Source organism: Mucilaginibacter straminoryzae (assembly GCF_022953055.1).
GTDB classification, from domain to species: Bacteria; Bacteroidota; Bacteroidia; order Sphingobacteriales; family Sphingobacteriaceae; genus Mucilaginibacter; species Mucilaginibacter straminoryzae.
Map to the genome: position 1 here is coordinate 57,672 of NZ_JALJEJ010000008.1, position 57,671 is coordinate 115,342.

The 57,671-nt window shown below is 44.3% G+C and carries 54 protein-coding genes (2 of these 54 cut by a window edge); 23 read left to right on the forward strand and 31 right to left on the reverse strand.

Annotation, left to right across the window (positions count from 1 at the left end):
• From mgtE to ribD, 5 genes are all read right to left on the reverse strand, one after another.
• On the reverse strand, positions 1-200 hold the 5' end (the start) of the coding sequence (gene mgtE / locus MUY27_RS15565) for a magnesium transporter (RefSeq protein ID WP_245131464.1). 1,117 nt of this gene lie to the left of the window's left edge; the window shows 200 of its 1,317 coding nt (coding positions 1-200); its start codon is at positions 198-200; its stop codon lies beyond the left edge, outside the window.
• A 121-nt stretch (positions 201-321) separates the two neighbouring features.
• Positions 322-600 carry a hypothetical protein gene (locus MUY27_RS15570; RefSeq protein ID WP_245131467.1) on the reverse strand — a complete coding sequence of 93 codons (279 nt, stop codon included), beginning with the start codon at positions 598-600 and terminating at the stop codon, positions 322-324.
• Positions 601-687: 87 nt separating this feature from the next.
• On the reverse strand, positions 688-1,302 hold the full coding sequence (locus MUY27_RS15575; protein ID WP_245131470.1) for an IMPACT family protein: 615 nt from the start codon (positions 1,300-1,302) through the stop codon (positions 688-690).
• Positions 1,303-1,309: 7 nt separating this feature from the next.
• Entirely contained in the window at positions 1,310-2,167 is an 858-nt protein-coding gene (locus MUY27_RS15580) for an EamA/RhaT family transporter (protein WP_245131472.1), read from the reverse strand.
• On the reverse strand, positions 2,164-3,225 hold the full coding sequence (ribD, locus tag MUY27_RS15585) for a bifunctional diaminohydroxyphosphoribosylaminopyrimidine deaminase/5-amino-6-(5-phosphoribosylamino)uracil reductase RibD (protein WP_245131474.1): 1,062 nt from the start codon (positions 3,223-3,225) through the stop codon (positions 2,164-2,166). The genes MUY27_RS15580 and ribD overlap by 4 nt, the downstream gene beginning before the upstream one ends.
• Positions 3,226-3,259: 34 nt before the next feature.
• Between ribD and prmC the strand changes: the two genes are divergently transcribed.
• A complete protein-coding gene (prmC, locus tag MUY27_RS15590; RefSeq protein WP_245131477.1) occupies positions 3,260-4,120 on the forward strand; it encodes a peptide chain release factor N(5)-glutamine methyltransferase in 861 nt (286 codons plus the stop codon).
• Between the two features lie 80 nt (positions 4,121-4,200).
• Here prmC and xerD read toward each other — a convergent pair whose 3' ends face one another.
• Positions 4,201-5,094: a site-specific tyrosine recombinase XerD gene (xerD, locus tag MUY27_RS15595; protein WP_245131478.1), complete on the reverse strand. Its 894-nt coding sequence runs from the start codon at positions 5,092-5,094 to the stop codon at positions 4,201-4,203.
• Between the two features lie 37 nt (positions 5,095-5,131).
• Here xerD and aroQ point away from each other — a divergent pair, with 37 nt between their 5' ends.
• Both aroQ and MUY27_RS15605 read left to right on the forward strand, forming a co-directional pair.
• Entirely contained in the window at positions 5,132-5,557 is a 426-nt protein-coding gene (gene aroQ, locus MUY27_RS15600; RefSeq protein ID WP_245131479.1) for a type II 3-dehydroquinate dehydratase, read from the forward strand.
• Positions 5,558-5,595: 38 nt separating this feature from the next.
• Positions 5,596-8,061 (forward strand): mechanosensitive ion channel family protein, encoded by a 2,466-nt coding sequence (locus MUY27_RS15605; protein WP_245131482.1) that lies wholly within the window; start codon positions 5,596-5,598, stop codon positions 8,059-8,061.
• Here MUY27_RS15605 and MUY27_RS15610 read toward each other — a convergent pair.
• Positions 8,030-9,061 (reverse strand): glycosyltransferase family 2 protein, encoded by a 1,032-nt coding sequence (locus tag MUY27_RS15610; protein ID WP_245131484.1) that lies wholly within the window; start codon positions 9,059-9,061, stop codon positions 8,030-8,032. The two genes, MUY27_RS15605 and MUY27_RS15610, sit on opposite strands and share 32 nt — an antisense overlap.
• 9 nt (positions 9,062-9,070) lie before the next feature.
• Entirely contained in the window at positions 9,071-9,943 is an 873-nt protein-coding gene (locus MUY27_RS15615; RefSeq protein WP_245131485.1) for a lysophospholipid acyltransferase family protein, read from the reverse strand.
• Between the two features lie 39 nt (positions 9,944-9,982).
• On the opposite strand from MUY27_RS15615, the gene MUY27_RS15620 reads away from it, so the two are divergent.
• Together MUY27_RS15620 and corA are read left to right on the forward strand one after the other, a co-directional pair.
• Positions 9,983-10,597, forward strand: a complete 615-nt coding sequence (locus tag MUY27_RS15620; protein ID WP_245131487.1) for a WbqC family protein — start codon at positions 9,983-9,985, stop codon at positions 10,595-10,597.
• 7 nt (positions 10,598-10,604) lie between these two features.
• Complete coding sequence (gene corA / locus MUY27_RS15625; protein WP_245131489.1) at positions 10,605-11,720, forward strand: magnesium/cobalt transporter CorA; 1,116 nt, start codon at positions 10,605-10,607, stop codon at positions 11,718-11,720.
• Between the two features lie 22 nt (positions 11,721-11,742).
• Here corA and msrA read toward each other — a convergent pair whose 3' ends face one another.
• From msrA to MUY27_RS15640, 3 genes are all read right to left on the reverse strand, one after another.
• Positions 11,743-12,399 carry a peptide-methionine (S)-S-oxide reductase MsrA gene (msrA, locus tag MUY27_RS15630; protein ID WP_245131490.1) on the reverse strand — a complete coding sequence of 219 codons (657 nt, stop codon included), beginning with the start codon at positions 12,397-12,399 and terminating at the stop codon, positions 11,743-11,745.
• A gap of 83 nt (positions 12,400-12,482) precedes the next feature.
• A complete protein-coding gene (locus MUY27_RS15635; protein WP_245131492.1) occupies positions 12,483-12,728 on the reverse strand; it encodes a DUF3820 family protein in 246 nt (81 codons plus the stop codon).
• Positions 12,729-12,743: 15 nt separating this feature from the next.
• Positions 12,744-13,688, reverse strand: coding sequence for an MBL fold metallo-hydrolase (locus MUY27_RS15640; RefSeq protein WP_245131494.1), 945 nt, complete (start codon positions 13,686-13,688; stop codon positions 12,744-12,746).
• A 105-nt stretch (positions 13,689-13,793) separates the two neighbouring features.
• Here MUY27_RS15640 and MUY27_RS15645 point away from each other — a divergent pair, with 105 nt between their 5' ends.
• Entirely contained in the window at positions 13,794-14,033 is a 240-nt protein-coding gene (locus tag MUY27_RS15645; RefSeq protein WP_245131497.1) for a hypothetical protein, read from the forward strand.
• Positions 14,033-14,986, forward strand: a complete 954-nt coding sequence (locus MUY27_RS15650; RefSeq protein WP_262918341.1) for an aldo/keto reductase — start codon at positions 14,033-14,035, stop codon at positions 14,984-14,986. The genes MUY27_RS15645 and MUY27_RS15650 overlap by 1 nt, the downstream gene beginning before the upstream one ends.
• 68 nt (positions 14,987-15,054) lie before the next feature.
• On the opposite strand, the gene MUY27_RS15655 is transcribed toward MUY27_RS15650, so the two are convergent.
• On the reverse strand, positions 15,055-15,915 hold the full coding sequence (locus tag MUY27_RS15655) for a hypothetical protein (RefSeq protein WP_245131501.1): 861 nt from the start codon (positions 15,913-15,915) through the stop codon (positions 15,055-15,057).
• Between the two features lie 328 nt (positions 15,916-16,243).
• Between MUY27_RS15655 and MUY27_RS15660 the strand changes: the two genes are divergently transcribed.
• Positions 16,244-17,554 (forward strand): PQQ-dependent sugar dehydrogenase, encoded by a 1,311-nt coding sequence (locus MUY27_RS15660; RefSeq protein WP_245131503.1) that lies wholly within the window; start codon positions 16,244-16,246, stop codon positions 17,552-17,554.
• A complete protein-coding gene (locus tag MUY27_RS15665) occupies positions 17,554-18,012 on the forward strand; it encodes a c-type cytochrome (protein ID WP_245131506.1) in 459 nt (152 codons plus the stop codon). Before MUY27_RS15660 ends, MUY27_RS15665 begins: the two co-directional genes overlap by 1 nt.
• Before the next feature lie 53 nt (positions 18,013-18,065).
• Here the strand turns inward: MUY27_RS15665 and MUY27_RS15670 are convergent, their stop codons facing one another.
• The 5 genes from MUY27_RS15670 to MUY27_RS15690 form a co-directional block, all read right to left on the reverse strand.
• The gene (locus MUY27_RS15670; protein WP_245131508.1) at positions 18,066-18,587 is read right to left on the reverse strand and encodes a tetratricopeptide repeat protein; all 522 of its coding nucleotides are present in this window, start codon (positions 18,585-18,587) and stop codon (positions 18,066-18,068) included.
• 283 nt (positions 18,588-18,870) lie between these two features.
• Positions 18,871-19,143, reverse strand: a complete 273-nt coding sequence (locus MUY27_RS15675) for a hypothetical protein (RefSeq protein WP_245131510.1) — start codon at positions 19,141-19,143, stop codon at positions 18,871-18,873.
• Between the two features lie 42 nt (positions 19,144-19,185).
• Complete coding sequence (locus MUY27_RS15680; protein WP_245131512.1) at positions 19,186-19,935, reverse strand: ABC transporter ATP-binding protein; 750 nt, start codon at positions 19,933-19,935, stop codon at positions 19,186-19,188.
• Complete coding sequence (locus MUY27_RS15685) at positions 19,928-20,800, reverse strand: ABC transporter permease (RefSeq protein WP_245131513.1); 873 nt, start codon at positions 20,798-20,800, stop codon at positions 19,928-19,930. Before MUY27_RS15685 ends, MUY27_RS15680 begins: the two co-directional genes overlap by 8 nt.
• Complete coding sequence (locus MUY27_RS15690) at positions 20,800-21,768, reverse strand: ABC transporter substrate-binding protein (RefSeq protein WP_245131514.1); 969 nt, start codon at positions 21,766-21,768, stop codon at positions 20,800-20,802. Before MUY27_RS15690 ends, MUY27_RS15685 begins: the two co-directional genes overlap by 1 nt.
• An 84-nt stretch (positions 21,769-21,852) precedes the next feature.
• Here MUY27_RS15690 and MUY27_RS15695 point away from each other — a divergent pair, with 84 nt between their 5' ends.
• From MUY27_RS15695 to MUY27_RS15720, 6 genes are all read left to right on the forward strand, one after another.
• The gene (locus MUY27_RS15695; protein WP_245131515.1) at positions 21,853-23,001 is read left to right on the forward strand and encodes a methionine aminotransferase; all 1,149 of its coding nucleotides are present in this window, start codon (positions 21,853-21,855) and stop codon (positions 22,999-23,001) included.
• A 64-nt stretch (positions 23,002-23,065) separates the two neighbouring features.
• Positions 23,066-23,842 (forward strand): amidohydrolase, encoded by a 777-nt coding sequence (locus tag MUY27_RS15700; RefSeq protein ID WP_245131516.1) that lies wholly within the window; start codon positions 23,066-23,068, stop codon positions 23,840-23,842.
• 250 nt (positions 23,843-24,092) lie between these two features.
• A complete protein-coding gene (locus MUY27_RS15705; RefSeq protein ID WP_245131517.1) occupies positions 24,093-25,367 on the forward strand; it encodes a TolC family protein in 1,275 nt (424 codons plus the stop codon).
• 26 nt (positions 25,368-25,393) lie between these two features.
• Positions 25,394-26,494 carry an efflux RND transporter periplasmic adaptor subunit gene (locus MUY27_RS15710; RefSeq protein ID WP_245131518.1) on the forward strand — a complete coding sequence of 367 codons (1,101 nt, stop codon included), beginning with the start codon at positions 25,394-25,396 and terminating at the stop codon, positions 26,492-26,494.
• Between the two features lie 44 nt (positions 26,495-26,538).
• Positions 26,539-29,667 (forward strand): efflux RND transporter permease subunit, encoded by a 3,129-nt coding sequence (locus MUY27_RS15715; RefSeq protein WP_245131520.1) that lies wholly within the window; start codon positions 26,539-26,541, stop codon positions 29,665-29,667.
• A 98-nt stretch (positions 29,668-29,765) separates the two neighbouring features.
• Complete coding sequence (locus tag MUY27_RS15720) at positions 29,766-32,348, forward strand: GH92 family glycosyl hydrolase (protein ID WP_245131522.1); 2,583 nt, start codon at positions 29,766-29,768, stop codon at positions 32,346-32,348.
• Positions 32,349-32,720: 372 nt separating this feature from the next.
• Here MUY27_RS15720 and MUY27_RS15725 read toward each other — a convergent pair whose 3' ends face one another.
• The gene (locus MUY27_RS15725; RefSeq protein ID WP_245131524.1) at positions 32,721-33,599 is read right to left on the reverse strand and encodes a polyphosphate kinase 2 family protein; all 879 of its coding nucleotides are present in this window, start codon (positions 33,597-33,599) and stop codon (positions 32,721-32,723) included.
• 107 nt (positions 33,600-33,706) lie between these two features.
• On the opposite strand from MUY27_RS15725, the gene MUY27_RS15730 reads away from it, so the two are divergent.
• The 4 genes from MUY27_RS15730 (at position 33,707) to msrB (ending at position 40,550) form a co-directional block, all read left to right on the forward strand.
• Entirely contained in the window at positions 33,707-36,037 is a 2,331-nt protein-coding gene (locus MUY27_RS15730) for a penicillin-binding protein 1A (protein ID WP_245131528.1), read from the forward strand.
• A gap of 75 nt (positions 36,038-36,112) precedes the next feature.
• A complete protein-coding gene (locus MUY27_RS15735; protein ID WP_245131530.1) occupies positions 36,113-39,295 on the forward strand; it encodes a DPP IV N-terminal domain-containing protein in 3,183 nt (1,060 codons plus the stop codon).
• 111 nt (positions 39,296-39,406) lie between these two features.
• Entirely contained in the window at positions 39,407-40,024 is a 618-nt protein-coding gene (locus MUY27_RS15740; RefSeq protein WP_245131532.1) for a fasciclin domain-containing protein, read from the forward strand.
• Between the two features lie 46 nt (positions 40,025-40,070).
• A complete protein-coding gene (gene msrB, locus MUY27_RS15745) occupies positions 40,071-40,550 on the forward strand; it encodes a peptide-methionine (R)-S-oxide reductase MsrB (protein ID WP_245131534.1) in 480 nt (159 codons plus the stop codon).
• Here msrB and MUY27_RS15750 read toward each other — a convergent pair.
• On the reverse strand, positions 40,540-40,893 hold the full coding sequence (locus MUY27_RS15750) for a GIY-YIG nuclease family protein (RefSeq protein ID WP_245131537.1): 354 nt from the start codon (positions 40,891-40,893) through the stop codon (positions 40,540-40,542). The genes msrB and MUY27_RS15750 overlap by 11 nt on opposite strands.
• An 86-nt stretch (positions 40,894-40,979) precedes the next feature.
• Here MUY27_RS15750 and MUY27_RS15755 point away from each other — a divergent pair, with 86 nt between their 5' ends.
• Both MUY27_RS15755 and MUY27_RS15760 read left to right on the forward strand, forming a co-directional pair.
• Positions 40,980-41,753 carry an XRE family transcriptional regulator gene (locus MUY27_RS15755; RefSeq protein WP_245131539.1) on the forward strand — a complete coding sequence of 258 codons (774 nt, stop codon included), beginning with the start codon at positions 40,980-40,982 and terminating at the stop codon, positions 41,751-41,753.
• 62 nt (positions 41,754-41,815) lie between these two features.
• Positions 41,816-42,190: a hypothetical protein gene (locus tag MUY27_RS15760; RefSeq protein WP_245131541.1), complete on the forward strand. Its 375-nt coding sequence runs from the start codon at positions 41,816-41,818 to the stop codon at positions 42,188-42,190.
• Between the two features lie 63 nt (positions 42,191-42,253).
• Here MUY27_RS15760 and MUY27_RS15765 read toward each other — a convergent pair whose 3' ends face one another.
• From MUY27_RS15765 to MUY27_RS15780, 4 genes are read right to left on the reverse strand one after another with little or no spacing between them, the layout of a single operon-like run.
• The gene (locus MUY27_RS15765) at positions 42,254-42,841 is read right to left on the reverse strand and encodes a DUF4199 domain-containing protein (protein ID WP_245131543.1); all 588 of its coding nucleotides are present in this window, start codon (positions 42,839-42,841) and stop codon (positions 42,254-42,256) included.
• Between the two features lie 7 nt (positions 42,842-42,848).
• A complete protein-coding gene (locus MUY27_RS15770) occupies positions 42,849-43,514 on the reverse strand; it encodes a hypothetical protein (RefSeq protein ID WP_245131546.1) in 666 nt (221 codons plus the stop codon).
• Positions 43,501-44,772 carry a dihydroorotase gene (locus MUY27_RS15775; RefSeq protein WP_245131549.1) on the reverse strand — a complete coding sequence of 424 codons (1,272 nt, stop codon included), beginning with the start codon at positions 44,770-44,772 and terminating at the stop codon, positions 43,501-43,503. Before MUY27_RS15775 ends, MUY27_RS15770 begins: the two co-directional genes overlap by 14 nt.
• Complete coding sequence (locus tag MUY27_RS15780; protein WP_245131551.1) at positions 44,769-46,859, reverse strand: BatA domain-containing protein; 2,091 nt, start codon at positions 46,857-46,859, stop codon at positions 44,769-44,771. Before MUY27_RS15780 ends, MUY27_RS15775 begins: the two co-directional genes overlap by 4 nt.
• A 130-nt stretch (positions 46,860-46,989) precedes the next feature.
• On the opposite strand from MUY27_RS15780, the gene MUY27_RS15785 reads away from it, so the two are divergent.
• Together MUY27_RS15785 and MUY27_RS15790 are read left to right on the forward strand one after the other, a co-directional pair.
• Positions 46,990-47,715 carry a DUF72 domain-containing protein gene (locus MUY27_RS15785; protein WP_245131553.1) on the forward strand — a complete coding sequence of 242 codons (726 nt, stop codon included), beginning with the start codon at positions 46,990-46,992 and terminating at the stop codon, positions 47,713-47,715.
• Positions 47,716-47,799: 84 nt separating this feature from the next.
• Positions 47,800-48,795 (forward strand): aldo/keto reductase, encoded by a 996-nt coding sequence (locus MUY27_RS15790; protein WP_245131556.1) that lies wholly within the window; start codon positions 47,800-47,802, stop codon positions 48,793-48,795.
• A gap of 75 nt (positions 48,796-48,870) precedes the next feature.
• Here the strand turns inward: MUY27_RS15790 and MUY27_RS15795 are convergent, their stop codons facing one another.
• The 8 genes from MUY27_RS15795 to pnp form a co-directional block, all read right to left on the reverse strand.
• Positions 48,871-50,061, reverse strand: coding sequence for a sensor histidine kinase (locus MUY27_RS15795; protein ID WP_245131558.1), 1,191 nt, complete (start codon positions 50,059-50,061; stop codon positions 48,871-48,873).
• A 3-nt stretch (positions 50,062-50,064) separates the two neighbouring features.
• Positions 50,065-51,081 carry an ATP-binding SpoIIE family protein phosphatase gene (locus MUY27_RS15800; RefSeq protein ID WP_245131561.1) on the reverse strand — a complete coding sequence of 339 codons (1,017 nt, stop codon included), beginning with the start codon at positions 51,079-51,081 and terminating at the stop codon, positions 50,065-50,067.
• Positions 51,074-51,487, reverse strand: a complete 414-nt coding sequence (locus MUY27_RS15805; protein ID WP_338042681.1) for an anti-sigma regulatory factor — start codon at positions 51,485-51,487, stop codon at positions 51,074-51,076. Before MUY27_RS15805 ends, MUY27_RS15800 begins: the two co-directional genes overlap by 8 nt.
• On the reverse strand, positions 51,447-51,869 hold the full coding sequence (locus MUY27_RS15810; protein WP_245131566.1) for an STAS domain-containing protein: 423 nt from the start codon (positions 51,867-51,869) through the stop codon (positions 51,447-51,449). The genes MUY27_RS15805 and MUY27_RS15810 overlap by 41 nt, the downstream gene beginning before the upstream one ends.
• Positions 51,870-51,885: 16 nt before the next feature.
• The gene (locus tag MUY27_RS15815; RefSeq protein WP_245131567.1) at positions 51,886-52,740 is read right to left on the reverse strand and encodes an STAS domain-containing protein; all 855 of its coding nucleotides are present in this window, start codon (positions 52,738-52,740) and stop codon (positions 51,886-51,888) included.
• Positions 52,741-52,882: 142 nt separating this feature from the next.
• Entirely contained in the window at positions 52,883-53,695 is an 813-nt protein-coding gene (locus MUY27_RS15820) for a hypothetical protein (RefSeq protein WP_245131569.1), read from the reverse strand.
• A gap of 25 nt (positions 53,696-53,720) precedes the next feature.
• Positions 53,721-56,042, reverse strand: coding sequence for a family 20 glycosylhydrolase (locus tag MUY27_RS15825; RefSeq protein WP_245131572.1), 2,322 nt, complete (start codon positions 56,040-56,042; stop codon positions 53,721-53,723).
• Between the two features lie 158 nt (positions 56,043-56,200).
• Positions 56,201-57,671, reverse strand: partial view of a polyribonucleotide nucleotidyltransferase gene (gene pnp / locus MUY27_RS15830; RefSeq protein WP_245131574.1) — the 3' portion only. The gene runs 704 nt beyond the window's last position; the window shows 1,471 of its 2,175 coding nt (coding positions 705-2,175); its start codon lies beyond the right edge, outside the window; it ends in the stop codon at positions 56,201-56,203.

The following is a 57,671-nucleotide window of genomic DNA, read 5'->3' on the forward strand; positions in this document are numbered from 1 at the left end:
AGGATCTGTTCGGGGTGATGTTCCTCGTCCATTTCCGACAATACCTCCGAGGCAATATCTGTCGGTAAAATATTGATGATCTGCTTACGCTCTTCCGGAGTAAGTTTTTCGAAAAGAATAGCAATCTCAGAAGCATGGTACTCCTGCAGAAACTCCTGTAAATCAGCGTCGTTTCCTTCCAACGCCGCCCTGAGTTTCAACAGGTCCGATTTATTTATTTCAAAAGATTGCATCTGCGCGCAAAATACGCATAAACGGGGGTAAATTCAATAAAAAAGGGCGATAAATCGCCCGGCAATACTGTAGATATCCTGGTATAATTTACGCCACTTTCTGCAGCTTGTAAGACATATTATCATGGCTGATCACCAGTTCGTTCTGGTCCATAGACTCGATCATAATCTTACGTTCGCCAAGGCGGTCAAAATTGTGGATCAGCAAATAAAGGCTGTCATCGTTTTTTACCATGCGGAAAGGCGAGACAATAGTACCGGCAATACGTGATTCTTTGAGAAAGGAGATCTTTAACAGATGTCTCACAAAATCAAACTCGAATCTCTTCTCGTTCTCGAGATAGATTCCGATAGGTAAAGTATTCATATGATTTCAGAGGTTATGATGTTTTTCAACTCTAAGTTACAATATTGCTTTACTATTTCCTATAGCAAAAAATAATAATTTTTTATTTTATAAGCTATACAAATAAGTTAATACAACATTGCTTATTCTGGTAAGATCTTGCACTGCACGGTCAACCTGCATCTTCCTGATGCCTATCTTTAACACACAAGTGAGATCAAAGTTTTGCTCCAGAACCAGAAAATTGTAATCTTTTACAATTTTCATAACGTTGTTCATCTGCAGGTACTCAAATTTCACCTCATAAACATCATCCATCGTCTTTTCAACTACCTCTGCCCTGCTCAATGCATCTTCTGCAGCGCTCTTGTAGGCGTTAATCAATCCTGGTACACCTAACAATGTTCCTCCAAAATACCTGACCACTACCACCAGCACGTTATTCAGATTTTTAGAAAGGATGGTGTTTAAGATCGGCCGCCCGGCGGTACCCGCTGGTTCGCCATCATCATTAAAACGGTGCGCGCCCTGGTCTGTCGTAAAGCGGGCTGCCCAGCAGTAATGCCTTGCAGAGGGATGCACCGCTCTTAGTTTAGCCACATGATCTTTTATTTGGGCCTCTTGCGTAACCGCATACGCGAAGGCCAGGAAGCGGCTCCCCCTGTCTCTGAAATCGCCCTCGGAAGCATCCTTGATGGTTCGGTAGGTATCGTCAAAAAGCATAAACTGGTTACGCGTAAGTAATAATAATAACGGCTATGATGGCCAGTATGATACCAATACGGTTAAGCCAGGTTGTTTTTTCTTTGAAAACAATTGTTCCGACCAACGTACCGAGCGTGATCACGCCAATATTCATGGTGGTGAACACCAACGAAGGGTTATGCGCCAATGCACGGTGGGCCAGCAGGTAAAATAAAATATTACCAAAGTTGGCTACACCGAGCATCCAGCCGAATAAAATATGCATCCACAAAAATTTGGCTTTTTTGATCAGAACCAGGTAAATCAATACCGCCAATGATAACACAAACGCAAGTACGTACACCAGGAAAAGCGATGTGCCAAACGTAATGGAAGTGGTTTGCGAGAGCTTTTTGAAAAGGATATCGATGACACCAAAACCGGCAAACACCAGTAAAGGGTATAGCCAGGGAAAGGTAACTTTGGTTTCTGCTACGGGGGCATGCGAACGGAATAACAAAAGCCCCATGGCAACGAAGCCGACTGCTATCCCTGCGAATTTAACCGGAGTAAAAGCTTCTCCAAAGAAAAGGAAAGCAGCAATAAGCGGAATAACCAGCGAAATGCGTTGCGCCGTATCTGTACGTACAATACCCATAAACCTTACCGAAGCACCGATGATTACAAATAATGCTGGTAACAATACGCCCAGGAGCGAGTAAGTATATACAGGTGCATCTGTCAGGTTTGACAGCTGTGGTTTAAGGAATATGGCTGTCAGGATGATCGCGACAGAATAATTCCAGGTGATGGCCTGAAAAATATCTATACTGTAGCGTTTGGCCAGCTTCAGCATCACTGAAACAATAACGCTGCAACAAATGCTGAGTAAAATATATATCATAGAAGTGATAACGTTTGATTGTAAAATATCGCCAGTTGGTCTTCGCCCACTTCGTCAACCGTACTAACCTGTTGATTTAATACCGGGGCTTTAATTCCTCCGGGCAAAAAAGCCTTACCGGTAAATACCCTGGCTTCATCCCAAAGACCCGCCTCGATAAAACTGTTAAGCGTTGCAGCCCCGCCTTCAATTATTATTGATTGTATATCCTGCAGGTATAATTGGTAAAGAATATAATGCGGAACGTACCGGCCAAAATCTTCAAGGGCAATGTACTTAATATTCCCGTCAACATCTGTTTTTATTTCGCTAAAGACAAAGGTCTCTACGGATTGATCGAACAAATGCAACGATGATTCGAGTTCGAGGTTTCTATCGATCACTACCCTTTTAGGTGATTTGCCATGCCATAGCCTTGCGTTCAACTGCGGATTATCTATGGCTGCCGTATTTTTGCCCACCAATAACGCATCTTCTTCAGTCCGCCATTTGTGTACCAGTTGTTTAGACTGTTCGCCGGTAATCCAAAACTGCACGCCATTTTCAGGAGCAAACAAACCGTTTGAAGTTTGCGCCCATTTAAGAATAACATAAGGGCGATGTTGCTTAACGCGGGTGAAAAAGCGGCGATTAAGCATCCGGCACTCTTGCTCCCATACACCCTGTACAACGTTTACGCCCGCCGCTTGCAGTTTTTCTATCCCCTTACCGTCCACCTGGTCGAATGGGTCGCGGCACCCGACTACTACTTCAGGAATTTGGTGTTTGATGATCAGATCGGCACAAGGCGGCGTTTTGCCATAATGTGCGCAAGGCTCCAGTGATACGTAGATGGTAGATTGTTTGAGCAACGCTGCTGCATCAGTATAGCTCTCCAAAACCTGGTTAACGGCATTTACCTCGGCATGCGGGCCGCCGTATTTCTGGTGATAGCCTTCGCCGATGATCTTACCCTGATACACAATTACTGCCCCCACCATTGGATTGGGGCTAACATGTCCTATCCCAAGCGCTGCCAGCTCCAGGCACCGCTGCATATATTTTTCGTGATTGTGCATCGCAACAAAATTAGCTTTTATGTTAATTTGTTGCATGAAAACTGTAAAGGAAGCCGCAGAAGTATTTAAACAAGAACTAACACCGCTATATGATGCTTTTGAGACCGAAGCTTTACAAATGCTGGCAGTGAGCGAGATAACCGGTTTAAGCCGGGCGAAAATAAAAGCATTCCCTGAAATAGAAATCAACACGACTGCACAGCAAAAGCTTAATGAGGTGTTACAGCAGCTTAAAACCGGCAAGCCTTTGCAGTACATCCTGGGCTACGAAGAGTTTTACGGGTTACGCTTTGAGGTAAATCCATCAGTGCTGATCCCCCGGCCTGAAACCGAAGAACTGGTGAGCTGGATATTAGAAAGCGTAAACAGTATCCCGTCACCTGCTATTCTTGACATTGGCACCGGAAGCGGTTGCATCCCTGTAACCTTGAAACACCTGCTGTCTGCCGCAAGTGTGTCTTCCATAGATGTTTCACCAGAAGCACTTCAAACGGCTCAGAGAAATGCGGCGGCCAATCAAGTAGCTGTAAACTTCATTCAACAGGATATTCTGGCTGCTGATTTAAGCGCCCTTCCCACTAACCTGGATGTGATTGTCAGCAACCCGCCTTATGTAACGGTTACAGATAAAGCGCAGATGCACCAGAACGTGACCGACTTTGAGCCGCATCTGGCGTTATTCGTCCCTGAAAATGATCCGTTAATTTTCTACAAGGCAATAGCAGATTATGCTTTAACAGCGCTGAAAACAGGCGGTCTACTATTCTTTGAAATTAATGAAAGCTATGGTGAACAAACAGCTGAGATATTGAGTGATAAAGAATTTAAAAACATTGAGTTAAGGAAGGACATTCGGGGAAAAGACAGGATGATGAAAGCGATCAAAGGTGATTGAGTTACCGGTTATTAAGTTATTGCACGTCTGATTCGACTTACTTCTATTAACTGAATAATTTTTAACTTAACAACCCAAAGCTAGCTCCTAGGGTGAAATTGAATAATAGTGCTTTTCAGGTAATTCCTGTCCAGATGAGTATAAATTTCAGTTGTGGTGATGCTCTCGTGACCCAGCATTTCCTGCACGGCACGCAGGTCTGCCCCACCTTCAATTAAATGAGTTGCAAAGGAATGCCGGAAGGTATGCGGACTGATCTTCTTCTTCAAACCGATCTGTTCTGCCAGTTGCTTGATGACCATAAAAACAAAGATGCGGCTCAGATGCGCTCCGCGACGGTTCAGAAACACGTAATCCTCTTCACCTTTTTTGATCGGGATGTGAACCCTTACCTCGTTTAACCAGATCTGCAAGGCTTTGATGGCGTGGCTTCCGATGGGTACCAAACGTTCTTTACTGCCTTTCCCTAATACTTTAATGAAATCTATCTCCAGGTAAAGGTTAGATATCTTCAATTCAGTGAGTTCAGAAACACGCAGGCCGCAACTATACAGCACCTCGAGCATAGCCTTGTTACGCTGTCCATCGGGGCGGGACAAGTCGATAGCGGCAATCAGTTTATCAATTTCTTCTTTGCTTAACGTATCCGGCAGTTTACGCCTGATCTTAGGTGATTCCAATAACTCCGAAGGGTCTGCCTTGATCTCATCCTCTGCCAGCAGATATTTATAGAAGGCCTTTATGCCGGAAAGTATCCTTGCCTGCGAACTGGGAATCATGCCTAATTCGGCAACCCAAGTTAAAAACTGTCGCAATTGCTGAAGCGTGATTTTCTCCGGGTCAAGCATCTGTTGCATAGCAAATTGCTTCAGCTTATCTATATCTCTGCTATAAGCTTCTATAGAATTTTTTGAAAGCGATTTTTCCAGCTTCAGATAGCTTTTAAATCCTTTAATTGCCTGCTGCCACTCCACTTATTTTTATCCCGATTTTATTTTTAAGTTTGAGCTGATGAAGATACAAATTATAAACGGACCGAATTTAAACCTGCTTGGAGTTAGGGAAAAAACTATTTACGGCGATCAAAGCTTTGAATCTTACCTTGAAAAGCTGCGTGCCGCTTATCCGCAAGCAACCATCGCTTACTTTCAAAGTAACAAAGAAGGTGAACTGATTGATAAACTTCATAAAGTGGGTTTTTCTGCCGATGGTATTATCATTAACGCGGGCGCTTATACCCATACCTCTATTGCTATTGCCGATGCCATTGCCGGAATTAATACGCGGGTTATAGAAGTGCATATTTCTAACGTTCATAAACGCGAAACATTTCGCCATCATTCTATGTTAGCTGCAAATTGTGTGGGTGTAATTGCCGGCTTCGGCATGAATTCTTACCGGTTGGCGTTAGAGCATTTTCTGACAGATAAGCTCTAGCGTAATTTTGCATTTATAAATGCCATTTGTTATTGCTGATGCTACAAATATTTCGAAATCGCTTATTGTTTACCCTGTTACTGCTTACCGTTACAGTAGCATCTTCTTTAGCGCAGAAACATCACAAAACAAGAAGCGATTCTTTACGGCAAAGCATCCTTCGCCGCGATTCTTTAATCCGTAGCCTGCAGAAATCAGATACCTCGCTTAACAACCTGCTTAAGAAGGTAGAGTATTATAGCAACTCTTTTAACCAGATCAGCGTTGGGCTTACCCGTGGTTTTGATACTGTCGACATCAGCAGCCAGTTGCCCATTTACCAAAAAAGAGTGGGTACTATCAAGCGTCTGATAGAGAACGACAAATCAAACACACTACGCTACCTTTACGCCATCCGTGATTTTTTAACGCATACAGAAGATCAACTAGATGAATGGCAGGACGATCTGGCTAAAATAAACAACAACCTGGTACAGATGCGTAACGATCTGAACGAGATACAGAAAGATACATCTTTCCGTACCTTACCTTCAGATAGCTCTCTTCAAAAAACGGCTATACTTCCCATTAAAGCCGTATTAAATAAGCACCAGAAGCTGGATTCGCTGAACAAGATAGGCTTATTGAAGATTGGTTTACTGCAGAACCGCCTGGCAGACGTTTATCTGAATGTTTTAGACGAAAAAGACCAGATTAACGCAAAGATCAGAAATTTTAGCCACCGCGCACTGGATGGCGAGTATGATTTTATCTGGGACATCCATAGCAGCAACAGCTCGAACTTTAGAGAAGCGCTAAGCAGCACGATCAATATGAACAGCAAATTACTGCGTTTCCTGATTGTTCGCGACACGCTTATCCACATCATCGGTTTCGGCATCCTATCGCTTTTTTTGATCTGGATCTTAAGCAACCGCCTGAAAATATTTAAGACCAAAAAAGATCCGCGCGAGATACTACGCCAGGCCAATTACGTGGCTGCTTTCCCGGTTTGTTCAGCCATTGTAATGGCTACGGTATTGCAACCATACTTCTATGACCATCCACCTGCGGTATTCTTAGAGTGTATTTTCCTGGTAAATATCATCGCCGTACTGCACCTGGTCTACAAAACCTGTACCAGGGCTTATTTTAATTATCTGGCTTCTTTGCTATTGCTGACGCTCATTGCTGCGGCCAGTAACCTGTTTGTAGAGGTGTCAGACACGGATCGATACGTTACCTTGCTGATGTCCGGTGCGGCTGCCTTTATCAGCTTCAAATTTTTGAACATACTAAGAGCCGACGATACGCGCTTACCCTACAGTATTACCATTATTAAATTTTACGCCATACTGCAAGCTCTTGCTTTCCTATGCAATGTTTTAGGGTATTTTACGCTGTCGAAGATTATCGCGGTTACGGCAACCTTTAACCTTTGGCAGGCAATCAGCCTGTACTTGTTTGTGCAGATATTGATGCAAAGCCTTTTCCTGCAACTGGAAGCCAATAAGGGTGAAAGTATCATCAGCTCTTACCTTGATTTTAAGCTACTGCAAAACAAGTTCCGGAGCCTGCTAAATATCATCGCCCTTATATTATGGTTTATCACTTTGGCGCAGAATTTAAGTGTAGAAGACTGGGCTTTTGATACCATGGGCGAATTTCTTAACACGTCACGTAAAGTTGGCGGCACATCGTTCACCTTCACCAGCCTGTTGATTTTCGTCGCCGTTATCTGGCTTTCTACCATCGCCTCAAAAATCATCAGTTATTTTTACGACTATGCCGGCCAACAGGCAGCGTACGCTGGTAAAAAGAAAAGCCGTACCTCTGTGCTGATTGTAAAACTTACGGTTTATGCCATCGGCTTCCTGATTGCCGTGGCAGCATCCGGCGTGCCGCTGGATAAGATTACCATCATCATCAGCGCCTTTGGTGTGGGTATTGGTTTTGGTTTACAGAACATTGTAAACAACCTGGTTTCAGGGCTTATCCTTGCTTTCGAGAAACCCGTGCAGATCGGCGATATTGTAGAAGTATCCGGGCGTTCGGGTACAATCACCGAAATCGGAATCCGCTCCAGTAAGATTGCGACCGGCGAAGGCGCGGAGGTAATTGTTCCAAATGGCGACTTGATCTCACAACACGTAATAAACTGGACACTAAGCAATAACAATCGTCGGGTTGAATTAATTATCCAGGTAAATTACGGCAGCGATTTGGAAAAAGTGAAGCAATTACTGACCAATCTATTGGCTAGTCGGGAGGATATTATGACTACGCCAAGCCCTTCGGTATTTGTACACAATTTCAGCGCAGACGGTGTAGACTTCCGGCTATTCTTCTGGGCTGCGGATATCAGTATGTGGTTAAGCCTTAAAAGCCAGGTACTTGCCGAAATCTATCAGCTTTTTGCAAAGGAAGGTATCGAAATACCGTTCCCGCAACGGGACATTCATTTAACGCTGGATAAGGACGCTACAATTACCCTTAAAAAAACAGATCAGGATCAAGATCAGTAAAGCGGGTTTTCTTGTGAATGAAGAAGTCGGCTACCAAACTGCCTTTGTACATTCCTTTTAAATTAGCGGCTTTTGTGCGTTTTGCCGTTTTGAATTTATCAGCCCTGAACAAACTGGCGATAAATGCCTGGTGTGCCCGGCTGACTGCCCAGGCATCTTTACGTTTGCCTTCGCCCAAGAAGCGTAGTAATGCTAACAGGTCCATCCAGAATCTCAAGGTGATAACCACAGCAGCCCTGCCGGCAGGCATGTTCTTCTTCAGCAGCAACAAATTATTACGGAAATTTAGATAGGTCTTAAACGGGTTTTCCTTATTCAGGCTGCCACCACCAACGTGGTATACTTCTGATTGCGGGCAGTACATCACTTTATAACCCATGTTTTTTAAACGCCAGCAAAGATCAATCTCTTCCATGTGCGCAAAGAATTGCTCGTCGAAACCGCCAGCTTCAACCCAGCAATTTTTCCTGATGAACAGCGCAGCACCGGACGCCCAGAAGATTTCCCCAGGTTCGTTATACTGTCCGTGGTCTTCCTCTACTTCGTAAAAGATGCGCCCCCTGCAAAACGGATACCCAAACTTATCAATGAAGCCACCCGCAGCACCGGCATGCTCAAAGCAATTTTTCTCTGCGTAGGATTTGATCTTTGGAGCAGCAGCGGCAATGGTTTGGTCAGCCTCCATCATTTCGATCACCGGGCTGATCCAGTTTGGCTTTACCTCGATGTCCGAATTCAGCAGCACAAAGTAATCGGCATCAACCTGCTCCAGTACCCGGTTGTAGCCGCCTGTAAAGCCGTAATTCTTATCATTGATGATGACTTTAACAGCAGGATATTCTGTTTTTAAAAATTCAACCGAGGAATCTGTTGACGCATTATCCCCAACAATAACTTCGAAGTTACTATAGTCGGACTGTAGCACACCCGGTAAGAACTGTTTCAGATAGTTCAGGTTGTTCCAGTTCAGTATCACTACGGCTACGCGGGGCTGATTCATTTGTTTAGGTTACTCCGGCTTAAATTTCCACCTCTTGTGCGACCATAGCCAATAGGCTGGCTCCTGCCTGATCACATTTTCAAGGTATTTTACATGTAATTCTGTTATTTCGTATTCAGCTGTCTCTTTTGGTTTTTCTACCAGGGGCACAAAGGTACATTGATATTTCCCTCTTTTTACACGGCGGATATCACAAAAAATAACAACCGAGTCAAAAAGCTTCGCAATTTTTTCAATCCCCAGAAAAACAGCCGTCGGCTGATTGAGAAATGGGGTGAAGTAATGCGCCTCGTGCCGTACAGGTGTCTGGTCAGAAACAAATACACTGAATGATAATTCCCGCCGAAACTCCGTCATTTTACGCAGGGTATGTCGCATGGCCACCAAAGTAGCACCGAAACGGCTCCGCATTTTTAGAAATAAACGTTCGGAAACGTCGTCGTGCAGGGGCTTGTAGATGATGATCCGTCTTTTATCGGTAACCAACCCCAGGCTTAACGCGCCGAGTTCCCAGTTACCGTAATGCCCAACCGCGCCAATAATGCTCCGTCCCTGTTTGAAGTAATCCTTCAGCAACTCCGGATTTTTAATTTCCATCCGGCGCTCTATTTCCCTGGCGCTGATGGTAAATAATTTAACGGTTTCAACAATCAGTTCGCTCAGGTAATGGTAATATTCTTTTTCAATCCTGCTCCTTTCGGCAGCAGATTTATCAGGAAATGAGTTTGCGAGGTTCTCCTGCACCACCTTCCTGCGGTAGCCGATCAGGTAATATAAAACCAAATAGATAAAGTCTGCAATGAGGTAAAGCAGCCAAAAGGGTAACAACGAGAGCAGGTACAAAAAGAAGATACCTAAACTTGAAAGCCCTTTTTTTATCATTAATTTCGAAAAATTTTTAAAGCTACAAACATAAAGGATATGATCGAGAAAGGTGCGTTGTTGCCCATGTTTTATCTGCCCCCGGTAGAGTATTTTGTCCAGGTGAACCGTTACAAGCCCGATCTGTGGATTGAACAATGCGAGCATTTCCCAAAGCAAACCTACCGCAACCGGGCCAATGTTTATTCGCCGGATGGTGTGCTGGCTTTAGTAGTACCGGTGGTGAAGGGTTCTAAAGTGCATACACCTGTGAAGGATGTGAAGATCAGTTACGACTTTAACTGGCAGCGTTTACACTGGATGAGCCTGCAAGCTTGCTACCGCCGCTCTGCTTATTTTGAATATTACGAGGCTGACTTTGCGCCGTTCTATGAGAAAAAAGAACCTTATCTTTTTGATTATAACAATCAACTTTTGGATCTGATAACTAATAAGTTAAAGATTAAAACCAAATTTAATTTGGCGGAAGATTTCGAAGCAAAATACCCCGAAACGATAGCAGACTTCAGGCAGAGCATCCATCCAAAAAAGGATTCTTTATTTGAACAAAAGAAATACTTTCAGGTTTTTGAAGAGCGCAAGGGTTTTATCAGAAACTTAAGCATTGTAGATCTTTTGTTTAACCAGGGCCCCCATGCCGTTAATTATTTATAATTGAAGAATGTCCAGAAAGCGTTATCGTTTTAAGCCGAAAGCCATCGGGCTGGTAGGCGACAGCCCCGGCATGGTGCGGATACCCGAGGATGCTCATAAACCGCATATCCAGGTTTTCTCCTATAATACCAAAGAGGTAGTAGCTTCTAAAGGCGAGGCGTTTTCGGTGATTATGAAACACCTGGAAACCTGTACAGAACATACGCACTGGATTAAGGTAAATGGCCTTGGCGATGCAGAACTATTTCAGCAAATAGCAGATATTCTAAAAATTAACCCATTGGTACTCGAAGACATCACGAATACCCGTCAGCGGCCGAAATTTGATGAGTACGATGGTTATGTGTTTGCCACCAGCCGTGTTATTAAGTTTAACGAGGAGCACGAACTAACCAATCAACAATTTTCTGCCATTGTTAAAGATAACCTGTTGATCTCTTTCGAGGAAGATTACTCCACCTGTTTTGAACCGGTAATAGAACGGTTGAAATCCGGAAAGGGTTCTATCAGAACCGGTGGTTCGGGGTATATGTGCTACGCGCTGATGGACACCATCATCGATGAATACTTCGTGGTTCTGGCAGACATTGGCGAAACACTTGACACTATTGAAGACCGCGTGTATGAGAGCCCGGACAAAAGGATTATGTACGAGACGCAACATATAAAACGCGAGTTGATTATGATGCGACGCGTGAGCTGGCCTGAGCGGGATAAGATCAATGACATGATCCGTTCGGACAGCCCTCTTGTTACGCCGGAGGTAAAGACATTCCTGCGTGATGCTTATGACCATTGTATCCAGATTATGGATATGACCGACAGTTATAAAGAGATCACCGGTAACGTGATGGACCTGTACTTATCGATGGTGAGCAACCGCATGAACGAGATTATGAAGGTACTAACCATTATCTCCGTTATCTTCATACCTCTTACCTTTATTGCAGGTGTATATGGTATGAATTTCTCGCGACAGGATGAAAAAGGACGGCCAATACCAGATAACATGCCCGAGCTTTACGCCCATCATGGTTATGTTTACACCATTGGCATCATGCTACTGATTGGCATTATCCAGGTGATCATCTTCTGGCGAAAAGGATGGTTCAACAGGCTATAGGTTGAACCTTCCTTTCATTGAATTATTTTTGAAATTCCGGCTTTAGGTAAGCCCCCATTGCCTTACGCATCTTCATTACCTTGGGTACTGATACAGATTGAATATATCCCCTGTCCGGATGTAAACGGTAATAGTTCTGGTGGTAATTCTCTGCCGGGTAGAAAACTTTAAACGGCGTAACTTCTGTCACAATCTTCCCGCTGTAATGCTTTGACGCATTTACTTTAGCAATCACCTGCGCTAAAGTATTCTTCTCTTCTGGTGTGCGGTAAAAAGCGATGGAACGGTAGTCGGTTCCTTCATCAGGCCCCTGGCGGTTCAACGTAGTAGGATCATGCGCATAAAAGAAAGCTTCAGCCAGCGTAGCGTAACTGATCACTTTAGGGTCATAGTAAACCTGTACCACTTCTGCATGACCGGTTGTACGTGTACACACATCTTCGTAAGTCGGGTTCTTTACGTTACCGCCTGCATAACCTGCCACTACCCTGTTCACGCCCTTCAATTCAGACATGGCTTCATACATGGCCCAGAAACAACCGCCGCCAAAATCGGCCACCTGCTCTCCCGCCTTGGGTTTAGGTACTGGCGCAAACTCTAAATCCTTGGCAGACTCTTGTGCATTGGCGCACCCGCATAGCAACAGCAGTACAGCCACATATCCGATTAGTTTTTTCATTTGTTGATTTGATTATAACTAAGTTACGAAAAGCGGCACGCCGCGGTTGGCTGGTTTTGTAAGGCCAATGTAATTTGCGGTTGTTATTGATTTTTCGCCGCAAGCACTTTTTTCAACTCGAATAATAATGCGCTCATCCCGTTCAGTTTTATCTCGTAAGCCGTGTTTAACAGCATGCCCAGTTTACCCGGGGGCATTCCCTTGCGGTAAAGCCACTCCAGGTAGTGGATGGGCAAGTCTGCTACAAATGTCCCTTTGTATTTCCCAAAAGGCATGCGGGTTTGCACCACATCAATCAAAACATTATAATCGGGCTTAACCGTTTCCATGCGGTAAAGATAACATCAGGATACAGCTTTTTGAATTTGCCGGGCGACTAATAGTCCTGCCGCTGTCCCGATAAGCACACTTGCCAGTATCATTTTCTTTGATGCTTTAAACGGCGGTACGTAAACAATACCATTTTGTGTAGCAAGCGCCGGTCTGCGCACGTATCTCCCTTCTGATGGTACCGCCTGGCGTTCAAAGTTTTCCGCCAGCTTTGTCAGAGCCGTCTGCAACTCACGCCCGCGCATTACAGGACCATGCCCTGTTGCCGCGATCCGCGGCTGAAGGGCGGCTAACTTTTTCACCGATTTCTTAGCGTCCGTCCAGTCGATGGTCATGTATTTTGGCGGCCCTGATAATTTTTTAATGTTTTTCAAAGCATAAATGGCCGACTCGGGTTTGGTAGTTAAAAAGGCATCTCCCGCAATCAGTGTGGTATTAAATGGCAGAAAAAGCGATACATGGCCCGGCGAATGCCCTGGAGTATGGATCACCTTCCATTCGGGCAGTTCCGGTATACCGCGGTCTACATCTATTGCCTTTATCCGTCTGCCTAAATTTAAGGGCTCTCTTCTGAATAACGGAGAAAGAAGGGTCATCAGTCCTCCCCCTACAGCGGGATCAGCCGGCGGGTATGCAGAACGGCCTGTAAGAAAAGGGATTTCAAGCGGGTGGGCATAAACCGGTACGTTCCAATGCTTTAACAGTTCTGGCAAGGAACCGGTATGATCTGAATGGCCGTGTGTTAGCACAATAGCCGAAGGATGAGCACCTTTACCAAAGATGGACTCCGCCATGGCAATAATTTTATCTGCACAACCTTTAGGGCCTGCATCTATCAGCACCCAACGTTTAGGAAAACCCTTTCGGTTGGCTACCATATAAATATTTACGAATACTAATTTCATCCCCCAGACACCTTGCGCAACCTGGAAATACTTTACACTATCTCTGCTGATCATTATAATTGGTTTATGCCATTTTCAACAAAAGTTAATAAGCTTGGTTTGGTTTAAAAGCAAACACAACATTTCAATACCTGTTACATTTTTAATAATTGAAGAACTATGGAACAAGAATTTGATGTAATACTAACCGGAACCGACGGACCAATTGAGGGCATTGCCCGTAAAGTAACCTTATCAGATGGAACCCCTGCTTACAATTTCGAATCGATAGATGAAACGGTACATTTAGTAGTGGCAAAGCACGATGGCGAGTGGATACGCGTTGGCGGAACAGACCCATATTTGATAGGCTGGGCGGACGAACTGGTGGAAAAAGTAAGCCAACAAAATTTACTTTAATGATACAAAAACGCGAATTAGGACAATCCGGCATTGCGGTTGTACCGTTCTGCTTCGGCGGAAATGTATTCGGATGGACGATTGATGAACAAACATCCTTCCAAATTCTTGATGCCTTTACCGATCAGGGGTTAGACTTTATCGATACCGCCGATGTATATTCTGCCTGGGCACACCAGGGTACGGGCGGGCAATCTGAAACCATCATCGGAAACTGGTTAGAGAAAAGCGGGAAGCGCGACCAGGTAATTATCGCAACTAAGGTTGGTAAACCTATGGGCGAAGACAAAAAAGGCCTTTCTAAACAGTACATCATGCAAGCTGTCGAAGACTCGCTGAAGCGCTTGCAAACAGATTATATCGATCTGTACCAATCGCATGATGACGACCAACAAACGCCGTTCGAAGAAACTTTAGAGGCTTATGCCAGGCTGATCAACGATGGCAAGGTAAGGGCAATTGGCGCCTCCAATTATACTGCTTCCAGGCTACAAGAAGCTTTAAAGACAAGTACAAATTACGGTCTCCCACGGTACGAAACTTTGCAGCCAGAGTATAATTTGTATGATCGCGAAGGTTATGAAAAAGATCTTGAACCTGTATGTCGCGAAAATAATTTGGGTGTGATCACGTATTTCTCGCTTGCGAGCGGATTCCTTACCGGGAAATATCGTTCAGAAGATGATCTGAATAAAAGTAAACGCGGTGGTGGTATTAAAAAATACATGAACGAACGCGGATTCGGTATTTTAAAAGCGCTTGACAAGGTGGCTAAGGAATATCACGCTAGTCCTGCGGCGGTAGCCCTGGCTTGGGTTATGGCTCGGCCGGGAATTACAGCGCCTATCGCCAGTGCAACCAGTGTAGCTCAACTGCAGGAAATTACAAAAGCAATTGAGTTAAAATTAAGCAGCGAAGCCATTGATCTGTTAACAACTTCCAGCAACTACTAAAAATGAAAGGCTGCCATGATAAACAAAGGCAGCCTTTTCGGTTATATATGTAGGGTAATTATGGCGTTTTAGAACCTTGATGGGCGCATTTGATTCATGCGGTTGTTCTCGGTAAAGCGTTGGTCTGCATTGTTGTTGCGAATGTCGTGTCCCCAGTTTTGGTTACCGCCTTGCTGACCTCCTTGGTTTTGACCGCCACGTTGCCAACCGCCGTTGTTATCGCCGCCACGGTTTGGCTGCCCGCCCGGGTTTTGCTGACCAAAACCTCCCTGTGGCCTGTTATCATTTCCATTAGGGAACGGCCCCCGGTTGCCACCTTGCTGGCCTCCCCAACGATTGTTTACGTTGTCGCGGTTGTTATCCCAGCCACCGCGGTTTTGGTTGTTCCAGTTGTTGTCGTTTCCACGGTTGTTGTCCCAACGGTTGTTATCACGGTTACCCCAACCTCCGCGGTCATCTCTATTGTTCCAGCCACGGTCGTCACGGTGACCCCAGCCCCTGCGGTCGTCATTTCTGTCGCCACCCCATCCGGGGTTCATCCTGCCACGGTCGGCATAGTTCCAGTCTGGCCTGCCGCCCCCCCAGCGTTCACGGTAGTTATCATGGTGCATGTATGGGCGGCGTTCACGAATTTCGAAGTGACGGAATGCGCGCCAATCATAGTTGCGGTAAGCCCCTGGTAAATACCTTGCAGAAATCCAACGGCCACCGTCCATATAGTAGTAGCAATTTTGCGGAATGCTGTAGTAGGCTTCTACGTCTGGCAGATAATAATAGTCATCGCTATCATCATAAGCCGGATATTGTTGTGCTACCACGGGGGTTGGATCGCCAAAATTGAAATTGACGTGAACCCTAAGTTGTGCGTCAGCACGGTTAAAAAGTAAACTGCCTGCTGCGACTGCCAATATTGTTGTTAACTTTTTCATAATGATCTTCTTTTTAGCGGATACTTTTCGTGAGTGATGTTAGTTCAGCTGCGGCTCCCGGATTGTATCTTTTTGTTTGGTATTATGACTTCAAAAAGAAGCGGAAGGTTTAATACACCATTAGTAAATACCACAATGATTTAAATTAAAAGAATATTATTTTTATTAATTATTTATTTTTGGAATATAATTTTGAATATATTTAAAAAGCAGACATGTAACAGAATTTTTGCCTGACCGTTATGCCTTTACCTCACAAAAAGCTACTTTCGATTGTTTAAACCGTAACTCCGAACATAATTAACTTAACGAACACACAAATACCGCAATGAAAAAAAGTGCGATAACCGCCATGCTATCTGCTGCTGTAGTAGCCGGGCTGCTTTCTTTTAAATGTATAGATCATAAAAATGGTCCGGCCGAAGAAAATGGTCAAACTGCGCAGAAAACCGAAGCGACGGTTGAAAGTGCGGGTCTGAAACTACCGGCAGGTTTCCAGGCAACTATTATTGCTGATAATATCGGCCGGGCAAGGCACATTGCCGTAACCCCTCAAGGTGATATCTACGTAAAGCTTGGCCGTGCGAAAGACGGCAAAGGCATAGTGGTGCTGCATGAGGGCGCCGATGGTAAAGCCACCGTTAAAAGCGGCTTCGGCAACTTCGGTGGAACCGGCATTTACATCAAAAATGGTTACCTGTATGCTTCGTCTGACGAAAACGTTTACCGTTATAAACTGAACGACAAAAATGAGGTGATCAATCCCGATCAACCCGAATTGATTGTTGAAGGCCTGATCAATCGCCGTCAGCACGAATCAAAGTCTATTGTACTCGATAATGATGGAAACCTTTACGTAAACGTGGGCGCTTATTCTAACTCCTGCCAGGAGAAAGACCGTCAGCGCGGGTCACTGGGCCGCAAGGGCTGCCCAATCCTGGATTCGGCCGGTGGTATCTGGCAATTTAAGGCCGATAAGCAAAAGCAACATTACGGCGATGGCGTACGCTATGCTACCGGTTTGCGCAATGTGGTTGGGTTAGACTGGAACCAACAGCTAAATCAACTTTTTGTAATGCAACACGGCCGCGATCAGCTTCATGATATTTTTCCCGATTTGTATACCGTTAAGCAATCGGCTGAACTACCTGCAGAATGTATGTACGCTTTAAAAAAGGGTGACAATGCCGGCTGGCCTTATATGTATTATGATCAGATCCAGCACAAGAAAATAATGGCACCCGAATATGGCGGCGATGGCAAGAAAGAAGCCGAAGGTAATTTCATCGATCCTGCTGCTGCTTACCCTGGCCACATGGCGCCTAATGGACTTTTATTTTATACCGGCAACCAATTTCCAGAAAAATATAAAAATGGTGCGTTCATTGCTTTCCACGGTTCATGGAACCGGGCGCCGGAGCCGCAAGCGGGATATTTCGTGGTTTTCCAACCTTTTAAAAATGGTAAACCATCCGGCGAGTGGGAAGTATTTGCTGATAACTTCTCAGGCAGCCAAGCCAATACCGCTTCCGGTGCTGCTACTCATCGCCCATGTGGTTTAGCACAAGGCCCGGATGGCTCTATTTACGTAACCGATGATAGTAAAGGAACAGTATTTAAGATCTCTTATAAAAAATAATGCGTGCGATTTTTAAAACAGCAATAATTGCGGCAGCCGTAAGCACTACGCTTACAGCCGCTGCACAGCATAAATCAAAAACGAAAAGCGGCAGCAAAGCTGCTAAATCTTCGGCCCTTATTTCGGCAGCTACGTTGGCAAATGGGCAAAAGGTATACGGCCAAAGTTGTATTACCTGCCATATGGTTACCGGCCTGGGTGTGCCGAATATGAACCCGCCTTTAGCCGGATCGCCGTTTGTTACAGGCGACAAAACCAAGCTGATTAAGATTGTGCTGAACGGTTTGAGTGAAGATGTGGAGGTAAACGGGCAAACGTACTCTAACAATATGCCTTCACAGGATTACCTGAAAGACCAGGATATTGCCGACGTACTTACTTATGTACGTAACAATTTCGGTAATAAAGCTACCGCGGTTACCGCATCAGAAGTAAAAGCTTTGCGAGGAAAAAAATAGTATAAATAACAAAGGGCTGAAAATTCAGCCCTTTGTTATTTAAATCTTAGCTATCACTCAGCTATGGTATAACTGAACCCTTTAGACATATTTACCTTCTCTGTAACACGGATCAGGTGCTCTTCGATCTCTTCTTTCTGCGACTTATTCGTCACCTCTAAAAAAGCCTTGCGGTAATTATCTGTAGCCTTCGTCCACTGTTTCTGACGTTCTGCGGCTAAACCAGCTAATGCATAAACTGCAGCAAGATCAACACCAGGAACAGCCATTGCTTTGGTTTTAACAGTTTCGAACTGCTTATCCATATGCAGGAAGTTCAGCAGGTTCAGGTAATGAACATAAACATCCGGAAAGTTCGGCTCCAGTTCGTTACAGGTCTTAAAATGAAAGCCTGCCGTATTGTAATCGTTCAGGTCGTAATAATAAATTCTGCCTAACTGAAAATGTGCCCTTGCATGCATAGGCTCGTTATTTACAATCTCGGTTAGCAGTTGTAAACTTTTAGGCGTGTCGCCGTATTTAAGTTCATCCACCGCTAAAAGATATTTTTCTTCTAAAGTGTAATATGTATCCATTAATAAAAAATCCAGCTCTTAAAGCTGTTTAAAACTTAAGTGTGAAATAAGTAGTTGAAGGAAGCGCTGCCACCCTGATTTTATGGGTATTAGCAGAACCATTTACATTGATGTAAAACGCAACCTATTTATGATAATGAAGTTTTAAAAACATCAGTATTTGTTTAAAGCAATACTAATGTAAGCAAAAAAGATGGAACTACCAAATGGAGACATGCAAAAGTGATATACACTCCAGCAAAAACGCAGGCATATATATCACTTTTTAGTTAAAAAAATCAGCCTAAGCAGAAAGTTTCACCTGCTGTTGTTCTATGATCGGGTTGTTTACATTTACCCCTTCTATGAGGTAGTTATTCTTTAATTCTCGCTCCGAAACAATCACGCAGAAATCTTCAAAACGCACACCGTCTTCGAACGGATATAACGTGTATCCTCTTTTTATCGGATCGTATGAACCAAGTTCAAAAACTTCGTCATACTTTCTACCTTTTATCTTAGCGCCTTCAACCAGTTGATAAGCGTCTTTTATTTCTTTAAAGTTAATATTTTTCATAGTAACTGCACTAATACAATTACTTTGCCATAATTTAGGGTTTCAGGAAAACCATTCAAATAATTCAGCTTGACTTAGGGTTAATTTATTTTCACCCGCTACATCTCTGATGATCTTTCCATCTGCCATTTGGATCACCCGGTTCCCATAGGTATAGGCGTCTTTTAAGTTATGCGTGATCAATACCGCCGTTAGGCCAAAGTCTTTAACCAGCTTATCCGCCGTTTGCATCACAATGTTTGCAGAACGCGGGTCGAGCGCTGCGGTAGGTTCGTCAAGCAGCAGAATTCGGCAATCATCCATGACGCTCATTAATAAGGTTAATGCCTGCCGCTGACCGCCGGACAAGGTTCCCATTTGCTGGTTCAGCTTATCTTCCAACCCCATTTCTAAAGTGGCTATCTTTTCTTTAACCTGCTTTGTAAATGAGGCATTCACACCGATCGTTAAATTTTTACCTTGGGTACGAATAGCGGACAGCCTGAAATTGTCGATAATACTTAACCCCGAAGCCGTACCACTTAATGGGTTTTGAAACACGCGTGCAATCCATTTGCTACGCTGATAATCGGCATAGTTGTGAACGTCCTCCCCTTCTATTTTAATCTCGCCAGCGCTTACTTTAATATTGCCTGCAATAATATTCAGCAGTGTACTTTTACCTGAACCGTTAGCGCCAACAATTACCAGGTATTCGCCCTTTTTAACCAGCAGATTGATATCATTCAGGGCGTTAACCTCAGTAGCCCGGCCTTTGTTAAAAGTTTTTGAAACGTGTTGTAGCTCAATCATACTGTTTTCTGAAGGATAAACGCGGCAAACTCACAATCAATAATACAAACAGCGCAGTAACCAGCTTCAGCAAGTTGGCGTCTACGCCTATCACCAAGGCAAACGCCAGTACCAGTTGAAAGACCACTGCACCGCAGACCACCAGTATCAAGCTTACCTGGATACTGGTAATTCTTCGCCAGTTAATGATGGTCTCTGCAATGATTACAGAACCTAAACCGGTGATCACGATACCGATACCCATATTGATATCCGCATACCCTTGAAACTGCGTCATCAGGAATCCGCTTAACGCGGTCAGCGCATTGGCCAGCGCCAAACCAATAATCTTCATCCGGTCCGTGTTTACGCCCATCGCCCTTACCATTTGTTCGCTGTCGCCGGTGGCACGCATAGCAATACCGAAGTCTGTTTTTAGCAGGAACCCCAAGGCTAGGATCAGTACAGCCACAATAATCAGCACAATGAATAAAGTATTGTAATCAGGGTTAGATGATAAATTGACCACGTTAAAAATTGAGGACATGTTCAGTAAAGGAATGTTCGACCGCCCCATGATGGTAAGATTTACCGAATAAAGCGCCGTCATGACCAGGATACCGGCCAAGAGGGCATTTATCTTTAGCTTGGTGTGGATCAACCCGGTAAAAGCACCGGCAATGGCACCAGCCAGCATTACCGCCGGAACCGTCACCAATAAAGATTGGTGATGCGTGAGTAATACCGCTGTTACCGCACCACCTAAAGTATAACTGCCGTCGGTAGTAATATCCGGAATGTTAAATATCTTCATGGAAAGATAAACCCCCAACGCGATAGCCACCAGGCACAACCCCTGTAATACGGCGCTTAAGTAAACCTCCATTATTTTACCGGTTGAAAATCTGAAGGGATGGTCAGGTGGTAGCGTTTAGCTACTTCAGGATTATAAACCCGCTTGCGCACTTTCACCATCTCGGGCTTCAGGCCCTTCATAGATTTATTTTTTAAATATGCCGCCGCCTGTAAGCCAGACTGATACCCCCACTGGTACATATCCGCGCCGAAAGCCGCAACGGCCCCCCGCTGAACCAAACCAGCCTCGCTGGTAAATACCGGAACATTCTTTTCATTACAGCTTTTCAAAATGGTTTCGAATGCCGCAAAAACGGTATTGTCCGGATTAGCAAAAAAGGCATCGATATTTTTACCTAACAGGGTTTTAGTGACCAATTGCGCTTCTGAAGAAAAATCCACAGGTAGGGCAACCAGTTCTATGTTGGATTTCTGCGCCAGCGACTGGATCCGTTTCATGGCATCTACAGATTGTGGTTCTGACTGGTTATAGATCATCCCCACAATTAGTTTGCTTCCGTGCGGTTTCAGAATTTTTGGAATGATGGCGAATGAAGTATCGATGTAAGCAAGGTCTTCCATTGTCCCGAACAGATTAGCCGGTGCTTTACCGTTAACATCTGTTAGCTGCGCACGTTCTGGTGTCGGCGAAACCATCATACAGATGGGGATGGTCTTTGTCTTTTGAGCAGCCGCTACAGTTGAAACGGTGGTACAGGTGGCTAAAAGATCAACCTTTTCGGCAATAAACTGGCTGACGATCTGTGTTAATGTCGGAATACTTCCTTGTGCATTGCGGTATTTAATCACTACCGTGTGTTTATCTTCACTGTAACCACTTTTCTTTAAGGCATCGGTAAAACCTGTCCGTGCCTGGGCAATGGTCGCATCTTCAAAAGCATCCACAAAACCCACAACCGGAGCATCTTTTTTATTTGATTGACAAGAGACTAAAAACAAGGCGATTACAACCGCCGCACGTTGAATTAGTTTGTTCATGGCGACTAAATTAAACAATTCGGCCTACAAAAGGATTACTAATAAAAGCATGGTCTACCAGTTTTATCGTAATTTTGCAATTGCATGATACCTGTTGTTTCTAAACTTCCTAAAACGCCTACTACTATATTTACTGTAATGTCTGCACTGGCTGCAGAGGTAGGCGCCATTAATCTTTCGCAGGGTTTCCCCGATTATGATTGCGCACCTGAATTAACGGAATTGGTTTATAAGGCCATGAAAGAAGGCCATAACCAATACGCACAGATGACGGGTCTTCCTGCGCTGCGTGAAGCTATCGCTGCTAAGGCTAATACATTATATGGGGCCGACTATGATCAAAACACAGACGTTACCGTAACTGCTGGCGGAACGCAGGCTTTGTTTACAGCAATCAGCGCGGTTATCCAGCCGAACGACGAGGTCATTATCTTCGAACCCGCTTATGATGCTTATGCGCCTACGGTAAAGCTAATGGGCGGTGTAGTAAGGGCGATGGAGTTAACCCCTCCGGATTATCGCATTCCCTGGGATATGGTCAAAAAGCTGGTCAGCGTTAAAACACGCATGATCATCCTCAACTCGCCGCATAACCCTACCGGAACCATCCTGGATGAAAATGACATTAAGGAGTTGATCACAATTGTGAAGAACCGGGATATCATTATCCTTAGTGATGAAGTTTATGAGCACCTGGTGTTCGACGGTAAGCAACATTTAAGTATGGCGCTCTACCCAGAACTTCGCGAGCGCAGCTTTATCGCCGCTTCTTTCGGGAAACTATTTCATACCACCGGCTGGAAAATTGGCTACTGCCTCGCCCCTGCTTACCTGATGCAGGAGTTCAGGAAGATCCACCAGTTTAATGTATTCAGTGTAAATACCCCCATGCAGGTAGCTGCGGCTGAATATCTGAAGGATGAGAGCGTATATCTGGGTTTGGCGGATTTTTTTCAGCGAAAACGAGATAATTTTCGGGAAGGTTTAAGCCAAACCCGATTTGAACTGTTACCTTGCCACGGTTCGTACTTTCAATCGGTAAGCTACAGCAACTTTTCTGACGAAAAAGATAACGAACTGGCTGTCAGGATCGCGAAGGAATTTGGGGTGGCATCAATACCGGTTTCTGCCTTCTATAATAAAGGAACTGACCATCATATTCTTCGCTTTTGTTTCGCAAAAAAGCAAGAAACACTCGATAAAGCCGTTGAAAGATTGATGAAGATTGGATAAATGAAGCAGCGGAATTAATTAACACGATTACGTTTAACGGCTTTAGGGCCTTAACCGATTAAGAATGGATAATTTAAAGATCACTACTTTTCAAGGATACTTATTTTGGGAAAACGTCGACAAAAATCTTCAAAACTTAAACCTGAAACTTTCCAACATCCGTGAAAAGACAGACCTGATAATATTGCCGGAAATGTTTAATTCTGGCTTTACCATGAATGCGCCTGACCTGGCCGAGCCGATGAACGGCAAGACGATGCAATGGATGGCGCAAACGGCAGAGAAGTTCCAGGCCGTAGTTACCGGTAGCCTCATTATCAAAGAAGATGGCAACTATTTTAACCGCCTGATTTGGATGCGGCCCGACGGGACGTTTGAACATTATGACAAACGACATTTATTTACCCTTGCAAAGGAACAAGATACCTACACCGCCGGTGAAGACAAACTGATTGTGGACCTGAAAGGCTGGCGCGTACGGCCTGCAATATGTTATGATCTGCGCTTCCCCGTATGGCTGCGAAATGCGCCTGAAGCGTATGACTTGCTGATCGTGGTAGCCAACTGGCCCGAAAAACGATCATTACACTGGCGTACATTAATACCTGCCCGCGCCATTGAAAACCTTTCTTACGTAATTGGTGTAAACCGTGTAGGGCACGATGGAAACGAAGTTTATCATTCCGGCGATTCTACTTGTATAGACCCTTCGGGTAACGTAGTTTACTATAAACGCGACGAGGAAGACGTATACACCTTTACCATTTATCCGGAAGAAGTTCACAAAGCGCGGCGCTACTTCCCCTTTCTGAAAGACGCCGACAGGTTCGAGATTTTATAAAAAAAGACGAAGGACTGGTAGACGAAAGGTAAAAGATAAGCAACGAGGGACTGAAGAACAAAGGTGAATGATATAAGAAGGAGGTTTTACCTATTTATCCATCTTTTGTTAACCGCTTTATTGTTTTAAACTCCATTATCTGATAAGTTTTTTTGTCTATCAATCCTTTATCCATAATCCCGACTACTCCTTCATCAAAAATTCATATCCGATCATAAAATTTGTAACATTGAATAGGGAATAATTTATAATGCGAAACTTTAAACAAGTAGCTTTTGGTGTACTCGTTTGTTCTATTTTTTCTACTGTAAGTGCTGAAGCACAAACCGACACACTAAAACTAAATTTTCAGGATGCCGAAAAGCAGTTCCTGCAAAACAACCTCAGCCTTATTGCACAGAAATACAATGTGCAATCTACGCAAGCCTTAATCAGCCAGGCAAAATTATGGGATAACCCCCAGTTAAGTACAGACCAAAACATCTGGGACGGATCAAGCAAAAAATTCTTTACGCACAACAGCCAGTACGGGCAGGTATTCTTACAGCTTAGCCAGGTTTTTGCTACCGCAGGTAAACGCGGTAAGCAGGTACAGGTAGCTAAAGACAATGCACAGGTACAGGAAGCAGAGTTTAATGATTTGATGCGTAACCTGCGTTATAACCTGCAGCTTGATTTTGGCCAGGTGGCTACGCTGGTAGAACAAGGCAAAGTTTACCAGACAGAGATCAGCGCGGCTGAGAACCTGGTAAACGGGATTCAGAAATCATACGATGCCGGGAACACATCCATGAAGGATCTGATCCGGTTGAAAGCGCTTCAGTTTAGTCTGCAAAATGACATGGTTGAAAATAACCGCCAGATCAACCAGTTACAGACAGAGCTAAAGACCTTGCTGCATATCGATGAAACAAAGTTTGTGCTCCCTTTAGTTCAGGATAAACCTTCTACCACGGCAGACCTGAATTTGCAAAATCTGATAGATCAGGCGAAGACCAACCGCCCGGATTATCTCTCAAACCAATACCAGTTAAATTCGGCAACACATAACTTAGCTTACCAGAAAGCATTAGCCGTACCGGATGTAACGCTTGGTGTTTCTTACGACAAGAACAGCAGCTATGCGCCCAACTATTACGGGTTGCAGATCGGTATTCCCCTTCCCCTTTTTAACCGTAACCAGGGTAATATCAAGTCGGCTAAGTACGATGTCATGAGCCAGCAGGCTACCGTGCAGGAAAGCGAATTACGCCTACGGAACGATGTGGCCGAAGCTGTTAACCAGTATAAACTGAACCAGCAACTGTTTACCACGCAGCAACTGCAGTTTAACCAGCAGTATGATAAGCTGTTCAACGGCATGCTAAATGGTTTCAAGCAAAGACAGATCAGCCTGATTGAATTTATAGATTTCTTTGAAAGCTATAAAGACACCAAACTGAAGATACTGCAACAGCAATACAACCTTCAAAAATCCATAGCTGACCTGGATTTTGCTGTTGGTGTTACCGTGATTAAACCCTAATTAAGAACTCGAAAACAAATTTCATAATGATGAAAACTAAAGCGTTAGTAACCGGCATAGCCGCTTTAACGTTGCTGGCGGCATGCAAGCATAAAACAGAACAAGTTACAGAAAGCAAGCAGGTATGTGTAAGTGATTCCATGGCGAAGATTATCACCATTGACACGGCCAAAACTGCAACCATGAAAGACGAACTTACTCTTTCTGGCGAGGTTTCTTTCGACGATAATAACGTGGTGAAGGTATTCCCTTTTTCCAGTGGCCAGGTTTTAGAAGTTAAAGTATCACTTGGCGACAGGGTATCTAAAGGACAAACCCTGGCAGTGATCAGAAGTGCCGATGTGGCCGGTAACTATACCGACCTTTCTTCTACCGGTGCAGACGTAGCCGTGGCTAAACGCCAGCTTTCGCAAGCGGAATACCTGTATAAAAACGGTATTTCCAGCGAACGCGACTATGAAGAAGCTAAAGAAAACTATAATAAAGCAGTTGCGGCTAATCGCAAGGTTCAGCAGCAAATAGCTATTAATGGCGGCGGCAACACCAGCGCGAGCGGTACTTTGGTAGTCAAAGCGCCAGAGGCAGGCTATATCGTAGAAAAGAACATCACTCAGGGAAGCTTTATCCGTCAGGACAATAACGGCAGTTTGTTCACCATCTCTAACATGAAAGATGTATGGATCTGGGCGAATGTTTTCGAGTCTGATATTGCTAAAGTTAAAAAAGGCTACCAGGCAAAAGTGACCACTATAGCTTACCCAGGTAAAGTATTTACCGGAACGGTAAATGAAGTGAGTGCGGTCCTCGACCCTGACAATAAGGTAATGAAGATTAAAATTGTATTGCCTAATAACGATATGCTGCTAAAACCTGAAATGTTTACTACGGTAACTGTTACCAACAGCGAAAACCAGCAGGCAGTATCTGTACCGGCAAAAGCAGTGGTATTCGACAGTAGCAAAAACTACGTGGTAGTTTATAATAGTAAGTGCGATTTGAAGGTTCGTGAAGTAAGCGTAATTAAAACGGTTGATAATGTTACCTACATCGGTTCGGGTTTAAAACCGGGCGATAAGGTGGTTTCTAAAAACCAGTTGATGTTATACGATGCCTTAACAGCAGAGTAACCGCGTTCTTCCGCCCTAATTATTTACTAAGAGCAATTTAAGCAATGAATAAATTCATTAAAGGTATCATTCAGTTTTCGCTGAAGAACCGGATCTTCATATTTTTCATGACTGCCGTGGTGGTAGCGCTCGGAATCTGGAGCTATAGTAATACGCCTATAGAAACCTTCCCGGACGTGACCAATACGCAGATCATTATCATCGCCCAGTGGCCGGGCCGCAGTGCAGAGGAAGTAGAGAAAATGATCACCATCCCGATGGAAACGGTGCTCAACTCGGTACAGAAGAAATCAAACCTTCGTACCACCTCATCATTCGGTTTATCCTATGTCCGCATCATATTTGATGACGATGTCGACGATGCCTTTGCCCGCCAGCAGGTATTAAGCCGGTTATCCAACGTCGACCTGCCAGATGGTGTAAAACCAGAGGTTGAACCGCCATACGGCCCAACTGGCGAGATCTATCGTTATACATTAAAAAGCCGTACCAAATCACTGCATGAGCTAACTGCTATCCAGGATTGGGTATTAGACCGCCAATTTAAAGCTATCCCTGGTGTAGCCGACGTGAACAGCTTTGGCGGTGAGGAAAAAAGCTACGAAGTAAGCGTTAACCCTGCCCTGCTTCGCAAATATGATCTGACATCGCTGGATGTTTATAATGCCATTAACCGCAGTAACATTAACGTGGGCGGCGATGTAATAGAGAAGAACGACCAGGCTTATGTGGTACGTGGTATCGGCCTGATCAACAATATCGATGAGATTTCAAACATCATCATCAAGAACGTAAATAACGTTCCTATCCTGGCGAAGGATGTAGCTGAAATCAAAGAGTCCGGACTGCCAAGATTAGGCCAGGTTGGCCGCGACAAGCAGAACGATGTGATTGAAGGCATTGTAGTAATGCGCAAAGGCGAAAACCCTGCCGAAGTATTGGAGCGTGTGCGCGCCAAGGTGAAGGATCTGAACGATAACATCCTGCCGAAAGATGTTAAGATAGACACCTTCTACGACCGTACCACGCTGATGGAGTTCTGTACCGAAACGGTAATCCATAACCTTTGCGAAGGTATTATCCTGGTAACGGTTATCGTATTCCTGTTCATGGCCGACTGGCGGACTACGCTTACCGTGGCTTTGGTAATTCCACTGGCCCTGTTGTTTGCCTTTATCTGTTTGCGATTGAAAGGCATGAGCGCTAACCTGCTCTCTATGGGTGCCGTCGATTTTGGTATTATTATAGACGGTGCGGTAGTAATGGTGGAAGGTATTTTCGTTGCACTGGACCATCGGGCGCACCAGGTCGGGATGGAGCGGTTCAACAAACTGGCCAAGCTAAGCCTATTTAAAAACGTAGGTGCAGAAATGGGTAAAGCCATCTTCTTCTCCAAAGTAATTATCCTTACCTGTTTGGTGCCCATCTTCGCGTTCCAGAAAGTAGAAGGTAAAATGTTCTCGCCATTGGCGTACACCTTAGGCTTTGCACTGTTAGGCGCGTTGATCTTTACACTGACATTGGTACCGGCATTATCAAGCATACTGCTGAACAAAAACGTTAGGGAGAAGCACAACCCTGTGGTGATCTTCTTTGAAAACGGCATACGCCGCATGTTCAGCTTTACTTACAGAAATCAAAAGCTCAGCTTGATTGTGGCTGTCGCCTTTATGGCGTTGACATTTGTTTCGGCCAAATTCTTAGGTACCGAGTTCCTGCCGCAATTAAACGAGGGTGCGTTGTGGGTAACCGCGCAGTTACCAATGAGTACCTCGCTGGAAAGTTCGGTGAACATTACCAATAAAATGCGGCAGATCCTGTCTACCTATCCAGAGGTTAAGCAGACCCTTTCTCAGGTAGGACGTACGAATGATGGTACCGACCCTAAAGGTTTCTTTAACGTACAAATCCAGGTAGATCTTCGCCCTAAGAAAGAATGGAAACGGGGCATTACCCAGGAAGAGCTGATCGCCGATATGTATAAGAAGCTGAGCCAGTTCCCGGGTATTATCTATAACTTCTCGCAACCTATTTCGGATAACGTGGCGGAGGCAGTAGCAGGTGTACCGGCATCTATGGCAGTGAAAATATTCGGTCCCGATTTTTCTGTGCTGGATAAAAAGGCCGACGAGGTAATGGCTATCCTGAAAAATATCCAGGGTGTAGAAGACCTTGGTGTGCTGCGTAACCTTGGTCAGCCGGAGTTCCGCATAGAACTTGACCAGCGCAAGATGGCCCTATATGGGGTCTCTACAGCAGATGCCAATGCTGTAATTGAGATGGCAATCGGTGGTAAGGCAGCCACACAATTATATGAGGGCGAACGGAAATTCGACATCCGGATCCGTTACCAGAAAGATTTCCGCGATACGCAGGAGAAAATCGAAAACCTGATGGTGCCAACCCTTAACGGTTCAAAGATCTCTATCAAAGAGATCAGCACCATCAAGACACTTACAGGCCCTGCCTTTATTTACCGTGATAACAACATGCGTTATATCGCGGTGAAATTCTCTGTACGTGGTCGCGATTTGGGTAGTACCATTGCCGAAGCGCAACAAAAAGTTGGGCACGCTGTAAAACTTGATCAGGGATACAGCTTCACCTGGAACGGTGAGTTTGAGAACCAGATCCGTGCATCAAACACGTTGGCCCACGTAGTGCCGATCTGTTTATTGGTGATCTTTCTGATCCTGTTCATTACCTTCGGAAATGCAAAGGATGCGTTGCTGGTAATCCTGAACGTACCGTTTGCGCTGATCGGCGGTATCTTAGCCCTGCACATCACCGGCATGAACTTCAGTATCTCGGCAGGTATCGGTTTCATCGCACTGTTTGGTGTCTGTATCCAGAATGGTGTGATCCTGATCTCGGTATTCCGTAAGAACCTGCACGAGGGTAAACAACTGGATGAAGCTATCCTGGAAGGTGTGATCAGCCGCGTACGACCGGTAATCATGACGGCGCTGATGGCTGCTATCGGTCTGATGCCTGCGGCAATATCAACCGGTATCGGTTCAGAAACGCAAAAACCTTTAGCGATTGTAGTAATCGGTGGTTTGGTTACATCAACCGTATTAACCTTGTTGATTCTTCCAATCATCTATGCCATCGTTTATCGCATGATCCATAGAAGAGAAAAGAGAAGACTGACGAGAAAGCTCGGCGCATAAAATAACTTATATCAGAAGCCTCGACTAAATCGAGGCTTTTTTATTGCCACGTCGCACCAAACTCGTTAATTTGCAGTTGTATATCCAGTTAACTTCCAATGCATCTACACCGAACTTTTAATTATAAACTGCTACCTGTACTTTTTCTTGTCTGTTGTGCTTTTTCAGTACTGGCTCAAAAAAAGAAGAAAGATTATACCCCTTTGGTAAACCCGTTTATCGGAACCGGCGGCCACGGACATACCTATCCCGGTGCGGTGGTTCCCTTCGGTATGGTACAGCTCAGCCCGGACACACGGCTGGAAGGTTGGGACGGCTGCTCTGGTTATCATGCTACTGATAGTGTGGTTTATGGATTCTCGCACACTCACCTGAGTGGTACAGGTATTCCGGACTATTGCGATGTGTTGTTTATGCCAACTACGGGCGATCCAAAATTTTTGAATACCGAGTACAGTTCGCCTTTTAAAAAGAAAAACGAAGTTGCGTCTCCCGGATATTACAGCACGCATCTGGATAAATACAACATTGATGTAGAGCTCACTGCCACTACCAGGGTGGGTGTACACAGGTATGAATATCCCAACGGCACAACACAAGCTAATATCATCATTGATCTGAAACACCGCGATGAAGTGCTGGATTCATGGATAGAAATTGTAAACGATCATGAAATACGTGGCTTAAGGCAATCAAAAAGCTGGGCGCAAAACCAATACGTTTACTTCTACGCTAAATTCTCGAAACCTTTTAAAACCTATGGCATCGCTTTAGATGATAAACTGCAGCCCGGTAAACAAAAAATCGAAGGTAAAAATGTGAAGGCTTACCTACAGTTCGATAATCCTAAAGAGGTAGTCGTTAAAGTGGGGATCTCTTCCGTAAGCGCCGATGGCGCCCTGAGCAACCTGGATGCCGAGGTACCTGACTTTGATTTTAAAAAGGTTCAAAAAGCGGCTAAAACAACCTGGATTAATGAACTGGCCAAAATAGAAATTGAAGGCGGCGCGCCTTCCGTGGCCAATCAGAATGCGGTTTACAGTCCTTATGGTTATGGCTATCCTTATGGAAACGTACAAAAGCGTGGCCCCGCTCCTGTCGACTATGCTAAAATCAAGCAGACGATTTTCTACACAGCACTATATCATTGCCTTTTAGCACCAAATACGTATAGCGACGTAGATGGGCAGTATCGCGGTCTTGATCAGCAGGTACATAAAGCAGATGGCTTCACTTACTATACCGTATTCTCTTTATGGGATACCTATCGTGCAGAACATCCTTTATTATCATTGATTGACAGAAAGCGCACCAGCGATTTTATCAAAAGCTTTTTAGCCATGTATGACCAGGGGGACTTATTGCCAATATGGCCGTTAGCCTCTAACGAAACCTATTGCATGATCGGTAATCACTCCATCCCGGTAATCGTTGATGCCTACGCAAAAGGCATACGGGATTTTGATGCAGAAAAAGCATTTACCGCCATGAAGGCAGCCGTAAACCGGAACCAGTTCGGGCTGGATTCGTACCGGAAGAACGGCGCTGTACTTGCAGATGATGAAAAAGAATCTGTTTCTAAAACCATGGAGTACGCTTATGACGACTGGTGCATAGCGCAAATGGCTAAGATGCTGAAAAAAGACGCTGATTACCACCAATACATTAAACGTTCGCAATACTGGAAGAATATGTATACCGCCGAAGGTTTTGTTAATGCCCGTACCAACGGCGGGTGGCGGCCTGATCTTAAACCCGGCGAAGTAAACGATAATTACACAGAAGGTAATTCATGGGTGTATACCTTTATGGTTCCGCAGGATGTGGAAACCATGATGGACAAAATGGGTGGTAAACAGGCATTCGAAAGTAAGCTGGACGAGTTGTTCACTACCTCTGAAAAATTAAGCGGTGATGCGCCGCCGGATATCGCCGGATTGATCGGCCAATATGCTCACGGTAATGAACCAAGTCATCATATCGCTTACCTGTACAATTTTACGGATGATCCAACTAAAGGCGAAACCTACCTGGCACAGATCATGAGCAAACTATACAGCAATAAACTGGACGGTTTAGCCGGGAATGAAGACTGCGGGCAAATGTCGGCCTGGTATGTGATGAGCGCCTTAGGCTTTTATAACATTGCTCCCGGTCAGCAACAGTTTATGGTGGGGCTTCCGCAGTTTGACAAGGCAGTTATTAATTTAGAAAACGGTAAGAAATTTACGGTTTCAAATCCTGGGGCAAGTATCAGCCGTCATAACTTTTATCTACAGGGCATGACGCTGAATAAGCACGGCTATAATAAACTGTACCTTAACTACGATGATATTGCCAACGGTGGCGATTTTGAAGTTTATACAGGAACACTGCAGAACAAACTTTTTATGCAGGACCTGGAAAAGCCGACGTCAAAAATTACCGACGACCAAATCGTAGTAACCCCTTACTTCAGCGCTTCTGCCAAAACGTTTAAACAGCCTTTTAACCTGGAGATCAAATCGACCGAAAAGGATGTAAAGATCTATTATACGACAGATGGCTCCGCACCAACAACAGCCTCAAAGCTTTACAGCAAACCCATCAGCATAACGGCAACAACTACGGTTAAAGCAATTGCTGTTAGAGAAAATGTCTCCAGCTTTGTAAATACCGGCACCTTTACACAAGGGAACTAATAGCCATTGATCAATAGTCTCCTTACTCTTCTTCTGACATTAGTTTAATTGAGATGCTTCGACAAGCTCAGCATGACAGGGCGGATCATATTTGATAATTTGTCACCTTGAGCTTGTCGAAGGATTATTCGGCATCTCTCCAAAACAAGATCACTTCTTGCAGTTTAATTAATGACCAATGGCTTAGTGTTAACCTTATTCTTCTTCTAACATTTGCCTAATTGAGGTGCTTCGACAAGCATGACAGGGCGGATTATATTTGATAATTTATCACCCAGAGCTTTTCGAAGGGTTATTCGGCATCTCTTCCAAAACAAGATCACTTCTTGCAGTTTATAATTAATGACCAATGGCTAATGACTACTGTCAATCTTACTCCTCTTCTAACATCCGCTTAATTTCGGCGAACTTCCCGGCTTGCTCCACCGGTAGAACGGGTCTTTTCAGATCAAGTTGCTGAAGGGTTTCCAGAATGATGGTTGAGATAGCAATCCGGGTAAACCACTTTTTATCAGCCGGAATAACATACCATGGTGCATGCGGCGCAGAGGTAGCCCTGATGGCATCCTGGTAAGCCTGCATATATTTATGCCACAACTGGCGCTCGGTTATATCACTTGCAGAGAACTTCCAGTTTTTCTCCGGGTCTTCCAGCCGTTTCAGGAAACGTTCTTTTTGTTCCTCTTTAGATACATGAAGGAAGAATTTAATGATCACTGTTCCGGTACGGCATAAATGGCTTTCAAAATCACGGATACTTTTATAGCGTTTCTCCCAAAAATCATGTTTCAGATCATCGGGACTGTTAATTCCCGGCAGATGCTCATTCATAATATATTCGGGATGCACCTTTGTTACCAGCACATTTTCATAATGCGATCGGTTATGAATACCAAACCTGCCGCGCTCCGGTAAGGCCTTGTAATGCCGCCATAAAAAATCGTGATCATACTCTTCTGCACTAGGTTGCTTAAAACTATACACCTGGCAAGCCTGCGGGTTCAAACCAGACATCGTATGTGCAATGGCACTATCTTTCCCGGCAGCATCCATCGCCTGAAAAATGATCAGAACAGCGTGCTGGTTAGAGGCATAAAGCTTTTCCTGTAATTTGGCAGTTTCCTTTATCAGGCTCTGTAAAAGCGATTCGGCGTCTTCTTTTTTATAGCTGCCCGTATAATCTGTATGATAGTCTTCAAGGTTAAACTTCTCGCCATCGGTCACTTTAAACTCGTCGGTAATATTTTTCATCTGCGGAAATATTTAAAGTATTTTAAGTAAAATTTCGTGGTTATAATTACGTTGTTAATATTTGTTAGTCGCTATGATTTCGCGGCATTATTTTACATCTTTACCCAATGTTCAGAAGTATTCACAACATTTTTCTACGAAGCTTTCTCATCCTCATATATTTTATCATTATCTTCTTTTGTGCCATTGAGCTTAACTTTCTCTGGCTGTTTGGCTACTCGCCTGATATGCAGGATATTAAAAATCCAACCATGTCAGTCGCTTCAGAAGTATACTCGGCTGATGGCAAGCTTTTAGGACGCTACTATAAAGAAAACCGTTCGCCGGTAGAATTTAAAGATATTTCGCCAAACCTCATCAATGCCCTTGTTGCAACAGAAGACGTTAGATTTTACAAACATAATGGTGTAGATGTTTACGGTTTTTTCAGCAGCATCATTCAAACGGCAAAAGGTGATAAACGTGGCGGTAGTACTATTACGCAGCAATTGGCAAAAAACTTGTTTCAGACCCGGAAACGCAAATCGCAGGGGGTGATCAGAAAAATCCCCGTTTTACGCACCGTGGTATACAAGTGTAAGGAATGGCTAACGGCTTTTAAAATAGAGCATTTATACAGCAAGCAACAAATTTTAACCTTCTATTTCAACACCGTTCCGTTTGGTAACAACTCGTTTGGTATTAAAACAGCTACCTTAAAGTACTTCAACAAAAACCCTGACGTGGTTACCCCTGCCGAAGCGGCCACGTTGATCGGGATGCTGAAAGGTACATCAGTTTATAACCCGATTAAATACCCTGATCGTTCGCTGGCTCGACGGAACACCGTTTTGGGGCAGATGCAGAAATACGGTTATATCACTAAAGCTGTTTACGACGAAAATATTCATCAACCCTTAAACCTCAATTTAAGCTATGTGGAAGATGATGCCCAGGGCGATTCTTACATTCGGCGGGCTGTAGAAAAATGGTTGGAAAAATGGTGTAAAGCCAATGACTACGACCTTTACCGCGATGGATTGAAAATCTACACCACTATTGATTCACGCCTGCAGCAATTTGCAGAAGAAGCAGTTGAAGAGAAGATGAAGATGCTTCAAAAACGCTTTTATAACCTATGGGGTAAGAAAAATCCATGGCGCGATTCTAAAGGAAATGAGATTAAAGATTTTGTGCTGAAAGCTGAGCAGAAACTACCTATTTATGATCTGCTCGAGAAGAAATATAACAACGATACTACCCAGATACAAGCCTACTTTAACAAGCCGCGACGCATGAAGGTGTTCACCTGGAACGGCGAAAAAGACACCACCTTCTCCCCTGTTGATTCTATTAAGTATTATGCGAAGATACTGAATACGGGCATGATGACCATTGAGCCATCCACCGGGAAGATCAAGGTTTGGGTTGGCGGTATTAATCATAAGTATTTCAACTTCGACCATGTTAACCAGGCTAAGCGCCAAGCTGGTTCAACCTTTAAGCCATTTGCCTACCTGACGGCTTTAGATAACGGTTACACGCCATGTGATAAGTTTACAGACAAACCCGTTTCCATCTCTTACATTGACAATGGTAAGCCCGAGGTATGGTCGCCCAATAATGCGGATTTCCATTTTTCTTACCGCGAAATGTCACTGCGCTGGGCCATGGGTAAATCTGTAAATTCCATCACTGCTCAGCTGACAGAAAAGGTCGGCTGGGATAAAGTGGTAGAATATGCACATAAGTGCGGTATAGAAAGTCCGCTGAAATCCGTACCATCTGTATCGCTGGGATCTAACGATGTTTCTGTATATGAAATGGTGAGGGCCTACAGTACCTTCCTGAACAAAGGCGAGAAGATAGATCCGCTGCTGGTAACAAAAATCACTGATCAGAACGGCAGTGTTCTGGAAGAATTCACGCTGAAAACAGAAAAAGTTTTAAGTGAGGAAACCGCATGGCTGATGCTTTACATGTTCCGTGGTGGTATGGAAGAACCCGGCGGAACTTCGCAAGCCTTATGGGAATATCCTGGCTTATGGAAAAGCAACAGCAACCAGATCGGCGGCAAAACCGGTACCTCTTCAGATTACGTGGACGGTTGGTATATGGGTATCACCAAAGACCTGGTAACAGGCGTTTGGGTGGGTGCTGATGATCGCAGCGTACACTTTACTACTTCAGAAACGGGTGAAGGTTCGCATACCGCCCTGCCTATTTTCGGGCGTTTTATGGAGAAGGTATATGCCGATCCACAGAGCGGTTATAAACCTGGGCCCTTCCCCAAGCCTTGGGTGAAGATCACCAAGACATACATGTGCCCTTCGCCGCGTATTTCGAGGGATACGTCAGCCAGCGACAGTTTATCTAATACGAGTGATTCAACCGCGGCAGAACCGGCTACGCCGACTGCTGAGCCAGAGACGCCTCCGGCTGGTCCGCCTACCCCGTGATTTTCCCGGTATTTATACCGAATGATAAATGCTTATAACTAATTGTTTAAATTTAACTACCGATAGCAAGAACATATGCGAAAACTATACCCCTTGTTAAATAAACAGCTAATTGCAGTGCTTTGCCTGCTTTTTTCATTTGCAGGAGTTAAGCAAGCCAACGCACAATATTTTGGACAAAATAAGGTAAGGTACAAAAACCTCAAATTCAAGGTATTCAAAACACCCCATTTCGAGATCTATTACTACATGAAGAATGATAGCTTGCTGAAGCGGTTTGCGCAGGAAAGCGAGCTATGGTACACGCTTCATCAGCAGGTATTCCGCGATACGTTCCGCAAGGCAAACCCGATTATTCTTTATGCCAACCACCCCGATTTTCAACAAACCACTGCTATTGATGGCGAAATTGGCGTAGGTACGGGTGGTGTCACCGAAGGTTTGAAGAACCGCGTGGTAATGCCGATTATGGAAACTAACCAGACGACACGACACGTTATCGGTCACGAGTTGGTTCACGCATTTCAATACCATACCTTATTAGGTAACGATACTACTAACCTTTCCAATATCAATAATCTGCCTTTGTGGATGATTGAGGGTATGGCGGAGTATTTATCACTGGGTAAAAAGGACGCTTACACGGCTATGTGGATGCGCGATGCTTACCTGAATCACGATATTCCTACAGTGCGCGACCTGACAGAAAGCACCAAGTACTTCCCGTACCGTTATGGCGAAGCATTCTGGTCGTTCCTGGGTTCAACCTATGGAGATACCATTATCGTTCCTTTCTTTAAAAACACTGCCCGCTTTGGTTTAGAATATGGTATCAGACGCACCTTTGGCTATGACGATAAAACGCTTTCAAACCTTTGGAAGAACTCGATAGAGGCTACCTATAAACCCTTTTTGAAAGATACCACGCAAACACCTGTAGGTAAACGGATCATCGATAATAAGAACTCGGGAGAAATGAATGTCGCCCCGGCAATCAGCCCGGATGGAAAATATCTGGTCTTTCTTTCAGAAAAAGATCTTTTTTCGGTCGATCTGTATCTCGCCGATGCGCAAACGGGTCGAGTCATTAAGAAGCTCACGAGCAAGGTATCGAACACCCACATCGATGAGTTCAACTTTATAGAATCAGCAGGTGCATGGTCGCCTGATGGAAAGAAGTTTGCCTTCAGTGTGTTCAGCAATGGCCGGAACCGGCTGATGATTGTAAGCATACCGAGCGGAAAGGTATTGAATGAGCTTTCTATGGGTACGGCAGAACAGTTCAGCAACATTGCCTGGTCGCCCAATGGGAAAGATATCGCTTTTCAGGGCTTATCCAACGGCCAGGGCGATCTGTATATGTATAATTTGGAAAGCAAACAGTTGCGACAACTCACAAACGATAAATATTCCGATTATCAGCCAAGTTTTTCACGTGATGGCAAAAAGATTGTTTTTGCATCAGACAGAACCACTTACGATCGCAGCCCTTCCCAGGAAATCACCTTTAACCTGGCAGAACTTGATTTGGCAACAGGGAAAGTAACCGACCTGAACATTTTTAACGGAGCAAATAACCTTAACCCGCTCTACTCGGCAGATGGCAGTCAGATCTATTTCCTCTCTAACCGCGATGGTTTCCGTAATATGTACCGTTATACGCTTGCGACAAGAAAAGTTGAGCAAATGACGGATTTGTTCACGGGTATTTGCGGTATCACAGAGTTTTCGCCAGCTATCTCCATTTCTGCAAACGACGATATTGTTTACTCCTATTATCGCGCACAAAAATATGCCTTGTATAACGCAAAGGCGTCATCGTTTAAACCGACCGTGGTTGAGCTGGGACAAACTAATTTTGATGCAGCGCTGCTACCGCCGCCTAAATCCGTTGGAGTCGACTTGATCAATGCCAACCTGAATAACTATCTGGCGTACCCGCGTATTTCTATCGATTCTATTCGCAATGTACCTTACCGCCCACAGTTTAAGTTAGATTACCTTGCCAGCAGTGGTGTAGGTGTAGGCGTTAGCAATTATGGTGCCGGCTTGGCCAGTGGTATCCAGGGTGTTTTTAGTGATATTCTGGGCCGGAACCAGATCTATGCAGGCGCAGCCGTTAATGGTGAGATTTATGACTTCGGTGCGCAGTTCGCTTATATTAACCAGGAAGGCCGTTGGAACTGGGGCGGTGCTGTTTCGCACATTCCTTATCAATATGCCAACTACAATGTAGTGCCATCAACCTATAGCTATCAGGGCAAGCAGATTCCGGTATACGAAGAACGGTATGATATCATCCGCATTTTCCAGGATCAGGTATCTTTTTTTACCTCTTATCCTTTTTCACGTATAACGCGGATGGAGTTTGGGGCGGGTGCTGCGCACTATTCTTACCGTGTTGATCGCTACAGTACTTATTATGACACGACCAGCTTCACTCCGATCACCACGGAGAAACACCATATCTCCCGCTCTGATTATGAAGCCGACCCTTATAACAATGGTACCAGCTTAAGACCGTTCACCATATTTAACGTAAATGCTGCTTTAGTAGGTGACAACTCCTACTTTGGTATTGCATCGCCGCTTACCGGTTTCCGGTATCGCTTGCAGGCGGAGTACGATTTCGGTACCGCACAATACTTTGCGCCAAGTATAGATTTACGTAAATACGAACGTGTTGCACCATTTACCATTGCGGGCCGCCTGTATAGTTATGGCAGGTTCGGAAATACATCTAATCTTTTGTATCCGCTATTCATTGGTTATCCGTTCCTGATCCGCGGTTACGAGTATAATAGTTTCTATAACAGCTCGCAATCGGCCACGAACAACTTTACAGTAGATCAATTATCAGGTAACCGTTTCGCTGTTGCTAACTTCGAAATCCGGTTACCGTTCACCGGTCCGGAAAAGCTGTCGAAATTTAAGTCGAAATTCTTCTTTACAGAATTAAACCTCTTTTTTGACGCAGGTTTAGCCTGGAATGGCGGCGACAAAATCGAATTTAAAAAGAACCCATCGATTCTGGGCACGCGGGCAGTATACTACGCAAATGGACAACCGTATCTTGATACCAAAGGCAACCAGGTATATTCGCCGGTTTATAGCCGCGTACCGGCCTTGAGCGCCGGTGTTTCTTTACGGGTTAACTTGTTTGGATACTTTGTGTTAGAACCCTATTTAGCTATCCCCTACAACCGTACGGATGTTAAAAAGCCGGTGTTTGGCTTAGGCTTTACCCCTGGGTGGTAAATGTTTAGCGGTATTTAAAATCACAGCCAGAGGGCTCTGCGATAGCAGGGCCCTTTTTGTGTTAAAACAACTTTACTTTATCTAAAGTTTATACAGAGCAAACAACTATAGATGAAGAAGTTACTACTCATATTTTTGACGCTACTTTTTGCAAATACCATGTTCGCGCAACGGATAGCCATACCTACCACCCCGGTTACAGACTCTATTAAAGCCCGCCGCTTAAGCAAAAATGAGATGAAAGAGGTAGACGGGATAAAAATGGGTACGGGTTGGGATGTGGTAGAAAACGTACATCGCGCACCGAAATTTACTATCCTGTTTGATGCGCTGAGGGCCTCGGGGCTTATTGCTACCTTTAAAAGCCGCGGCCCTTTCACGGTTTTTGCTCCGGATAATACGGCCTTCGAAGCTATGCCCAACGGCAGGTTAGACACTTTGATGAAAAAAGCGCATCAATTAGAGTTGACATGTATACTCGCAGGTCATGCAGTTCCGGGTTCGCTTAATATCAAGCAGCTCGCCAAAAAAATAAATTCCAATAAAGGTGCTTACAAGTTAACTACGCTGGCCGGTACAAAACTTACAGCCAAGCTCGATAACGAAGATGTGGTGTTAATAGATGAATTAGGCAATGAGGGAAAAATCACAACAGCGGATATTAAACAAAGCAACGGTTTAATACACGTGATAACTAAAGTGCTGCTGCCAAAGAACAATGCGATATGAGATTGATTTGACAACCGGACAGTATTTAATTTCCGTAAATTGAGGTATGAAAAAGATATCAGCTATTCTTGCACTGCTTAGCGCAGTAATCATATTCAGCTGCCAGCAAATGAACGGGCAGAATAACCAGCCTAAACTGTCAAAAGAACAGCAGGAAAAATGGAAAAGTAAACTAACACCTAATCAATACGAGATTATGGTGAACAAAGGTACAGAGCCCCCTTTTAAAAATGCTTACTGGAATAATCATCAGAAAGGAGTTTATGTTAGCGCTGCCACCGGTGAAGTACTTTTTAGTTCTGACGACAAATTCGACAGCGGCACAGGCTGGCCAAGTTTTACTAAACCTGTTAGCGCGGGCAAAGTAGCGTTTGTTACAGACCGCAGCTACGGTATGGACCGAACCGAAGTAATTGAAAAAAGTACCGGCTTACACCTTGGGCACGTTTTTGACGACGGACCTGCCGACCGCGGCGGCAAAAGATTCTGCATGAATTCAGCCGCGCTGAAATTTATTAAGCAGTAACAGCAACTCTTGAGGCGTAGGACGGACGCATGTGCGATCTTACTCTTACGCCCTGCTCGTATTTTAAACCAATGGTCAGGTCTACCCAATCAGGGTTTACGGCTCTGATCATTTTTTCTTTCTGACTGCGTGTAAACGTGCTCACATATTTGAAACGCTCCATCGCCATTTCTTCATTTGTAATCTCTTCAAAGTAAACCAAACGGCTCAATTGCTGCGCGCTATCGAAGAACAGCGTGGGCATTTCGCTATAAAATTTAATGGTTTTCATCAGATCTGATGATAAACCAACGTGCAAATTATTACGGTTTCTGTCGGTAATGATATAGATGAACCTTTTCATTTGATAAAATTATTTGCCTGTGAAAAAAATAATTACTAATTTTATGAGCATAAAGATACTAACAAATTTAGCATTTACAAATTTTTATGTCAATAATTTCATCAAACCTGAAATTTCTTCGTAAGAAAAAAGGTTTAACTCAGCAGCAATTTGCAGATCAAATCGGTATAAAAAGGTCACTGGTGGGCGCTTATGAAGAAGACAGAGCTGATCCTAAATATGATTTGCTAAAAAAAATAGCAACTTTCTTTGATGTTAGTATTGATGCTTTAATTAACGAAACGATAGACGAAAAATGGGCGCCGAAACCCAAAGGCAATCCGGCTAACCTTCGCATCCTGAGTATTACTGTAGATAAAGAAGATAATGAAAATATAGAACTGGTACCGGTTAAAGCCAGCGCCGGTTACCTGAATGGTTATGCCGATCCTGAATTTGTGGGCACTTTACCAAAGTTCTATCTCCCGATGTTTAAACAGGGAACCTATCGTGCCTTTGAAATAAAAGGCGATTCAATGCTACCCCTGCAATCTGGTAGTATCGTGATCGGCGAATATGTAGAGAACTGGGGTGATGTGAAGCCTAATGAAACCTATGTAATCATCTCGAAAACAGAAGGCGTTGTTTATAAACGCATCGGAAACCGTTTCCGCGATAATAAAAAGCTAAAATTAGTATCAGATAACCCGGTTTACGAGCCTTACGAAATTGGCGCCGAAGACATTCTGGAAATATGGAAGGCGAAGGCTTATTTCTCTACGCAGTTTCCGGAACCTACGCCAGAACCAACCATGGAAAGCCTGACCAATATGATGGCCCAGATGCAGCGCTCTATAGCCAAGCTGCAAAGCAACAATTAAGTTACAAGGTTGAGGTTAAACCCTGAGCGCATATCTTTATCATAACCTTTAAAATAACAATCATGAAAAAGATCTTTTTAATGGGCTGTTTCCTGTTAGGATTTACTGCTCTAACTTTTGCTCAGGGCCGCATGCGCATGTCGCCGGAAGACCGTGTAAAACAACTGCAAACGGCCTTGAAATTAACCGATGACCAGTCGGCCAAAGTACTTGCCTTGTATCAGGCACAAGGTAAAAAAATGGACAGCTTAAGAAATGCTGCTAATGGCGATTTCCAGTCAATGCGTCCGGCTATGCAGGCTATGAACCAGGAAACAAATACCAAACTGATGGCTTTGTTAACCGATGATCAGAAAACAGCTTACAAGAAAATGATGGAAGAAATGCGTGCGCGTATGCAGCAAAATGGCGGCGGTACCCCTCCTCCTTCTAAATAATAAAGACAATAAAAAAGCGGCGAAAGTGCCGCTTTTTTTTTAAATATCTTTTCGGTGAGTTCTCTATACGGTAGCATCACTGATTTGAACCGGTGGCGGATATTTTTTAAAGATTGCTGCAAATATTAAAGCAATCACAAATATGAAGATCAATGATATGGCAATCCCGGTGATTACACTTACTGCCGATTTTTCTTCCTGATCTTTAAAACCCTTTTCCATTTTTGCCATTTGCTCGTCAATCTTGTCCTGATCGGCGCCACTTTTTTCAAGCATCTTGGTTGTAGCATCCATCATCACTGTCCTTACTTTTTCTACCGAGTTAGGCTCTATCACTTTTGTAAATAGCAAATCATAAGTAACAAACTTAACAGCATAAGACACCAGGAACATTACAAAAATTCCGGTAGCCGCCTGTTTAAACGTCCAGAAACCACCGGCTTTTTTACGGAGATCGGTACAGAAAACAGAGGCAATAGCAATCGGAATCACTGCAGAAAACAAAAACGGCCCAAAAGAGATGGTCCAGAATGAAGCAGCAATGCTAACGATGAAGTAGTAGGAAAAAACACTAAGCACGGTTAGTGCAATGCCTAAGATGACACCTTTTATAGAGGCATTTTTTCTTAGTTCAGAAAGCGAAATGTTCATGATGAGGTTATTTGAATGACTCTAAGATAGCATAAACTGCGCTATCAAAGGCAGGATCAGGAGCATTTGCTAAAAATTCTTTTTTATTGTCTGCGCCACCGTCCAGCTGCTGGAAGAAATTCATCATCGGGTAAAACAGGCCCTTTATTTCGCTATCTTCAGGTAACGTAATCGCAACACGGGCAATTTCAGAAGGGGTGCTTTCAATCACAATCTGGTTGGCAATTACAGGCTCATATATCCTGTATTCATCCTGAAACTCGTCCTCGTCTACCAATAAAAACTCGCGCAGATAGTCTTCCAGCGAAGGTTCTATCTCTTCGTCGCGGCATTCGTTCAGGTACAGCAGCAGGTTCAACAGTTCTGTTCCCCTGTCCAATGTCTGTTCTTCAATTTCTTCCCACTCTTCTGTCTCAAGGTAATCTTCCTCCAATTTTTTAACGTCGGCGCTGAAGAAGTTAATCATCAGCAGATCGAAGAAAACTTCGCGAAGTGGCTCTAACTGGGGCATATCATTGAATATCGCGTCCAGTTCATCTACTTTGCTTAGAAAATCCTTATCCGCCAGCAGCACGTCATCAAAACGGGCTGGAGCAGTAGCTTCTACAGGATTATATTGATTAAAAGCATTCAAAGCGGCCCTGATGGCGGCGTGTACTTTAGGATCGATCATAATTTCGGGCTTTAAAAATTTGGTTATTGTTTACTGTTAACAACACCTTACCTGTTAACGTTTGACCGATAAAAGGCGAATTGTAAGATTTTGATAAATTGTTCTCTTTGGTGTAAGTCCAGCTATTGTTAGTATCAACCAATACAAAGTTAGCCGGGCTGTTTTCGGCGATAGCTACGGCTTCTGCACCAATGATTTTCCGCGGGTTGATCGAAAGTTTTTCTGCGATCTGCTCGATCGATAAGCCTGCCTGTAATGCAAGCGAAAATGCGGTTTGCAAACCGATCATGCCGTATTCTGCAACTTCAAACTCCACATTCTTGTACTCCACTTCCTGTGGTGTATGTTGCGAAACAATAGCATCAATAGTACCATCTGCCAAACCTGCCTTTAAGGCATCAATATCTTTAGCCGTACGCAGGGGTGGTTTTACTTTATACAAGCTGTCAAAGCCGGTGAGGGCTTCATCTGTTAAAACCAGATTATGTGCTGCAACATCACAAGTTACTTTTAAGCCTTTGCGGCGTGCTTCGCGGATCAGCTCAACGGCGCGTGCGGTCGATATCGTTGAAAAATGGATAGGCGAATTAGTGTATTCGGCCAGGTACAAGTCGCGCGCGATCATCAGTTCCTCTGCCAGCGCAGGTATACCTTTCATGCCCAAGAGCGTGCTTACTTCACCCTCGTTTATCTTTGCTTTTCCGGCTATTGCAATGTCTTCCGGGTAAGAGAAAATAAGCGCGTTGAAACCGGTTGCGTACAGCAATGCCCGCTCCATCAGGCCGGCGTCCTGAACCGGATGATCGCCATCTGTGAATGCCCTTGCACCACTCAGGTACATGTCATACATTTCAGACAGATCCTTGCCCTCGCGCTTGTGAGAGATAGTTCCCAGCGGAACAATTGCTACCAGGTTGCCCTTAGCTTTATTGACCAGGTATTCTACCTGCGCCTTGGAATGCACCGGGCTAAAAGTATTAGGCATCACCGCCAGCCCGGTAAAGCCCCCGGCAGCGGCTGTAGCGGTACCTGTCGCAAGGTCTTCCTTGGTCTCGTAGCCCAGCTCGCCGATATTGCAGTTCAGATCAAAAAAGCCAGGTAGTAAATGCTTACCTGCGGCTTCTATTACTTCTGTTTCTGCGTTAAGATTGTTTCCGATTTGGACGATCTGTCCGTCCTGAATTAAAATGTCTGTAACCTGTTGATGAAAGGGTGAGTTCGGGTCAATAACGGTAGCAGACTTGATGAGCAAATTCATGAATATTGATTTGTACCTGTATTGATGATAGTTTGTTGATCGGCAGTGCCTTTTTTATTGGTTTTATAAAACCTGATAAGCGCTATTTCCGCCGCCAGAAATATCAGGGTTAAAAGTAGGCAAAGTTTCCATATTTGCGAACCTGAATTTATACCGTTGGCAGCAACTTTAGCAGAAGCTTCGGCTTCGCCCATTATCCTGGCCCCGCCAGGCAGCAATTGCTGCAATTCTTTTTTTGTAAAATAGTGCAGATCAGACTCGCCACTCTGGCTGTTAAAACTCAACCATTGCAGAAATTGCGAACCGCGTTGTAAAGCATATTGCCCAGGCTTGTTTAGTTGATCTGAAACAAATAAATAAGAAGCCCCCTCCTGTCGCCGCACATCCGGCACAACCTTCAGGTCTCCTTGTTGCAGCATTAGCACGTCATCTGCCCCAGTCTCAAAATCGGGTATTTCTATGGATTGATCTGTGCTGAGTTGATGATACAGGGGTTGATCATGCCCGCTCAGTAAAGCGATTCGCAGCATGGTGGTAACAAACAGTGCATGCCGGGGAAGGTTGCTGAAACTTTCGTCAAGTGGCGATGAACATAAGTAAACGTTACCTTGCTTGTAGCTATAACGGCTCCAGAAACTTTGTCCATTGTTCAAACTCATTAATTTCTCCGCAGCTGAAGTGCCTGCTTCGTTTAACCGATAGTACGCTTTTACAACCGGCAGATCCGGGTTTTGCGGCATGCTTTCGAAGGTATTGCGATAGACTGCAGCTTTGTTATTTAGCGAACCAACACGGCTATCTTCCTTAATCAACTGTTGTGGATAGGCGGCATTAACAGAAGAAAGTAAACTTTGATAGCTCCCTGCATCAATGTCAGCAGCAGGAAACACCGACAGCGAGCCACCCTTAGCTACGTAGGCTTGTAGTTGTTTGGACAACCCGGCAGATATGGACTTGATATTGCTTAGAACCACCAGCGAATACTGGCCTAAACCATTGTAATCCACATGCCCGTCGGTAGTTTCGGTAAGTTTAAAAAACGGATCGCTGCTGAAAACGGCTTTTAAATAAACATCAGGTGCGGATTGCGTCACCATCAAAACAGGCAACTGGTTCTGCACATTAAAACTGAAATAAAAGCGGTTATCGAAGGTAATGGGGTTATCCTGCAAATTAATCTCTGCCTGCTGCCAGCCCGCAGTTAAGCCGGAAAAGCTTAAAGTATCAGTTTGAACAGCACCGGCATTTATAGTGTAACTACCCAATGCTTTTTGCGTGTTATTTACCAGCAGTTTAAGCGGCGCATTTACGGCCCTAGCACCTGCATAATTGTGCAAGCGTACCACCAATTTTTCCGGTTCACCCGGCCGGTGTATTGCATTTATCAGCCATACACTATCCACTGCTATGTTAGGTAAAGTATTTGCCTGTAGCTTAACAGAGGATAAAAAAATGCCGGGGTCTGCTTTAACGGGTGTTTCAGCGTTGCTCTTTTGGAAATCAGAAATCAGGTAGATAGACTTAGCCGCAGCAGGCTGTGTTTGCAGTAAACTCTGCTGACGGTTAACAATTGCTTGCAAAGCGCGACTCTGGGCACTAATTTTCACACCGTCAACGGCATCCTTAAACTCGCTTCTGCTTAAAAAGCGTTGATGTTTCCCTTCAAAATCCTGGGTAAGGAGCTGAAATTTGGTATTCAGATCGTACCGGTCCGCAATGGTTTTAGCAGTTGTTTTAGCCTCATCCAATAAAGTACCCTCGCGGCTGAGCGCCTGCATAGAGTAAGAATTATCTAAAAAGATGCTTACTACCTGCGTTTGGCCAGTGACCTGGGGCGTACCACGATCTGCAAAATACGGACGAGCGAAAGCCAGTACCAGGAAGAAAATAGCGAGCAGCCGGGCTAACAGGATCAAGCGCTCTTTCAAATTGCGGCGGCCAGATTCCTGCTCATTCACCTCTTTCAGAAACTGCACATTACTGAAATATACCTTCTGAACCCGGCGGAAGTGAAAAAGATGAATAATAACCGGTATAGCTAACGCCAGCAAACCAAACAGAAAAGCGGGATAAGCAAAGTGCAGCATACTTATGGCAAATGTGCAAAATATAAACGCTTATACTACCTGTTAGTGATATAATCGGCAAAATTTATCTGTAGATGTGCTACGGTGCTCTGTGTGTAAACATTTTAACCTGTTTGCTGCTTATGAATATATGGCTAATTGGTACATCGGCTGCTCGGGGTTTTCATACAGGCATTGGAAGGGCAAGTTCTACCCTGCCGACCTGCCGCAAAGTAAGTGGTTGTCTTTCTATCTGCAGCACTTTAATACCATCGAGATCAATGCTACCTTCTATAATTTCCCGCAATTGAAAACGCTGGAGAAATGGTACCAGAGTTGTTCGCCGACTTTCCGGTTTTCCATAAAAGCACCTCGCGGCATTACCCATTACAAGCAGTTTTTAAATGCAGAAGGTTTAATTGCAGATTTCTATACCGTTATTAACGATGGCTTGAAGGAAAAGCTGGGCCCGGTGTTATTTCAAATGCCGCCGAAATTCATTTATAGTGATGAACGCTTAGACAGACTGTTAGATAACTTAAATCCTTCATTCAAAAACGTGGTTGAGCTCCGCGACGAAAGCTGGTGGCGCGGGGATGTTTTCGATGCTTTGGCCAAACAGGGTATTACCTTTTGCGGCATGAGCCATCCTAAACTTCCGGACGATGTTATACAGAACACGCCTGTTGTTTATTACCGCTTCCACGGTGCGCCAGAGCTATACCGTTCGCCTTATGATACAGCCTTTCTGCAGAAAATAGCAAACGAAATCGATAAAAATCCCCAAACAAAAGAAGCCTGGCTATACTTTAATAACGACATTGATGTGGCTGCGATAGATAACGCAAAAGAATTGATGATGATGGCTAGCTTGTAAGCCTATCGTCAATTATTCAGCTGAAATTTGGCGTATCTATGTTGATGTAGTTATTTCGCTATTTAAATACAATTAAAGCAATCTATGGAATACAGAAAACTTGGGAATACAGATCTGGAAGTATCAGTAATTACTTTTGGTGCATGGGCGGCCGGTGGCTGGATGTGGGGTGGCAATGATGATAAAGCGGCAATTGAAGCTATGAAGGTTTCTTATGATCTGGGTATCACCTCTATCGACACCGCTCCTATCTATGGTCAGGGCAAAAGTGAAGAACTGGTGGGGCAGGCCATAAATGGCATCCAACGGGATAAGGTACAAATCCTGACCAAATTTGGTATGCGCTGGGATGATATCAAAGGGCAACTGGCTTTTAAAAGTAAGGATAACGACGGTAAGGATATCGACATTTATAAATATGCCAGCCGTGATAGTGTGATCAAAGAGTGTGAAGACAGCCTGCGCAGATTGGGTACGGATTATATCGACCTGTACCAGATCCACTGGCCGGATGCGACCACGCCTATCGCTGAAACGATGGAAGCGCTATTACGCTTGAAAGAACAGGGTAAAATTCGCGAAGCTGGGGTAAGCAATTACAATGTACAGCAAATGGAAGAAGCTGCGCAAACCATTAACCTGGCTTCGAACCAGGTGCCTTATAGTATGGTGAAACGCGATATTGAAAAAGACCTAGTGCCATATGTGATTGAGCACCATAAAGCGATACTAGCCTATAGCCCTATGGAGCGCGGTCTGTTAACAGGCAAGATGAAGCCGGGCCAGCAGTTTGGCGAGGGTGACCATCGCGCGGGATTGAAATATTTCAAAGACGAAAATATTAACCGCACTAACGAGTTCCTGCAGAAGATAAAACCGATAGCTGATGAAAAGGATGCTACACTTGGCCAGTTGGTACTACGCTGGACGGTAGAGCAACCTGGTATTACCATTGCGCTTGCAGGGGCACGTAACGCAGACCAGGCTAAACAAAACGCAGGAGCGCTGAACCTGAAGTTATCTTCAGATGAAATAAACTTCATTACAACGGAATTGAACAAACTGCAATTAGTTGATTAATCATCAGTAACGAAATGCAAAAAAGCCGGTAAGACTTAATCCTCTACCGGCTTTTCTATTTTGAAGGTTAGCGTATCAGGCTTTCATCGGTAACGAGAACGAGAAGGTTGAACCCTCGTTTTCAATGCTATCCACCCATATTTCGCCACCATGACCCTGAATAATCCTTGAAGTGATATAAAGGCCCATGCCCAGGCCGGATACTTTTTGATTTCGGTCATCCACCCGGTAAAATTTGTCGAAAACCTTCGTCAGGTTCTCCTTTGACAGGCCTATCCCCTGATCTGCAACGCTAATATTAACCGCTTCATGGTTACGGTTTAATGTTGAAACGGTAACGTTGGTTCCTTTGGGCGAATATTTGACCGCATTACTGATCAGATTAGTCAGCGCCTGCTCAAGCCGAAGCTTATCAAAGCGCGTATCGGCCTGTTTATCAAAATTCAGGGTGAAGGTATGGCTGGGATGCGAAAGTTTGGCAGCCTCCACCACTTCTTCAATAAAGCCGGTCACTTCAGACTTTTCAAATTGATATTCCAGCTTATTATTCTCAATCTTAGCGAAATCCAGTAATTGTTGAATGAGGGTATTTACCTTACCGGCCTGGATATTTATTTTATCCAGGTAATCCGCCATTTTGTAAGGGTCCTTCTCGGCAAAGGTACGGCCGATTTGTGCGTAAGCTTTGATAATAGTCAACGGCGAGCGCAGTTCGTGCGAGGCTATCGACAGAAACTCTGACTTTTTCTCGTTCAGCAGCATTGATAACCGGAGCTGCTCTTCCTGATGCGCCGTTAGTTCGAATAGCTCCTGGTTACGCCGTTTGATTTCCTCATATGGCGACTCGGTGTTCATTGCCGCGATATGCTCAGCAAGCCGGGAAATAATAGCTATGGAAACGCGTATGGAACGGGGTATGCTAAGTTTTAATTTCAATAAGAAATTATCCGGCTGCTGGCGCTCAACTTCCAACACAGGGATCAGTCTCTTCGCATATTTTAGTTCTTCGCTGTTTTCAGTAAACTTTGCGTCCGTAACAATTTCAGCCGAAAGCACCCAACGGGCTTCGGCCTTAACAATAGAAAACCTAAGTATGCTGTTATAGGTCTTATCCAGTACCGCGCGACAAGCTTCGGTAACGGCTGTTGCAAATGTTGTTTGTGTAGAGCCGGACAGGCCCAGATAGCGCGCAATTGCTACCGCCCTTTTTTGGATAAAAGGCAGGTCTAACTCATTGTCGAGGTTTATTTTTGCAATTTCGTACATGATTTAACGAAGCTTAACTATAACAACAGAAGCATCATCGTTCCTTCGCGAAAAGTCTTTATATAACGCCGCAGCCAGAACCATGGGATCGTACTTACTGATATTTACATATTTAGATAATTCCCAGCGCGATTTCAATCCGTCCGAACATAAAATTAACTGATTATATTCATTAAAGGAATAGCTCTGGCTATTAAGTGTCGCCGGAATGTTATGACCGATAATACCGTTATAAGAGATGTGGTTTTTATCTGCGCCTGTTGTGCTTAAAAGTTTAGTCGCGATATTCCCCACTCCGCAAATTTCAAATCGTTGCCTTTCTGTATCAAAAAAAGCGAGTGTAGCCACCATTCCCCTGCTTTTACGTATCGCCTGATGCAATTCGCGGATGGTTGCAGACGGAGAATCAAAAGTGGCATCTTTTAACGCATCTACAGCGGCATTGACTGCGCTGTTTGCATCTTTACCGTGCCCTAAGCCATCTGCCAGCATTACCACTACCTGATTTTTATCCTGCTTAAAGTAAAATCCATCTCCGCTTGTTTTTTCGCCAGGCTTGCTTATTACCAAAGGGTAAGCTTTTATACCATTAACTCTGTTTTTAACGGTTGGGGTATTTTTATAAAGCCTCGCGAGTATGATAGTTCCCCAGCCTTTTAACGAGTAGATCTCTAAGACATCGGCAAGGCGTTTCATGCTACCTAAGCCATTACCAAGCGTGTTGGTAGACGAAAACCCATCAACCAGCACTTTTGAAACGTCTGCAATACCGGGGCCGTTATCTATACATATGATTTCTACGTACAGCTGGTCTTCATCCTGTTTAACAGCCGAAAGAATTTCCCCACCTATAGCATGCTTCTGCAAATTAGAAGTCATCTCTGCCAGCACCAGGTCTATCTCAGCTACTTTTTGAGCACTAAAGCCCGCTTCATGCGCCTTATGCCGGATATCAAGCTTTAGAATTGCATAATAACTACGGTCGCTTGCCGGATAGCTGATATGCGTTGCATCAACCATTGGCCCATTTAATTATCGTCACGGTAGTACCCTTACCCAATTCGCTTTTCAGGTCAAACTCGTTAACCAATCTTTTGGTACCCGGTAAACCTAAACCCAGGCTTTTACCGGTAGAATAACCGTCCATCATGGCTTTATTTACGTCGGCTATTCCCGGGCCACTATCTTTAAAAATCATCCTGATACCATTATCACGGCCTTTTGTGACCGCCTCTACCGACACTTCACCCCCACCTCCATAACGAAGCATATTTCTTACCAATTCACTCGCGGCGGTGATCAGTTTGGTTTGATTCACCAAACCCATCTTTATTTTTACTGCAAATTCCTTCGTTCTATTCCTAAGCAACACGACGTCCTGCTCTCTATTGATCTTTATCAAATCCTTTTTCAGGGAAAGTATCATCGTCGTCGTCAATTATAATGTCATCGGATATTATCATTCCCTGAAGCAATTCCATTCCCCGCTCTACATTTAAAGCCGTATGCACGCCGGGCAATTCTAACCCGAGTTCTACTAACGTTATGGCTACGGCAGGTTGCATACCAACCACAACGGTTTGGGCATCTAAAAGTTTAGACATACTTGCAATATTGCCAATAATGCGCCCCATAAATGAATCTACTATCTCGACAGCAGAAATATCGATCAATACGCCCTTTGCTCCTGTTCTGTTTACTTCGCGGATCAGGTTTGCTTCCAGATCCATAGCCAGTCTATCATACAGGTCTACTTGTATGGTCACCAGTAAGAAGTGACCCATCTTTAAAATGGGAATTCTCTCCATAAAATTACTTCAGATTTTAAGCGTTAACGGTTTTACGTCTTACCTCTAAACGCATGGTGTTGAAAGCAAATTTCAAAGCACTGGCTAAGGTTGCCTTGGTTACGATATTAGAAAGATCTATCCCTAAATGCACGATCGTCTGGGCGATCTCCGGCCTGATACCGCTGATGATACATTCTGCCCCCATTAAGCGTGTAGCACTTACAGCTTTAATTAAATGTTGCGCCACTAAAGAGTCAACAGCCGGAACACCAGAAATATCTAAAATAGCTATGCTGCTTCCAGTGGCTACTATTTCCTGCAAAAGGTTCTCCATTACCACTTGCGTACGTGAGCTATCCAGCGTACCGATGATCGGAAGCGCCAGAATACCATCCCACACGCGGATCACCGGTGTCGATATCTCGGCAATTTCATCCGTCTGGCGCAGGATTACCTCTTCGCGCCCCTTAATAAAGGTTTCAAATGTGGTGATGCTGAACGAGTCTACCAGGTTATTCACTTTTAAGGTTTCCTGGTAAAGTAAATCTGTTTGCCCCGCTAATTCAATTTGCAGGATATCTAACAGCGCTCTTTTTAAGCTTAAGACATACAAGCCTGTTTCGCGGGGACTGTAGCCATGCATGGCCCTTGACCCGGAAATTCCGGCCAGTATTTCGTTCACCGTGTCAAAACCCGGCGAATCGTAATCGGTTATATCTGTCGTGTTTAACGCTATGGCTAAGCTGTCAAGTAATTCTTCAGATTGGATGCGAAGATCCTCGTTATTCATCAGATCTTCCCGCAGCCCATCATCATTGAGCTGGTTCTTCATCCATAATTCGAATATCTCGCTTTTCTTATCTTTTACAATGCGGGCGGTTGCGTTCATGGCTTGTGTTATTGGTGGTGTAGTTAGTGTTGAAAGTTGTAGAGGTGAATTAAAACAAGCCAAATGTAAACAATTAATCCAGTTAACAAACAGTGTGTTTAATTACTATTATAATTGTTTAATTACTAAGGTAAAAGTTACTTTACCCCTTGTGCCTGCGTTTCTTATGGCTGCTTTCTTGCTTTTTTGACTTTGTTTTTGACGATTCTTTTCGCTTGGATGAAGTGTGCGACTTTCTTGATGAACTTTTGGCCTCCGTTTTCTTTTCAGGAGTGCTTTGCTTCGGTTTATTTTCTACAGCCGCTTGTTTTGTTTTACCGCCATCTTCTGAAGGCTTATCCTTGCTGATCTGTTTAGCAGAAAGACTGCTGCCATGAAGCGTATAGGCAATCAACCGGGTTTCAGAGCCGGGTTTAGCTGCAGCGCCCTCGCCTTCAAATACCGGGAAGCTTCTGAACAGGGTATCATTTTTTACATAAAATTTATCATTACCCCTGAAGCCCTTACGCTGGGAAACCGTTAAGCGGGGAAACTCCAGCTTGTTGGCACGGTCGCCCTGGTATTCGTATATAAATACATTGGTAAACCTGTTGGTATCTATCGTTTTAGCCTGGATGATAATTTCCGGATTACCATCCACATCCAGATCTGCGTTAAGTACATCCTGGATCGGACCTTCCAGATCGCCGTTCACGGTATTATATTGTTGCTCGGCTGAATCAGACCTTAAGATCATGTAAGCGCCGCCACCTTTAGCGCCCCTGCCCCAGCTTAAAATATCATAATATCTTCCGGGAGCAACCTCTACCATTTTATGAAATTTAAACGGTTCTTCCAGCGTTTTTCTTAGCGGCTTTTGTATCACTGCAGCAGCGCTTTGCTTATTTGGCTCATCAGAACAAGCAGCAAAGCAAAATGCGACGGCCAATAGTATTAATACACTTCTAATGTTCATAAAGTCTTGCATTTAACCAATTGATTTAATTAGACAGGTAGTCTGAAGTTATATCCATTTTTATTTTGCCAGGCATTGTCCAATACACCTGCAGGTTCCCGCCAACACCCACGTCAAAGTACTTCAGCGTAAATTTATGATAGCCCCGTTTTAAAAGTACATCACCGCCTTTTTCGAACATGCTGTGCCGGCCATAGTTATCTACCACCGGCTGATCGTCGATCAATAACACCGAACCATTATCGGAGCGCGTACTGAAGGTATATTTTCCGTCTGTATCTATACGAATATAACCATTATATATTATCCCGAATCCGCCGCGCTCACGGTTCGCCTTTTTAAAATCATTCGTATAAAAGCCCTTTACTTCTCCGGTATCGGTAACTAACCCGGCAGAGATCTGATCGGTGCTGTTGAACGCGCCAGGTGTAAGTTGGTATTTCAGGCCAACCCGTGTAGGCTGATAAGTTGATGGCGCAAGCGGGCCGCGGTTATAAACGGTTGCTTTAGTAACAACACTACGTTTACCGGAAGGTGTTACCACAATAGTTTGCAACTGGCGGTAGTTATTTTCCGGAACGGTTAAAGTAAACGGATGTTCGTATAACGTAGTTTCCGTGCGTGGCGGCAGATCATCTATGGTATAATAGATCTTAGCACCTTCTACCGGTGCCTTTAAATTTACGTTTAAACCTGAAGCTGTGATGATACTGTCCGGTGCGCCGATAGCTGCGGGTACACGGAAATTATAATCTTCGCGGTCTAACAACGCCAGGTGATGCGGCAGCCTCACTTCTGAAAAATCCTGAAAATTTTTATTCGCTAACGGCGACCAGGCCACCTCTGCAAGGGCAAGCATCCGTGGCAAAAGCTGGTATTCTAGTTTGGCATCGGTAGCGATGTATTCTGTCCACACATTTGCCTGTACCCCCAAAATATATCTCTGTTGTGCTTCGGTTAATGCCGCCGGTATTGGATTATAAGCGTATGTTTTAGCTAAAGGTGCGTAACCACCTATAGACAGCGGCTCCAGGTCTGACTTACCCTGCGCATGGTCCAAATACAATCCGCCTGAACTTGGCGTCATGATGACGTTGTGGTTTTGTTTCGCCGCAGCGATCCCCCCGGCTTCTCCCCTCCAGCTCATTACCGTGGCGTTAGGCGCAAGGCCGCCTTCCAGAATTTCGTCCCAACCAATAATGTTCCGTCCTTTGGAATTTACAAACTTCTCTATCCGCTGGATGAAATAGCTCTGTAAACCGTGCTCATTCTTTAGTTTCAATTTCCTGATCAGGTTCTGGCAAAAAGCAGATTTCTCCCAGGCGTCTTTGGGTACTTCATCACCACCGATATGAATGTATTTGGAAGGAAAAAGGCCCATTACTTCGGTAAGCACGTCTTCAAGAAAAGCGAAGGTTTTATCTGTAGGGCAAAAGATGTCTTTAAAAACACCCCAGATTTGCGCCACCTGGTATTGCTTTCCCGGCTCGCAGCCGAACTCTGGGTAAGCGGCCAGTACTGCGGATGAATGCCCTGGCATCTCTATTTCCGGAATTATGGTGATGTATCTTTCAGCGGCGTATTTAACCACGTCTCTCACCTGATCTTGGGTATAATAACCACCGTGAGGCGTGTTATCATATTGCCATGGGGTACGATCATTAAAATTCCCGATGACGGTTTGCGCGCGTAAGCTACCTACTTGTGTTAATCGGGGATATTTCTTGATCTCGATGCGCCAGCCCTGGTCGTCTGTCAAATGCCAGTGAAAGGTATTGAGTTTATATTGAGCTGCCAGATCGATGATCTTCTTCACTTCTTCTACAGAGAAAAAGTGACGGGAAACATCCAGGTGAATGCCCCTGTAACCAAACCTGGGCGCATCTTCGATATCCACACAAGGAACATTAATGCTGCCCTGCTTCTGGTTATCAAATAACTGAATGAGCGTCTGAACTCCATAAAATAAACCTGCTCCTTTACCCACAATACTGATCTGCGCAGGGGTAACAGTTAAATGATAACCTTCTGCCGGCAAACTGGCATCATACCGGATATAAAGGCTTTGGTTCCCGGTAATGCCCGGATTACGATTAATTGCCAGATTTAAGTTACGATGATCTTTAAGATAACTGGCAAGAAAAACGACAGCTTTATTATCTGCAGAATCGGTAATGATCCGGGTTTCCTGACTTAAGGTAAAATTACCTGCTATTTTGGTAAGTTTTGCCGGTGCAGGAATAATCCCTGCATATGGATCAGTTGTTTGTGCTTTCGAAGAAGCGGTAGCAACAAGCAGCAGCAAGCCTGATAAAGCACTGTAGCACAATGTTTTAATATGGAGCATTAAAAACAGTTATTTAATTTAGTTAGCCCGTGAATTTAACAAGAATTTTTAGCCTGCGCGAACCAAGTTTAAAAGCATCGCTTTTTTTACAAAAGGAAATGTCCGGGCACAAAAAAGGCCTCCTTTTCAGGAAGCCTTCATGCTATAGTTGGTTAAACTTATGCTTGTTGTTCTGGCGCTGCTTCGCCTGCTGGTTTCTGGCCTTCAGGTTTTGGCGGCTTAGGTAATAAAACTTTACGTGACAGTTTTAATTTACCTTGTTTATCCACGTCAATCAGTTTTACTTTCACCATCTCACCAACTTCAAAGATGCCATCCATTTTCTCTATACGGCGGTGGTCAATTTCTGAAATGTGTAACAGACCATCTTTACCAGGAAGTATTTCAACAAATGCACCAAACGGCATAATTGATTTTACTTTACCTTCGTAGATCTCACCGATCTCTGGTTTAGCGGCAATCGCACGGATACGCGCTACAGCAGCATCAATAGCTGCTTTGTTATCAGCAAAAATCTGAACGATACCTTGGTTGTCTTTTTCTTCGATATTGATTGTAGCACCAGTTTCGCGTTGCATCTCCTGGATGATTTTACCACCGGGACCGATAACCGCACCGATGTATTCTTTATCGATCTTGATCGCAACGATACGCGGAGCGAATGGCTTGTAATCCTCACGAGGCTCGGTGATAGTCTTCTTCATTTCGTTCAAAATGTGCAGACGACCAGCTTTTGCCTGATCTAAAGCTTTAGCTAAAACCTCGTATGATAAGCCATTGATCTTCAAGTCCATTTGACAAGCAACAATACCGTTTTCGGTACCGGTTACCTTAAAGTCCATATCACCTAAATGGTCTTCGTCGCCAAGGATATCAGAAAGGATAGCATATTTGCCGGTTTTCTCATCGCTGATTAAACCCATTGCGATACCAGAAACCGGGGCTTTAATTTTAACACCGGCATCCATTAACGCTAATGTACCTGCACAAACGGTAGCCATAGAAGAAGAACCGTTTGATTCCAGGATATCTGATACTACACGGATAGTATACGGATTTTCATCCTCTGCCGGTAACACTTGCTTTAATGAACGCATAGCCAGGTTACCGTGACCAACTTCGCGACGGCCAGGGCCGCGGTTAGGACGAACCTCGCCGGTTGAGAAACCAGGGAAGTTATAGTGCAGGATAAATTTCTGGTAGCCGTTGATGAATGCACCGTCGATCATTTGCTCATCATCTTTAGCACCTAAAGTAACGGTGGTTAAAGACTGGGTTTCGCCGCGGGTAAATACCGCAGAACCGTGTGCAGACGGCAGGTAGCTGATCTCGCTCCAGATTGGGCGGATCTGTGTAGTCTGACGACCATCTAAACGCTTGCCTTCATCTAATACCAGGTTACGTACAGCATCATACTGCACATCATGGAAATATTTCTTTGCCAGGAATTTGGTGATGTCATCAACATCTTCACCTAAACCAGCAATTAATACTTCCTGTATTTCTTTGAATTTTGCAGAACGATCGTGTTTCGCAGATGCAGATTTTGCTATCTCGTACACTTTGTCGTAGGTTTCTGCGTAAACGCGTTGTTTCAGATCTTCGTTGCTATGCTCGTGATTGTAAACA

Coding starts and splice junctions, on each gene's coding strand:
- MUY27_RS15570 (WP_245131467.1), bottom strand. CDS start 600: ATGAATACTTTACCTATCGGAATCTATCTCGAGAACGAGAAGAGATTC.
- MUY27_RS15575 (WP_245131470.1), bottom strand. CDS start 1,302: ATGCTTTTTGACGATACCTACCGAACCATCAAGGATGCTTCCGAGGGC.
- MUY27_RS15580 (WP_245131472.1), bottom strand. CDS start 2,167: ATGATATATATTTTACTCAGCATTTGTTGCAGCGTTATTGTTTCAGTG.
- ribD (WP_245131474.1), bottom strand. CDS start 3,225: ATGCACAATCACGAAAAATATATGCAGCGGTGCCTGGAGCTGGCAGCG.
- prmC (WP_245131477.1), top strand. CDS start 3,260: ATGAAAACTGTAAAGGAAGCCGCAGAAGTATTTAAACAAGAACTAACA.
- aroQ (WP_245131479.1), top strand. CDS start 5,132: ATGAAGATACAAATTATAAACGGACCGAATTTAAACCTGCTTGGAGTT.
- MUY27_RS15605 (WP_245131482.1), top strand. CDS start 5,596: ATGCTACAAATATTTCGAAATCGCTTATTGTTTACCCTGTTACTGCTT.
- MUY27_RS15610 (WP_245131484.1), bottom strand. CDS start 9,061: ATGAATCAGCCCCGCGTAGCCGTAGTGATACTGAACTGGAACAACCTG.
- MUY27_RS15615 (WP_245131485.1), bottom strand. CDS start 9,943: ATGATAAAAAAAGGGCTTTCAAGTTTAGGTATCTTCTTTTTGTACCTG.
- MUY27_RS15620 (WP_245131487.1), top strand. CDS start 9,983: ATGATCGAGAAAGGTGCGTTGTTGCCCATGTTTTATCTGCCCCCGGTA.
- corA (WP_245131489.1), top strand. CDS start 10,605: ATGTCCAGAAAGCGTTATCGTTTTAAGCCGAAAGCCATCGGGCTGGTA.
- msrA (WP_245131490.1), bottom strand. CDS start 12,399: ATGAAAAAACTAATCGGATATGTGGCTGTACTGCTGTTGCTATGCGGG.
- MUY27_RS15635 (WP_245131492.1), bottom strand. CDS start 12,728: ATGGAAACGGTTAAGCCCGATTATAATGTTTTGATTGATGTGGTGCAA.
- MUY27_RS15640 (WP_245131494.1), bottom strand. CDS start 13,688: ATGATCAGCAGAGATAGTGTAAAGTATTTCCAGGTTGCGCAAGGTGTC.
- MUY27_RS15645 (WP_245131497.1), top strand. CDS start 13,794: ATGGAACAAGAATTTGATGTAATACTAACCGGAACCGACGGACCAATT.
- MUY27_RS15650 (WP_262918341.1), top strand. CDS start 14,033: ATGATACAAAAACGCGAATTAGGACAATCCGGCATTGCGGTTGTACCG.
- MUY27_RS15655 (WP_245131501.1), bottom strand. CDS start 15,915: ATGAAAAAGTTAACAACAATATTGGCAGTCGCAGCAGGCAGTTTACTT.
- MUY27_RS15660 (WP_245131503.1), top strand. CDS start 16,244: ATGAAAAAAAGTGCGATAACCGCCATGCTATCTGCTGCTGTAGTAGCC.
- MUY27_RS15665 (WP_245131506.1), top strand. CDS start 17,554: ATGCGTGCGATTTTTAAAACAGCAATAATTGCGGCAGCCGTAAGCACT.
- MUY27_RS15670 (WP_245131508.1), bottom strand. CDS start 18,587: ATGGATACATATTACACTTTAGAAGAAAAATATCTTTTAGCGGTGGAT.
- MUY27_RS15675 (WP_245131510.1), bottom strand. CDS start 19,143: ATGAAAAATATTAACTTTAAAGAAATAAAAGACGCTTATCAACTGGTT.
- MUY27_RS15680 (WP_245131512.1), bottom strand. CDS start 19,935: ATGATTGAGCTACAACACGTTTCAAAAACTTTTAACAAAGGCCGGGCT.
- MUY27_RS15685 (WP_245131513.1), bottom strand. CDS start 20,800: ATGGAGGTTTACTTAAGCGCCGTATTACAGGGGTTGTGCCTGGTGGCT.
- MUY27_RS15690 (WP_245131514.1), bottom strand. CDS start 21,768: ATGAACAAACTAATTCAACGTGCGGCGGTTGTAATCGCCTTGTTTTTA.
- MUY27_RS15695 (WP_245131515.1), top strand. CDS start 21,853: ATGATACCTGTTGTTTCTAAACTTCCTAAAACGCCTACTACTATATTT.
- MUY27_RS15700 (WP_245131516.1), top strand. CDS start 23,066: ATGGATAATTTAAAGATCACTACTTTTCAAGGATACTTATTTTGGGAA.
- MUY27_RS15705 (WP_245131517.1), top strand. CDS start 24,093: ATGCGAAACTTTAAACAAGTAGCTTTTGGTGTACTCGTTTGTTCTATT.
- MUY27_RS15710 (WP_245131518.1), top strand. CDS start 25,394: ATGATGAAAACTAAAGCGTTAGTAACCGGCATAGCCGCTTTAACGTTG.
- MUY27_RS15715 (WP_245131520.1), top strand. CDS start 26,539: ATGAATAAATTCATTAAAGGTATCATTCAGTTTTCGCTGAAGAACCGG.
- MUY27_RS15720 (WP_245131522.1), top strand. CDS start 29,766: ATGCATCTACACCGAACTTTTAATTATAAACTGCTACCTGTACTTTTT.
- MUY27_RS15725 (WP_245131524.1), bottom strand. CDS start 33,599: ATGAAAAATATTACCGACGAGTTTAAAGTGACCGATGGCGAGAAGTTT.
- MUY27_RS15730 (WP_245131528.1), top strand. CDS start 33,707: ATGTTCAGAAGTATTCACAACATTTTTCTACGAAGCTTTCTCATCCTC.
- MUY27_RS15735 (WP_245131530.1), top strand. CDS start 36,113: ATGCGAAAACTATACCCCTTGTTAAATAAACAGCTAATTGCAGTGCTT.
- MUY27_RS15740 (WP_245131532.1), top strand. CDS start 39,407: ATGAAGAAGTTACTACTCATATTTTTGACGCTACTTTTTGCAAATACC.
- msrB (WP_245131534.1), top strand. CDS start 40,071: ATGAAAAAGATATCAGCTATTCTTGCACTGCTTAGCGCAGTAATCATA.
- MUY27_RS15750 (WP_245131537.1), bottom strand. CDS start 40,893: ATGAAAAGGTTCATCTATATCATTACCGACAGAAACCGTAATAATTTG.
- MUY27_RS15755 (WP_245131539.1), top strand. CDS start 40,980: ATGTCAATAATTTCATCAAACCTGAAATTTCTTCGTAAGAAAAAAGGT.
- MUY27_RS15760 (WP_245131541.1), top strand. CDS start 41,816: ATGAAAAAGATCTTTTTAATGGGCTGTTTCCTGTTAGGATTTACTGCT.
- MUY27_RS15765 (WP_245131543.1), bottom strand. CDS start 42,841: ATGAACATTTCGCTTTCTGAACTAAGAAAAAATGCCTCTATAAAAGGT.
- MUY27_RS15770 (WP_245131546.1), bottom strand. CDS start 43,514: ATGATCGATCCTAAAGTACACGCCGCCATCAGGGCCGCTTTGAATGCT.
- MUY27_RS15775 (WP_245131549.1), bottom strand. CDS start 44,772: ATGAATTTGCTCATCAAGTCTGCTACCGTTATTGACCCGAACTCACCC.
- MUY27_RS15780 (WP_245131551.1), bottom strand. CDS start 46,859: ATGCTGCACTTTGCTTATCCCGCTTTTCTGTTTGGTTTGCTGGCGTTA.
- MUY27_RS15785 (WP_245131553.1), top strand. CDS start 46,990: ATGGCTAATTGGTACATCGGCTGCTCGGGGTTTTCATACAGGCATTGG.
- MUY27_RS15790 (WP_245131556.1), top strand. CDS start 47,800: ATGGAATACAGAAAACTTGGGAATACAGATCTGGAAGTATCAGTAATT.
- MUY27_RS15795 (WP_245131558.1), bottom strand. CDS start 50,061: ATGTACGAAATTGCAAAAATAAACCTCGACAATGAGTTAGACCTGCCT.
- MUY27_RS15800 (WP_245131561.1), bottom strand. CDS start 51,081: ATGGTTGATGCAACGCATATCAGCTATCCGGCAAGCGACCGTAGTTAT.
- MUY27_RS15805 (WP_338042681.1), bottom strand. CDS start 51,487: ATGATACTTTCCCTGAAAAAGGATTTGATAAAGATCAATAGAGAGCAG.
- MUY27_RS15810 (WP_245131566.1), bottom strand. CDS start 51,869: ATGGAGAGAATTCCCATTTTAAAGATGGGTCACTTCTTACTGGTGACC.
- MUY27_RS15815 (WP_245131567.1), bottom strand. CDS start 52,740: ATGAACGCAACCGCCCGCATTGTAAAAGATAAGAAAAGCGAGATATTC.
- MUY27_RS15820 (WP_245131569.1), bottom strand. CDS start 53,695: ATGAACATTAGAAGTGTATTAATACTATTGGCCGTCGCATTTTGCTTT.
- MUY27_RS15825 (WP_245131572.1), bottom strand. CDS start 56,042: ATGCTCCATATTAAAACATTGTGCTACAGTGCTTTATCAGGCTTGCTG.